Here is a 57,671-nt window from a genome sequence, read left to right on the forward strand (position 1 = left end):
CCGATAGTTGCCCCGACTACCGTAGCGAGAAAAAAACTCGCCCCGATGATAATCCTTTTCAGTGAACTTTGCATCGATTTCCGTGACCTGACCATCTAGCTATCAGCTTACAACTGTTTACTGATTACTGTTGAGACTTGACATTGGGGACAAAAATGAGCCGAGCGCCCACTTAATTTAATTCTGGCAATAGTTGCACCGCAAAGACGACAATTTTCGCCGGTACGACCATAAACCCAGGCCATCGAGCCATAATTGCCATTAACTCCCGTAACGTGGAGAAAATCGCTAAAACTGGTCCCGCCTTCAGCGATCGCGGTTTCCAATACAGAAATAATGTTTTTTGTCAATAAGTCTATTTGCTCAATTTTCAAGAGATTAGCGGCAGTTTGGGGATGGATACCACTTTTAAAAAGAACTTCATCCGCGTAGATATTGCCAATTCCTGCCACCACATTTTGATCGAGGAGAAAAGTTTTAATCGGACGACGACTTTTTTGACAGTGACTATAGAGGTAATCGGGGGTAAAATTGCGATCAAAGGGTTCCAATCCCAGTTTTTTGAGAGCAGTAATCACGCTTTCTGGGGTTTTATCGGCGGCAATCCACCAAATTTTCCCGAAAGTGCGGGTATCGACGAAGCGCAATTCTTGCTGATTAGCAAAAAAGAAGCGTAAGCGCGTATGAATCGGCAGGGGAGTGGTATCTTTTACCCAGAGCAATTGTCCAGTCATACGCAGATGAACCCCGATACTGCTACCATTATCTAAATTGGCGAGGAGATATTTGCCTCGGCGCTGCCAATTGGTAATCGTAGTCTGAGCAATTCCTTGCAGAAAAGTTACCTCGCAATTAGGATAGGCTAGGGTACGCTGCAATAATACTTCCCCACCGATAATTTTTTTGCCCTGGGTAACTTGATTTAACCCGCGACGCACCGTTTCTACTTCTGGCAATTCTGGCATATAAGTGATTGAACAAAATTAAGTTCTTGGTTAGGGTAGGCAAAAGGCAAAAGATAGATAAACAGAACTTTTTATCAGGAAACGACACCAGATTAACGTCAATTCTACTTTAACTTTAGCCTTTCAATGGTATCAATTATTTCCCGTTCAAAACCGACTTGAGCGCGATTAGTTTTCCCACCAATATAAAAGCGATCGCCCGATTGTAAAGCCCAAATTTGGGAATGGGAAAAGTAACTCATTACTACTCCCATCATCAATAAAGCAAAACCTAAATAGACAATAGGTACTCCCGGATCTGCCTTAATTTGTAAACCTGTACTGCCGACTAATTCGACTATTTTTAGATTAACTCCATTGATAGGAATCGTCATTCCTTCTCGCACAGCAGAGGTTAAATCTCCCTTAGCATCATAGACAATTAACGTACCTTGTAAATCTCTGACTAAAAGAGAAACTCCCTCACTAAGATCGGTTTTAGTCGGAATCCAAGTTCCCCAGATTTGTCCATTACCTTTGGTGTCTAAACTAGCCATCGGTAGCTGTAGGATCGGACTATTATTCACCTGTACTTTTACCCCAGCAATTCCCCAACTGGTTTGATAAAAAGTCACCCCTTTATGGTGCAAAGGTTGGTTAACTTGAATAGTTTTGCGATCAATCTCCTCTCCTTGATTATCGATCACCGACAAATCAGAATAAAATTGTTCTATATCACCTTTAGGACTATAATCAATCCAAAAACGATTAACTTTAATCCCCCAATCCTTAGGGAGAGAATTTTTAGATAAGGGTCCAGCTTCAATAATATTTTTAACCTGAAAACTATCGCCACTAGCTACCATTTCTTGAGCGAAAAAGCCAGTTAACGCTCCCCAGATTGCCCCTGCTAAAATAATTAACATGGCTGCATGAACGATAATCGGACCGATTTTACCGATCAGACCTTTACGAGCATAAAGACTGTTATTTTCTAGAAAAACTTTGTAGCCTTTTTTTTCTAATAGAGGTGTGAGAGATTCTAGGGAACCAGTTTCTAATTCAGCACTTAAAGCTAGTTTTTGAAATTGGCGAGATTGTTGATAAAATTGCCATTTTCTGGCCGCCTTTAAAGCGGGTAATTGTCGTCGGAAGGTACAAGCGGTTAAACTGGAACCAAAGAGAATTAATAATGATAGATACCACCAAGTGCTATAAACATGATTTAATCCCAATAGTAATAAAACTTTCCAAGTCAGAAAGCCAAATAAAGCGGGTTTTTCAGGATAATTAGCTTGGTAAAAAGATAGAGATTGTCCCTGTTCGATTACCGTCCCAGAAATGCTAAAAATAGCGATTAAAAGTAAGAGGATAATTGCCAATCGTAGATCGGCAATAGTCTGGATAAATTTACGTCCCCATTGGGGCCGTGTATTCTTTAAATTTGAGGAAGTTTCCGATATAGTCATAGTTAAAAGTTTTGCAATTCTAGCCAATTATCTATCATAACTCTCCACCATCACAGCAGACGGGATAATAAAGAAAAAACTCCAAAACCGATTAATAAAACCCCACTGACAGGATTAATCCACCCGGACCATTGACGCAGGGAAAGAAAGCTTTTCAGCGAGGCAGTAAAAGAACCGACGATAATTAAGGGTAAAACATAACCGCCAGTGTAGGATAACAATAATCCCCCTCCTAAGCTTAAATCTCCCGTATTGGCCACCCATGCCAATAGAGTTGCTAGAACTGGTGTACTACAAGGAGAGGCGATTAAACCAAATGTTAAACCGAGAAGATAGGACCGCAAAATCGGAGGAAAATCCCCGGTAATCCAATCGGTAGCGCCAAGGGAGGGGAAGCGCAGGGGTAATAATTCCAAGAGGTTTAACCCCATCAAAATAGCGATCGCACTGACGATAATTGGTAAACCGATCCCCACCTGTCCATAGACTTTGCCTAAAGTAGCGGCAATTAGTCCCAATCCCGCTAAGGTGGTGGCTAATCCTAGGGAAAACCATGTGGACTGCCAAAAAGCCGCTAAACGACCTTGATTTTCGTAACCCCCGATATAAGCGACGGTAATCGGCAACATCGACAGCATACAGGGGGTAAGACTGGTGAGTAAACCGGCTAGAAAAATCACGGCAATACTGACAAAACTAAGGTGAGTCAGTTGGGAAGTCACTAAGCGATCGGCGTATTGTTCAAGGTGATAGAGTTGAGTCTGTAATTGGTCTAACATATCGGGGAATTTTTCAGGCTAAATTTGGCTCATTTCTAGGATATTACCATCGGGATCGCTGACAAATAATGCCTTTCTACCCGAGGCACTCATTTGAATTGTATAACCTTGACTTTCTAGATAGTTACCCATGGCCGCCACGTCATCAATAGCGAAGGCAAGATGAGGATTGCGTCCCCATTTTTCGGGATTGGGACGGTAGTTTTGATAATTGGTATCGACAATTAAATGAATTTGATAATCTCCCACTTGATACCAAACCCCATCGTATTGAAAAGGGCGATCAATTCTAGTTAATCCTAGAACATTTTCGTAAAAGTTAACGGCTTTTTCTAGCTCTGTGACTAAAATCGCCGTGTGTAAGGATTTTGTGATGTTCATAGTTAATATCTGACTCGCGGATCGAGCCAACTATAGGTTAAATCGGCAATTAAGTTAAAGATAACAATTAAAATCCCATAGATAAAGGTAATCGCCATCACTACGGGGGTATCACTGCGGGAAATAGAATCAATTAATAAAGCACCGATACCCGGCACACGAAACACTTGTTCTGTAACTAAGGCCCCAGTAAAAATTGAGGGAATATCGAGAGCAATCAGGGTGACAACGGGGATTAAAGCATTGCGAACTATGTGCTTAGTTAGGACAGAAAAATTAGTTAATCCCTTGGCTAAGGCAGTTTTAACGTACTCTTGGTGAATTTCTTCAGTTACGGAAGAACGCACAAAACGCATCAACATCGCCCCTTGATATAAGCTTAATACAGTTATGGGCATAATTGACTGTTTAACCTGCTCGATCAAACTATTAAAATCACTGATTTTTAGGGTACTGTTATAAAAAGATGGTAGCCAGTTTAACTGCACACTAAAGATAATTATTAATAATAATCCCGTCACAAAGGTGGGTAAAGAAAAGCCAAGCAGGGAAAAAGTAGAGATGATTTTGTCTAACCAAGAATAGCGCTTGACTGCTGAAATTACGCCCAAAGGAAAAGCAATTAAAACCCCAAAAATATAGGCAATACCGACAATCCAGAGGGTTGTGGGTAAACGCTGCCAAATGAGGGTAAAAACCGGGCTGCGACTGGTGAAAGAATAGCCCATATCTCCTTGAAGAAATGCTAACAACCACTTGACATAACGCACGGGAAGGGGTTGATCTAATCCGAGACTTTTGCGAATATTTTCTCGCACCGCTTCGGTGATAGCGGGATTAGCGGCAAATTCTCCCATCGGATCCCCCGGCGCTAGGGCCAAAATGCCAAAAACCACCATACTAATAGCTAAAAGAGTGGGAATCGAAAATAATAATCTTCTCAGAAAATATTTGAGCATTTATTTACTACGCTTCCAGTCCTTGATGTTCCAAGTATTTCTATCCCAGGGAGTTAATTTAAACCCCGACAAACTATTGCTAATTGCCACCACATCGGCACGATGAACTAGGGGAATAATCACAAAATTATTGATTAACAGATCATTCATTTTAATTGCTATTTCTCTCCGTTTTTCTGGGTTTAATTCTTGACTAAAAGCTTGCCATAATTTATCGTATTCAGGATTACAATAACGAGCATAATTATCCCCGGCCCAACCATCAGCTTTTTGGGGAATTTCGCTACAGGTAAAGGTTTTAAAATAGGCTTTTGGATCGGGACTATTATTACCTGTAGTGTACATTTGTAGGTCAGCATAAAACTTTTCTACCGTGTCATCGTTAGCAGGATCGCTAGAAAAGAAAATACTGGCATCAACAGTTTTTAATTCTACTCCTACCCCGATCGCTTGTAAACTTTGTTTGATAATTTCTTGGGTTTTCTGACGCAGAGGATTGACAGTGGTTTGAAAAACTAATTTCATTTCTACCCCATTTTTATCCCTAGTACCATCACCATTACTATCTTTCCATCCCGCATCATCTAGTAATTTATTAGCCTTTTCTAGATTAAATTCATAGCTAGTATTGGGAGAATTATATTCTGATGGCATTACAATAAAATTAGGAGTTGTTTTCCCAGTAATACCATAAAGCTGCGTGGCAATAGTATCTCTATCAACGGCTAACGACAAAGCTTCTCTTACTTTTACATCACTCAAAAAAGGATGGGGAAACTTAATACTAGACCTCTCACCTTCGGGAGTAACTTGATTAGGATCGCTCAGATTAAATAAAACTCGTTCAATCAAAGAACCGAAACTAGATATTAACTGACCCCGACCCGCTTTTTCTAAATCACTTAAAACCTTAGCCTCCACTTGCAAATTATAGGCATAATCCGCCTCCTGTGTCTGTAAAACCGCTCGTGCCGCCGAAGTTGCATCACCTCCTCCTTTTAATTCTATTCTTTGAAAACCCAATTTATCCGCTTCTCGAAAGAAAGAATTTGGTTCATAAACCGCCGTATCTCCCGGTTTAAATTCTACCACTTTATAGGGACCAGTTCCCACCGGTAATAAATTAGCAGGGGCTTGACGTGCTGTTTCATCGCTATATTTTTCATAGAGATGAGCGGGTAAAATCATCCCTTCTGTTCCCACAAAAACTAATGACCAAGCGGGATTAACTTGCTTAAAAGTTATTTTAACTGTATGGGGATCGATCGCTTCCACAGTTTTAACTATTTCATAATTGCCAGCGCTAGTAGAACCAGTTTTCGGATTGGTAATAAAATTATAGGTAGCGATGACATCTTTGGCAGTAAAAGGAGTACCATCTGACCATTTAATATCTTTTTTTAGCTTCCATGTCACCGATTTGCCATCCTGGGCAACTCCCCCATTTTCAATAGTAGGAATTTCCGCCGCTAAAAAAGGAACTAATTCCCCTTTTTCATCGAAACTAGCCAAAGGTTCTAAGGTAATGCGACTCGCTTCTGAGTCTTTAAATCCCGTGGAGAGATGGGGATTTAAAATCGTCGGCGCTTGCCAATATAAAAGTTTTAAAGTTTCTGGATTATTATTGGTCGTTGCTGGGGGATTATTAGCTGTTTGTTGACGACAAGCACTAAAAACCAGCGTACAACTAAGGGATAAAATTAACAGGGGCAAGAAAAGCGATCGCTTAAACATTTTTAATGACAATCAATAATTCAACAGGGTGACTTAGGTGATTCCCTACCCCACCAATAACAAGTTATCAGACATTGAGTCTTGATCTCGATCGATTAATTGATTATTTGCCTTTATCCATTCCTAGTCAAGTTAAATCGATCGTGCCATAATAGCGGGCCTGTACTAGACAATAAAATCTTAGCCACGGCGACGAAATGGGTTCTTCGGTTTGTGTTATGCAATGTACGGGGGGTATAAGGGATGGAACCCTTATAGAGAAAGACGTTTGGCGATTTTTGTCAATTGTTTTTGATCTAGAGCGAACTAATCAATTAAATCTCTTGCCAGATAAGGATTTAGTTTATTTATGCCACCCTATCGAACCATAAAAAGTAACGAAGAGCCAGAAAATCCGTATTTGGGGTGTTGTATGGAAAAAATCCGTCTAGTATATAATTAGTGTGATAGCCATCGCCGTGGGGTGCGTTCCCTAATGTGGCTCCTACTGCTCCACTAGCAGTAGGCTAATCTGGCTAACACGCTTTTGGGCGTGATATAGGGAAAAGTTATGGCGATCGCGCCTAAATGGGGTGAGATGCCGAAAGTTGACCCATATCATTACTTTTAGGAGTGTTATACAGAAAATTTCCGTATAATTAATAGTTAGCTGCATGAAACCAAAACCTTACGGAGTCAAAGTTTGAAGAATCAAAAGCGACAAGCCATCAGCCTTTTTTCAGGGGCAGGCGGCATGGACGTAGGTGTACGGGATGCTGGCTTCAATATTCTTGCAGAGATTGAATTCGATCAACACTGCTGTGCAACTTTAGTGGCTAATGCAGAAACTCATGGATACAACACAAAAGTCATTCATGCGGACATACGAACGATTGCTCCAAAGCAATTGTTGAACGATTTATTTTTAAAGAAGGGTGAGCTAGATTTGCTTTTCGGTGGTCCGCCTTGTCAATCCTTCTCTTTAGCAGGTAAACAGCGTGGTTTGGAAGATGAACGAGGACTGCTCCTTTTTGAAATAATTAGATTTGCGAAAGAGTTACAGCCCAAAGTAATTTTTCTTGAGCAAGTCAAAGGGTTGCTTTCCTCAAAGGGCGAAAACAATAGGCGCGGCGAAGTATTTGAAAAATTCTTGGAAGAACTGGAGGCTATAGACTACACACCGAAATGGCGCGTAATTATGGCAGCCGATTATGGTGTTCCTCAATTAAGGGAACGGCTTTTTGTTATAGCCACCAGAGGGCGTAACGGATTTTATTTTCCAGAGAGAACACATGCGCCTATAGAGGAATGCAATGGGTTATTTTCGTACAAGCCATATATCGGAATAGGTGAAGTCCTAAATGGATTGTCAGAGCCAGATCAAAAAATTAAAGGCAAGACTGTTTACGATAGAGCGGATAGCCATGTTGATGTAACTCCACCACGAGATCGTGAGAGAATTGCTCAAGTCACTGAAGGCTCTTATCTGGCAGCCCAAACCCACCTTGGGGAAGAACTCCGCTGCGGATTATCACCAAAAGATACAACCAAATATTTGCGTCTTCATCGAAAACGCCCATCAAACACATTGCGGTGCGGGGAAATATTTTATCATCCTACTGAAAGTCGATACTTGACTCCTAGAGAATATATGAGGATACATGGTTATCCTGACAGCTACATATTGAAGGGGCCAATTCGATCAAGAACAGGATCGGTTCCAAACTTGGATCAGCACAGGCAAATTGCTAATTCTGTTCCCCCTCCCTTAGCTAAGGCAATGGCACTCCAAATCAAAGGATTTTTAGATGAGCAAAATATTTGAACTGTATGGATATCGTCTTGACTGCTGGAATGCAGAAGCCTCTGCCAATAGAGAAAAAGCATGGTGTCCTTTTATGGATGCCGAGTGTGACGGTGGCGGAAACCGTTACCTTTCGGCATTAGACATCAACAAGAATCCAACACTAGAAAAGTTTTTTCCAGGAAAGAAAATAGTCCAATCAGGTGTTTGCTCGTTACGTTTGCGAGATTCTGAGCAGCCATGGATTGTTTGTCCACGCCGTCTATTGTCCTTGAAAGGACAACAAGAAAACTATCAAGCCCATGTTCGGGAGCAATTGGTCAAATATTCAAATCTTGAACAAGGAAAGCTCTACCGGGCATGGTCTGAAGTTAAAATGAAAGTAAATACCACGAATGATGATGATGAGGCAAAATCCTTCGACTATACGTTTGATTATGTCATAGCAGGTGCGAGCCGAAAAAAACTATCTGAAGTAGCCGTACTGGTTGGGAAAGGAGTTCGCGCAACTCAAAAAATTGCTGAAGAAAATCAATATACTTTAGCATCCCGAAACGGAGAGCTTTGGATTGACGATTTTCCCTCTGATCCAATTGTCATTGTTGAAATCATGACATCAAGCACGTCAGGGGGCGACAAAAATAAACGAACCCAGATTGCTATGGCTTGTGAGGATGCTATCGTTTCTCCAGAAACTCATAACGGACCAGGAATTAACTATCGCCAAGTATGGGCGCGAATGGTTAGCCAATTGATTGTAAAATCCCAAGTTGGTCTTGCTTGGAATGGCAAAACCTTCTGGCTTCTTCAGGATCTTCTTGCTCAATACATCTCCTCTACCACAGCATTGGACTTGTCAAAATACATTGCTCAACATCCTGATGAGGTGAATATTCTTGCATTCGGATACGGCGAAATTGATGCAGAACCTACTTCACCGATCATAGAACTCAGTGACTCTACTTTTTATGCTGGGCCTATAACCGAGAATGCCGACAATTCAGTTTCTAAGGGCTTCGTCGAGATTGTAAAAATTGGTGCTCCGCCGGATAAAGAGCATCTATGGCGTTCTTTGTTCAAGAAGGCACCATGTGGAAACATCACATGGAAATGAAGAAAAAGCAGCTAGGGTTGTAACCAGTAACGTTATGGGTTACACTTAATGGATGATAGTCAGTTTCAAGCATCGAGGACTAGAGCAGTTCTTTGAGTCGGGAACCACCCGAGGCATTCAGGCAAATCATGCCCAACGAATTCGGCTGATTCTGGCTCGTCTCAGTGCTGCAACTTCACCGCAAGACATGAACTTACCCGGGTTGGTACTTCATGAACTGGCAGGGCAACGTAAAGGAACCTGGACGGTGAGAGTATCTGGAAACTGGCGGATCACTTTCACCTTTGACGGTGTTGATGCTTGTGATGTCGATCTTGAGGACTACCACTGATGAAAATGCATAATCCACCACATCCTGGTGAAGTTCTTAAAGAACTTTGTCTCGAACCTTTAAATCTGACTGTGACTGAGGCTGCTGAAGCATTGGGTGTAAGTCGAAAAACCCTATCTGCCATCTTAAATGGTAGGGCAGGTATTAGCCCCGAAATGGCAATTCGCTTAGGGAAAGCTTTCGATACATCTCCTGAAAGTTGGCTCAATCAGCAAATGCAATACGATCTATGGCAAGCAGAGCAGACAATTGGCAATATCAAAGTCAAACGGCTATCAGTGCGATCGGCGATCGCGTAGGGTGCGTTAATTAAATGTAACGCACCACCCACGAGATATATTAAAAATAGTTAGCCGTAGGGTGCGTTCCCTAATGCAACTGCTCCACCAATAGATTTTTGGGGAACGCACCATGCTAGAGGATTATAAAAATATTTGCCGTCGCACTCCAGCCCATCGTGGCTGAGTTCAACCGTTATCGAGAAAAATAGTTAAATCCCGTCAAATTCCCCTAAAACTTTCACCTCTGGTTCTAACCAGAGGGACCAGCGATCGAACACTTGTTCCTGCACATGGCGAATTAAACGCAGAATATCCGAGGCTTTTGCTGAACCAATATTCAGGATAAAATTAGCGTGTAATTCTGATACTTGCGCCCCACCAATTTGATAACCTTTTAATCCCATTTCCTCAATTAAAGCCCCGGCAAATTGCGGTTTAGGATTGCGGAAAACACTACCACAACTAGGACGATCATAGGGTTGGGTACTTTTGCGATGGCGTAAATTATGGGTAGTAATTGCCATTATTTCCTCGCGATTATCGGTAGCTTCTAACTGAAATGTGGCTTCGATAACTAAACGTTGATCCCCTTGCAGAGAAGAACTGCGATAACTATAATTTAAATCTTCTTTGCTTAAAGTTTCTAACTGACCATCGGGATTTAATACCAGCACCCGCACTAATCGATCCGCCACACAGGAGGTATGTGCGCCCGCATTCATGACCACAGCCCCCCCCACCGTACCCGGGATACCCACCGCCCATTCTAAGCCCTTCCAGCCCCTTTTTGCCGCTCTCCAAGCTATTTTTGGCAGGGGTTCCCCCGCCGCTGCTGTAATCGTAGCAGTTTCGGCATCAAAACAACTCGATCGCAGATGGCGAGTATTGAGAACAAGTCCGGGTAAACCTCGATCGCTGATTAGTAAATTTGAACCGGCCCCCAAAACAGTCAAGGGTAAATCTTGTGATTGCCACCAAGCGAACACTTCTCTTAATTCCTCTAGATTAACTGGTTCGGCATACCATTGCGCTCTTCCCCCCACCCGGTAGGAAGTGAAATCAGCTAGAGAAACAGAGGATTTAATCATAGGGTTTTAGGGGTTGGGGAGCATTTTCAGTGAACAGTAATCAGTAATCAGTAAACATAATAACTGATAACTAATAACTAATAACTGATAACTGATAACTGATAACTGATAACTGAATCCTATACTCTAACTGCTAATTGTTCGCGGTAAAGAGAGAGCATTTCGGGGATAACTTGATTGAGATTGCCGGCACCGAGGAACATGGCTAGATCCCCTGGTTGAAGAATTTCTAGCAGGAATTGACCTAAAGAACTCAATTCGGGGTGATAGTAGGCGTTTTTATGGTGTTTTCTCACCTGTTCGACCACTTGCTGCCCGGTGACGTGATTGATATTCACTTCCCCGGCACTATAAATATCCGTTAAGACTACCACATCGGCGGAACTGAAAGCGGCTCCGAATTCCTCTAAAAAGGCAGTGGTGCGACTGTAGCGATGGGGTTGGAAAATAGCGATCGAACGTTGGTACTGTTTGCCTTCTACCTTCAATTTTGCCGCCGCTAACGTGGCCAACAATTCGCTAGGATGGTGGGCATAATCATCGATAAAAGTAATGCCGTTTGCCTCTCCCTTGTGTTCAAAACGGCGTTTTGCCCCAGCAAAAGTAGCGATCGCATCGGCAATAACGGCAAATTCTAAACCGAGATAACGTCCGATGGCCACCACTGCCAAGGCATTACTAATATTATGTTGCCCGGGGATTTTCACTTCCATTTGTCCCAGATAACTGCCTTTTTCCCAGACGGAAGCTTTCATCATTCCCTGTTCATAGATAATCTCGCTGACGGTGTAATCGGCACCTTTTTCGGGATCGAGACTATAACTGATTGTCGGACGGAAATGCTCGGCGATCGTGTCACAATCTAAACAAGCGACTAAAATCTGGCACTGATTGGCGAATTCACGGAAAGTATCGATAACTTCGCTTAAATTCTGGTAATGATCGGGGTGATCTAGCTCAATATTAGTGATTACGCCGATTTTCGGGGCGTGCTTGGTTAGGGAACCATCGGACTCATCGGCCTCAGCCACCAAAAAACGACCTTGACCAAGACGAGCGTTACCTTCCCAAGCGTCCACCTCACCACCGACAATGATCGTGGGGTCTAATCCCGCTTCCAGGAGAACGTAACCGATTAGGCTGCTAGTGGTGGTTTTGCCGTGGGTGCCAGCGACGGCGATACTGTCGTAATCAGCGATTAAAGCCGCTAAAACGTCGCTACGGTGAAAAATTGGGTATCCTAAGTCTCTGGCCGCTTGATATTCCTTGTTATGGTCATTAATCGCCGTGGAGCAGATTACTTGCGGAACTGTTTGGCTACTGTTTTGAGGGCCCGGAGAATGAAATAAAGCTAAATTATTTGCCTCTTGACGGTGGAAAATGTGCGCTCCCGCTCCCTGTAGCCGTTGGGTAATATGGGTAGGACGTAAATCGGAGCCAGACACGGGTAAATTGCGTTTGGCTAAGATATAAGCGAGGGCTGACATCCCAATACCGCCAATACCGATAAAATGGAAAGGTTGGCCGTTAAAATTAACTTTTTTCACTGTTTTCACTCCTCAAACCCACGATTATATAAGTTTTAAACTCGATCGGTAGTAAAGTCAACCTCATGATAGGGGCATTTGGGCAGAATTCCAAAATGTTGCCCAGTCGCCTTGCAAAATCCTTGACGCAGAATTAAAATTTTTTCTCCCAATTCCTTTTTTTTTACTGAGCTTTCCCGAACGTCCGAACGTCCCGAAAATCGGTAAAACCCTACACCCTGCACCCCACGAAAAACTTTTTGCCGCAAACCCTAATTAGGGCAGCCATTCCAGTAAAATTCCCAGGGAGCTATCTTTACGAGCGCGGGAATTTTGGGCTTGAATATCGGCGGCTAAACGTAAATTAGAGGTAATCGCATAACCAAGGGAAAGAGTAGTTAATCCCACCTCGTTATCACCCCCCGGGGAGATAAAACTCTGACTGACGGTGATATCTGCTGCCCCCGTGCGAGAAAGGGCTAATTTGAGCTTTAATCCTAAGTTAAGCCCATCGGTGCTGTAATTTCCTGTTTGAATGTAACGATAGCCCACCATGGGAGCCAGATTGACATAATCACCCAAAGGGAGGAGATAGTATTGTAAATTTGCTCCTATTGCCGTCCTTTTGCCGTTAAAAGCCGTCTGATAATCGCCACTTAGGGTTAAACTGGTTTGACTGAAAAACACATCTTCTACCCCCAAAATCACGCCACTGGAATTATCCCTAGAAGGAAACTCTGTATATCCTAAACGGATACGAGTGCGAAAACTAGGATCGCGGCGAATATCTTCGGCGATATCGGGTATTTTTTCTAACCAACGCTCTAAAACCGGGCTTTCTTGCCGAATTTTCGGATCTAAGTCTAAATCCGTTTCTGCCCACACAGCACCACTCGCCCCCCATAATAAACCAAGAGCGATCGCATTTACAGAACAGCAAGAGAGCTTAAACATGATCTGCATTATACCCAAGAAGGCAGGAGGCAGTAGGCAAGAGGCAAGAGAAAGAATCTGGCAATAAAGCCTTTAGCTTAACAAATTACTGGTTACTGTTTACTGATCACTGAAAAGCCAGCACTCCCCCAAAGGTTACAATAAAAATAAAGATTCAGATTCCCCGTTATTCTTGAGAGGACGGGGGGCAGTAGGAGCAGCAATAGTGGTTAGAATATTAAAACTTTCGCAATTAAGTGATGCGGAACGGGCAAAACTTCAGAAAAGAGCCGAGTTAGATATTGATAACGCCCTCAAAGTCGCTCAAACGGTGATAGAAACCATCCGCGAGCGGGGGGATGCCGGCGTTGTGGACTATGTGCGGCGTTTTGACTACGAGGGTGCGACGGTAGAAAATATCAAAGTCAACGAGGCAGAATTTGAGCAGGCTTTTCAGTTAATTGAACCAGAAGTAAAAACTGCCATTGAACAGGCTTTCCGGAATATTCAAGAGGTACATCGTCGCCAAATGCCGGAAGAAACACAACTGGCAGAAATTGAACCAGGTGTCTTTGCTGGCGAAAAAATCTCTCCTATCCCCAATGTGGGTTTATACGTTCCCCGGGGCCGCGGTGCTTTTCCTTCGATGATGTTAATGTTAGCCATACCGGCAATGGTGGCAGGAGTGGAAAGAGTTGTCGTTTGCACTCCCCCCGATAAACAGGGCAACGTGGAGCCGGTTTCTCTGGTGGCGGCACGCATGGCTGGAGTCAGAGAAATTTATAAGTTAGGAGGCGTACAAGCGATCGCTGCTTTAGCTTTGGGAACAAAAAATATCAAAAGGGTTGACAAAATTACAGGTCCGTGCAGCGTCTATGGGGCGGCGGCCAAACGGTTACTGTTCGGCACTGTGGATGTGGGTTTACCAGCAGGTCCAAGTGAGTCGATAGTTTTGGCCGATGAGTCCACCGATGCCCGTTTAGCGGCCTTGGATTTATTAATTGAAGCGGAACACGGGGCGGATTCGGCGGCTTTATTAGTCACCCACAGTGAACAGGTGGCGATCGCTGCTAGTGAATACGCTCAGGAATACCTGCAAAAACTCCCAGATTGGCGACGGGAATTTTGTGAGGCGGGTTTAGCCGCCTATGGGGGCATAATTTTAACCGATAGTTTGCAGCAATCCCTCGATTTCGTCAATGAGTACGCCCCGGAACATCTGGAGGTTTTAGTTAGTAATCCTTTTGCCATTCTGGGCAAGATTAAAAATGCTGGCGAAATTCTCCTGGGAAATCATACTCCTTCCTCTATGGCTACCTACGCCATCGGGGTAAATGCTGTGCTGCCGACGGGAAGTTTTGCCCGTTCCTATTCCGCGGTTTCAGTTTATGATTTTCTCAAGCGCTCCACTTTGGCTTATGTCACCCCTGAAGGCTTTGAAAAGTTAAAAGAAACCACGAAAACTTTAGCCGAGTACGAAGGTTTTCCCGCCCATAAATTAGCAATTCAACACAGGGAAATTTTACTCTAAATAGGGGGAATAGGAAACAGGGAATAACTCAGATTTATTATCCTGTCTCCTATCTGCTACTATGATAAGAGCAGAGAATCAGGCAAGCATTTTATGAAAAAAGTAATTGTTATTTTAATTCTGTCTTTTCTGAGCGAACAAATATCAATAAAATCACCAATTTCTGGCAATCAAACCCTCAATAATTTAGCCGTAGCTAACAACAATAATCGTCCCACTCCCCAGAAAAAACCTAGTCCTTCTCCACAATTCCGCGCTCGATGGTAGAACTCACTGTTCCCAGATGACCTCCTGTGCAGAAGCGACTTTTTTCTTGAGAAATTGCCCCAATGTCAAAAATGGATGGAGATGGTGATGGAGTTCCCTGTGAAAGTCAATTCTGTGGAAAAAAATCCTCAGAAAAATGTTTAAAAAGTTTTCCAGATAACTAATTTTGTTTTCTCACCCCAATTCTCTCATTTAAAGAATTGGGGTAAAAACAATTAAGAAGCAGTAATCACGGGAGAATTAAGATATTGATAATTCCAGTCCGATTGTTGCCAAACGCGACCATCAAGGGCAATTTGTTCGATTAAACTAGCTAATCGTAAAGCTTTTAAAGCTTGTTCCCCACCGACAGAAGGTTGGTCCCCACCGCGCACACAATGAACAAAATGTTCTAATTCCGCGTGTAGGGGTTCAATATTGCTAGTATAAACCTTTTCAATTAAACCATCTTGACGGTAGAGAACTTGACCGTAATCGGTGCTATAGTTAGCGGTGGTTTGCCGGTGAATGAGAATTTCATTATTGAGAAAATCCGCTTCCGTGAGAGAATTTTTACAGTGGGCCGCTAAACGGCGAATCTTGCGATGAGTCACCTTACTAGCGGTTAAATTAGCCACCACTCCATTACTAAAACCAAGGGTTGCAGTGACATAATCGAGATAACCGGAATCAGTGGCAGCGCGACTACCACTAGCGGTTAATTTCACCACGGGAGCGGCGACTAATTCTAAAATTAAATCTATATCGTGGATCATTAAATCTAACACCACCGACACATCATTAGCGCGCTGGGAATAGGGACTCATGCGATGGGATTCAATCGCTAAAATCTCCTCGGTTTTCAAGACCTTCGATAACTCTTGGAAAGCGGGATTAAAACGCTCGATATGACCCACTTGCAGAATACAATCGTGATCGGCTGCCGCATTGACTAAAGATTCCGCTTCACTAATACTAGCGGCGATCGGTTTCTCGATCAAGGTATGTACTCCCGCTTGCAGACAGTCCATCCCGACTCGATGGTGTAACCGCGTGGGGACAGCGAGACAAACCGCATCTACCCTAGGTAAGAGATCTAAATAATTTTCAAAAAAACGGACTCGGTATTTACTGGCAGTTTCCAGACCCTTTTCGACGTTGACATCGGCCACCCCGACGAATTCCACGTCTTTTAATAAACTCAGGATGCGACTATGGTGTTGTCCCATGTTACCGACCCCGATAACCCCGACTTTAATCGGTTTGAGTTGATTTCTGTTACCCGGAAAGTTTGCTGGTTGATTGGACATGAATTTTAGACTCCTGTGTTCACACTCCCCACACCACTTGATTAAATTAATCAAGCTGATTTTGTCGATTAATTACCAAGATGGTATCATGGTTATCCAGATTCTGACACGATGTCGGTGTCAATGGGAGTTCTGAGAAGATTTTCTGATTTCATCTGGCGGTTTTCACTCCTAAATGCTTATCAAAAAATCATCCCTGAGTAGCGAGGACTACATTCAGCTAAATTTTAACTATGGACAATTCAACGGATTTTAACTCCTTACGGGGATTAAGTGTTTTTTTGCTAGGAATGATGGGATCTGGCAAATCCACCCTGGGAGAGTTGCTTTCCCGACGGTTACAATATCGTTTTTTTGATACAGATATATTAATAGAAAGGGTCGCGGGAAAGAAAATCAGGGAAATTTTTGCCGACGAGGGAGAAGCGACTTTTCGGGAGTTGGAAACCCAAGTTTTGGTCGAATTATCCTCTCTGACTAAAACTGTGATTGCCACTGGGGGAGGGATGGTTTTAAAACCGATGAATTGGAGTTATCTTCGTCACGGTTTAATGATTTGGTTAGATGTTCCCCTAGAAGTCTTGGTTAAACGTTTAAAACAAGATACCTCTCGTCCCTTGCTTCAGTCCACTGATTTAGAAAGTAAACTGGAATTATTATTAGAACAAAGACGAGGAATTTATGCAGAAGCAGATCTTCGGATTGTTGTTTCTGACCTAGATACACCTGCTCATATCGTTGAGAAAATTTTAACAGCAATACCGACGGTGATTAAAGATTTTCATCCAGAAAGAGATAATAACTAATGACAGCAGCTTCAATTTTTGATTTACCTGAACTAATTCCCGACCGAGAAATTCTGGAAATTTTAGCTCAAAGTCAAGCTATTCGTCTAGAAAGAATTATTTCCACCGGTCAAACCACTCCCCAGGGTCAATGGTACGATCAATCTGAGTTTGAATGGGTGATTTTATTACAGGGATTCGCTGAGATTAGTTATGAAGATGGCAGCCAAGTTAATCTGCAAGCGGGGGATTATCTCCTAATTCCTCCTCACCAAAAACATCGCGTCGAATTTACTAGCAATAATCCCCCCTGTATTTGGTTAGCTATCCATTATCGCTAGTAAGTAGGTAGGTGTTAAAAGTTGTCAGACACCCCCTTATCAAGGTAGGGTTGATTCATGAATCAACCCTACTATGAATCAACCCTAGGATTAAGGAGAGATCGAAGCTAAAATCCATTTTTAATTTAATTATAACCAGCTACTTAAACTATCGTTTCTAACTATTGCCAGCGATCGAATAAATCGGTTAAAACTAGATTAGAAAACAAAAAACCTTCGGGGTCACTTAATCTTACCCTGGTATCCCCCTCAATTATTACTAGATTACGCTGTTTATGCGGCTCTAAGACCTCTAAAATTGCTTTTTTGATTTCCGAACCAAAATTAGCTTCAATCGCAGGTAAACTCACACCTTCTGCTAACCTTAACCCTAGCATTAAGGTTTCGAGAAGATCATCGATAAAACTATTTTTCTCCACGTCAATTGGGCAGCCTTCTTTTACCCAAGCGAAATAGTCACGACTTTTGCGCGGACGGGTAAAACGTTGTTGATGAAGATAACTAGCAGCCCCCATACCAAAACCGTAATAGGGACGATTTTCCCAGTAAACTCGATTATGTCGGCATTGATAACCCGGTTTGGCATAGTTAGAAATCTCGTAATGTTGATAACCGGCTAAAGCTAGTTTTTCACCGGCTAAAACATACATTTTCGCCGTAGTTTCATCATCGGGTAAGGGTTTTTTTCCCGGTTGATACTGTTTGCCGAAAGGAGTAACCGCTTCTAAGACCAAATCGTAACAGGAAAGATGGGCCGGTTGCAGTTCGATCGCTTTTTCTAGGGAATTTTCCCAATCTGTCAGGGTTTGTTGTGGCAATCCTGAAATCAAATCCAAACTATAGTTAACTATTCCCAAACCCTGAATTAATTCCACTGCCTGATAGATATCCTTAACAGTATGCGATCGACCAGAAACCTGTAATAATGGTTCTTGAAAAGCCTGTACTCCTAAACTAACCCGATTGACTCCCGCGCTAAGATAACCCTGTAATTGTTCTAAACTAAAGGTAGCCGGATCGATCTCCATAGAAATCTCTATATCGGCCGCAAAATCAAACTTTTTGGCTAAAGTATCCAGAATTGATCCTAATAATTCCACCGGTAACAGGGAAGGAGTCCCCCCCCCAAAAAAAATTGTTTCTAGGGGTTTCCCCGTCCCCTGACTAAGACTAATTTCTTCTTGTAATATTTCCACATACTCCACCACAGGGGGAAAAGTCGCCGGATTGGTGCGATTACCAAGGACAAAAATCGGGAAATCACAGTAAAAACAGCGCCGACGACAAAAGGGAATATGAATATAAACCGAGGTTATGGGGTGAAAATAGGGCATTACAGCAGTTATCAGTGAACAGTAATCAGTAATCAGTGAACTCATACAGCCTTTCTCGTTAAGGTGAAGCACAGACTAACCCTTGCTAATCAAGTATTTTAGAGGCAAGAACGAACCTCATCTATCTGAGAAACCCTGTAACTCGTATCTGATAAGTGATAACTGATTCAAGGCTGACGGCTATAATTTCGTTTATCTTCGTTAAGATGTATTATGGCTGGGGAGAACATCTCCTAGAATGAAAGCAACTTTCCCGACACAAATTAGGAGAGGCCTACGGATATAATGTAAAAGTATCCATACTCATTATTTTCTACCGTCATTCCCCTCTATCCCCTCTGGTATTATCCCCATGCTTGATGCTGTCATAATTTTACTATTCGTCTTCGCTATTGCCAGTATTGGTTATAGTGGTGTGGACTTGCTGCCGGTTACTGTCCAATCGCAAATCAGCAATATTGAAGCTTTACGCTGGTTATCGGCGGGTTTTGCCTCAATTATTGGTTTAGCTCTTGGTTTAGTTGCCCAAACTACCTATCGTCGTCTAGAAACCCAAGTAAGACAAACTCCGATCGAAGTTATTTTAACCCGTTCGGTCGGTCTAGTTATCGGTTTGTTAATTGCGAATCTGATCCTAGCTCCGATTTTCTTCCTACCGATTCCCAGAGAATTCTCGTTTGTTAAGCCGATAATCGCCATTTTAGGCAGTATTATGTTTTCCTATCTGGGGGTTAGTTTAGCTGATACCCACGGTCGCACTTTTCTGCGTCTGATTAACCCCAATAGTATGGAATCAATTTTAGTGGCAGAAGGAACCCTGCAAGCGGCCGCCACCAAAGTTGTGGACACCAGTTGTATTATCGATGGTCGTATCGAACAATTGTTAGACACGGGATTTATCGAGGGACAGATACTCATTCCCCAATTTATCCTTCAGGAATTGCAACAGTTAGCGGATGGCAGTAACGACCAAAAACGAGTCAGAGGAAGACGCGGATTAGACATCTTAAACCGGATGCAGCAAGAATTCCCCGATCGCATTATCATTCATCCCGCCGATTATGAAGATATTAGCACCGTAGATGCTAAATTAGTCCATCTTGCCCAAGAAATTAACGCCACCTTGCTCACGAACGATTATAATCTCAGTAAAGTGGCCAATCTGCAAAAAGTCACCATCTTGAATGTCAACGATCTCGCCCAAGCAGTACGCCCGATCTACTTACCCGGGGATACTTTGGATCTGAAAATTCTCAAAGCAGGAAAAGAACCCACCCAAGGCATCGGTTATCTAGAAGATGGCACGATGGTAGTGGTAGAAGAAGGAAAAGATTATCTAGGGGGAGAATTGCGGGTAGTGGTGACATCTGCACTGCAAACCTCGGCCGGCCGGATGATTTTTGCTAAACCCCAAAATTCCCTAATTGCCTAAAGGGAATAAAACCGAAAAAATCCTCAAATACAAGGCCGGAGGGGATTGTATTTGAGGTATTTTATTTTCTAAGGGAAGTTAAGTCACTAACCGAACTATCTAGCCAATTGATATCTAATTAGGCCGGTTTATTGATTACAGCCATGGACTGACGAGCAAAACCGAAATAACCATCCCAGAATTGTTTCTGACTATCGAGGGCAACTTTGGTGGCGGTTTCTTGGGCGGTTAGGTAGGATTTCACCCATTCTTGTTGATATTCAAGGGATTTAACCAAAGTTTCCGGAAACTCAAACACTGGTGTAGTCGTGGGAAGACCATTACCCCAAGCGGACAGAAGCATTTTCTGCCATTCGGCTAGGTATTTTTGGTATTCTTCAAGATAATTGGTGTTCATAGAAGTCAAACCGCTAACTAGCCCATCTGGAAGGAGATGGTGAGAAAGTGGGGCGGTGTTGCCACCTTCTCGAAAGCAAAAACCGTGACGAGATAAAATATAATATTCCATCCCTTTCTTATATTATAACCTGAGTTTGTGATCGGCCCAAATCTTCATGCGATCGCCCTAGGCTGGCCCTATTTTTTGGTGACTCGGAACTAACGCTAAAATAATCCTACTCTAGCCATTTTCTCCCAACTATGATCGATCGCCCTATTCATGTAATTGGTGGAGGATTAGCGGGGACTGAGGCGGCGTGGCAGATAGCCCAAGCAGGTATTCCCGTGATCCTGCACGAAATGCGCCCAATTCGCTCTAGTCCCGCCCACCATAGCCAATTTTTAGCCGAATTAGTCTGTAGTAACTCCTTTGGTGCCATGGCAGTGGATCGCGCCACCGGGTTACTCCATGAAGAATTACGACGCTTAAATTCTCTAGTTATTGCTCAGGCCGATCAGCACAGTGTCCCCGCAGGAGGGGCTTTAGCGGTTGATCGGGGGGTCTTTAGTCGAAATTTGACGGAAATCTTGGCTAACCACCCTCTAGTCACCTTAAAACGTCAGGAGATCACGGAAATTCCCCGGGATGGTATCGTCGTTTTAACCACTGGACCCTTAACCAGTGCTGCCTTGGCCGCAGATCTGCAAAATTTTGCCGGTCTGGACTATCTGAGCTTTTTTGATGCCGCTAGTCCGATTATTCTAGGGGAATCTATTGATCGATCGATCGCTTTTCTGGCCTCCCGTTACGATAAAGGTGAGGCCGCCTATCTCAATTGTCCCATGGATCGGGAACAATACCTGCACTTCTGGCAAGAGTTAAAACAGGCAGAACAAGCAGAATTAAAGGATTTTGAGCGAGAAAATGCCAAATTTTTCGAGGCTTGTCTGCCAATCGAAGAATTAGCCAGTCGGGGAGAGGATACCATGCGTTTTGGTCCTCTGAAACCGGTGGGATTAGCGGATCCCAGATGTCCGGATCAACGTCCCTACGCAGTTATACAGTTGCGAATGGAAGATAAAGCGGGGCAATTGTGGAATATGGTGGGATTTCAAACTAATTTAAAATGGGGTGAACAAACACGGGTTTTCCGTCTGATTCCGGGGTTAGAAAAGGCCGAATTTGTCCGCATGGGGGTGATGCACAAAAACACCTTTATCAATTCTCCCCAGTTATTATCCTCCAGTCTCCAGTTTAAATCGCGACCGACGCTGTTAGCGGCAGGACAGTTAATCGGCACGGAAGGCTATACGGCTGCGGCTGCTGGGGGATGGTTAGCGGGAACTAATGCCGCTCGTTTAGCTTTAGGATTAGAAACGGTGACATTGCCAACCACAACGATGATGGGGTCATTATTTGAGTTTATCAGCAGTGCCGAACCGAAACATTTTCAACCGATGCCGCCAAATTTTGGCATTTTGCCGAATTTTACCAGAAAAATCCGCAATAAACGGGAACGTTACGGTCAATATGCCGAGCGCTCTTTGCAGGATTTAGAAGCATGGTTGAATCAGCTAAAAACTCCCTGTCTCGTCTAACTGTCAATCGCTAAATCGATCGCCCATAATAGAGAAGGAACCTATTTCTTTCTCTATCGCTATGCCAAACCCCGATTTTTTCCCTCCCCAATCCTACAGTCAAGAGGATGTGCAGGAAATTCTCTATTTGGCTATCTCCCGTCAAGGGGATAAGGGAGAAATTACCCGCCAACAGTTGTTAGAAATTGCTGACGATTTGGCTATTGAAGTTAAAGACTTAGAAGCGGCGGAAAAGGACTGGCAAGAGTCAAAAATGCTCAGTTATAAGCGGCAAGAATTCGATCGCTTTCGTCGCGAGGAGCTAAAAAATAAAACCGTTCGCTATCTGATTATCAATAGTTTTTTTATTATCATTAATTTAATTAGTGCTGGAACAATTTCTTGGGCAATTTATATCTTTTTGCTGATGGGTTTACCCCTTTCCCTTTCTGCTTGGAAAACTTTTCAAAATCAAGGAATTGCCTACGAAGAGGCATTTAAACGCTGGAAAATTAAGGAGGAAATGAAAGAGTCTTTTACCAATCTTTGGACACAAGTTAAAAAGTTTTTACAGTTTTAATAGTGTTGAAAAAGGAAGATTTTTAAGGGGAAAACTCTCTTCTAAAATCGGGCGTTACTTTCGATTTTTTCCCTCAATCCAAGCTTTTGGGGGGTTCTACCCCCCAAACCCCCCGTTGGGGGCGTGGCGCCGCCCCCAAACCCCCCGCGCATTAGTTTTTCGGTGGGATGCTTACACGCGATTGTTCATATATTTGTACCAGTTTAAGAGTCACTGATAATTGCTGATTATCGGTGTTTCTGCAAAATCGAGATGCAGCCTTTTCGTTAACCACAAAGGACACAAAGTTGAGCTTTGCACTACTACTTAACCTCAGTTCGGGTTAAGGCTATTTTCTTACTCATTCCACAAAAGAATAGGGTTTACAGCGAACGAGAAAATTAGGATTTTAGCTTATCCCGAACTCAGGTTACTTACTGTCATCAAAAATATCTAACTGCTGCAGAGAGGGGGAATTATCCGACTTAACTGGTTTAATTTTCTTAATTCCTTGACGCAAACCGATCGCAATTTTACTATGTTTTTCGATTTGACCCATCACCTGCATGGCACGATCGATCACAGAAGCTGGTAAACCGGCTAATCTCCCCGCTTCGATACCATAGGATTTATCCGCGCCTCCCGGTCGTACCTGGTGCAAAAATACTATCTCATGGGGTAATTCTTTGACTGTTACCTGATAATTGGCCACATTCTCTAAAATTGAGGCTAATTCATTCAGTTCGTGGTAGTGAGTGGCGAAAATCGTCCGCGATTGCAGTACCGTGGCTAAATACTCCGCTACAGACCAAGCTATGGATAAACCGTCAAAAGTGGCTGTCCCCCGGCCAATTTCGTCTAGTAATACTAATGATCTGTCCGTGGCGTGATTGAGAATATTGGCAGTTTCGTTCATTTCCACCATAAAGGTGGATTGGCCGGTAGCGAGGTCATCCACAGCCCCCACCCGGGTGAAAATGCGATCGCAGATGGAGATTTTGGCCGACTTTGCCGGGACAAAACTGCCGGTTTGGGCCAACAATTGAATTAATCCCACCTGTCGCAGATAACAACTTTTGCCACTAGCATTGGGACCGGTGAGAATAATCAAGTCGGGGTATTCTAAACCTTCCTGATTGCCCAAATTAATCGAATTCGGCACAAAAAAGCCGGCCCCCAGGGATTGTTCCACCACGGGATGACGACCATCTTTAATATCGATAAGACGACCATCGGCGATTTCTGGGCGACAATATCCCTGATAAACGGCAATTTCTGCCAATGCTGCCAACACATCCAAAGCGGCGACTTTTGTGGCCACTTCCCGAATTTCTGGGGAAAATTCGGCCACTTGACGGCGTAAATCGCTAAAAATCTCGTATTCTAACTTATTTAATTCATCTACTGCCGTCAGAATTATATTTTCTTTCTCCTTTAACTCGGTGGTGATATAACGTTCCTCATTGACTAAAGTTTGCTTACGCACATAATCTTTTGGGGCGAAATCAGCTTTACTGCGGGGTAAACTGATATAATAACCGAAAGTTTTGTTATAACTAACCTTAAGATTACTAATACCCGTTCTTTCTTTCTCTGTCGTCTCCAGATTCTTAAACCAATCGATTACTTCCTGATAGTCGCGCCGCAGGGCATCCAATTGGGCATCAATTCCCTCACGAATCACCCCCCCTTCCTTCAGATGCAGCGGAGGAGATTCCACCAGATGCGCTATCACCTGCTGGCCTAATTTTTCCAAATCGGCGGGAATTTGCTGTAAAGCTTTCAAATAGGGCGAATTTCCCGAAGCAACCAAAGCCGCTAAATCGGCTAATTTGACTAAAGATGCCGCTAGGGAAAGTAAATCGCGGGCGTTAGCGGTTCCTGCACCTACACGACCGCTTAAACGTTCTATATCGTAGATTTCCCCTAATTTTTGCCTAATATCTTGGCGCAGGGCGGGATTATCCTTTAACTCTTGGATAGTATCCTGACGGGCGCGAATACCGCGAGAATCTAAGAGAGGTTGCAGTAACCAACGACGTAAAGCGCGACTACCCATGGCTGTACAAGTGCGATCAATCGCCCATAATAGAGAACCATAGAAGCTACCATCGCGCACCGTTTGGGTAATTTCAAGGTTACGACGGGTTTGCCCATCTAAAATCAAAAATTCGGAGATAGAGTAGGTTTTTAAGGGTTGTAGGGGGACTTGATTGGCTTTTTGGGTATCTTCAATGTATTCTAATAGGCCTCCGGCTGCGCGAATAGCGAGGGGTAAATGTTCGCAGCCCATCCCCTCTAGGGAACGCATTTTATAGGTGATTAGGAGACGATTTTTCGCTTCTGTGAGAGTAAAGATATTTTGGGGACGGAGAGAATAACAAAAACTATCGGGTAAACAGGGGGGGAGATGGTCGGATTTTTCCCCAGGACGCAAAATACGGTTTAAATCGGGGGCATTGATGGGAAAAAGGATTTCCGAGGGCTGTAAACGGCTTAATTCTAGGCTTAAAGCCGTTAAATCACTGGCTTGGGTGGTGTAGAATTCTCCGGTGGAGATATCTGAATATGCTAATCCCCAATTTTCTCCGGTAATCACCACTGCGGCCAGAAAATTATTCTTTTTTGCGTTTAACATTCCCTCATCGGTGAGGGTTCCGGGGGTGAGCAGTTTGGTGATAGCGCGTTCTACGAGCCGTTTTTCGGCGGCTGCTTCCGTTGAATCCTCTACCTGGTCACAAATCGCCACCGCATAGCCTTTTTCCACCAATAAACGACTATAGCGCTCTAGGGCGTGGTGGGGAACCCCGGTCATGGCGACTCTCCCAATCCCTTTACCTCCCTCTTTGCTGGTGAGAACTAATTCCAATTCTCTGGAGATAATCACCGCATCCTGAAAGAAACACTCGAAAAAATCGCCCACACGATAGAGTAAAAGGGCATTGGGATAGGTTTCTTTTACCTCCACATAATGCTGGTACATGGGGGTGAGTTTATCGCGATCAAGTCCGCGATAATCACGATGGGGAGCTTTATTGGTAGCCAGTGGTTCTAGGGGAAAATCCGAGGGGAGAGTCATGGGTGAAAGAAAGCTGGACAATTCTTTATTCAATTTACCGCTCTTGAGAACCTACGATCAAAGAATCCCAATAGCCTAGGCTGCTGGTTCCCGTTATCCAACCCAGAATTAACATCTGAGCTATCTGGGTGGATTTGATATCATACTAAATCCAGTTATTAAAAACTGATTATGTATTCCCCCTTTTGCCTCTTGCCTCTTGCCTTTTGCCTGTCCTTATAAGTAGCCTATGCTCAACGGATTTATTATCATTCCCTGTCTGAGAATTATATTTTTGTTAATAACAGTTATTTTTAAGGGGCGGGCTGCATTCTTTTAGTATAGACTTCGGCAGGATTAATTGAGGTGGTTATATCTTCTAAATCAAATTTTCGCAGGGTTTTATCTTTGGTATTAACCTGATAAACCAAACGATTAGTGATATCTAATCCAGTTAACCAATTACTGTGGGAATGATAGGCTCCCGTGTCGATATCTAACCAACCGGCACCGGCGACTAATTGCCCCGGATTTACCCCCGGAAAAGTAAAAGTAATCGTGTGGCCAGTGATAATTAATTTATCACTAAAAAAAGGTTCCGGCATACTGTGGAATTCATCGCGGATCCAACAAAAATGAGCAGCATCTTGTTCTTCGAGGGGTAAATGGGGATGAACCCCGGCATGAACCAGCCAAATATCGCCTAAATCGAGGTAAAGAGGCAAGGTTTTCAGCCAATCGATGTGATCTTGCGGTATTTTGTGGTTATAGCTAAAAAGAGTAGTATTACCGCCATTATAAAGCCAACCTGGCAACATTTCCCCCATCATTCTTTGGCTGCCCAACACCTCTAGCAGCATCTGTTCATGATTGCCTAATAGACAACGATAGCGGTGTTGACGAACAAATTCAACCACTTGGGCACTATTGGGACCACGATCAATTAAATCGCCCAAGAAATAAACTGGTTCCTTTTCTTGAGGCGCGATTGCTTCCATTAGCTGCAAAAGAGCATCGTATTGACCGTGAACGTCACCGATGATGATTCGACGGGAGGACATGATAGTAGAAATTGGGTATCTGTGTTATTGTCCCTCGATCGGGACTAATTCTAATATGCCCAGTTGAGACTTAGAAATTAACATTGATTCAAGAAAGCCGTCAGACATCAGGAGTCAGGAGACAGCCTTGAATCAGTTATCAGTTAAGCTAAGACGCATTTAAAACGCTTATTATTAAGATTAGCCGAATCTCCCCCAATCCTTTTACTGTTGGCTTTTGCAAGAGTGCCTCTTGCCTCGTCTCAACAAGCAATTTAAATACTTAACAGCTGATCAAATGTGAGTTTTCAGTTCACTGATGAAAAACCTCCAATCCGTCCAAATGTTAAGTTAAGTATCGAAGATCGGCATCTTCATCACCCAGTAGTAATATAATCACTGAGTTATCAACTTTGATCCTTGAGTATGACTGCATTCACCACAACCCCCACCCTTGCCAATTTACCCGCCAGTGACAGCCGTAGCCGCGTCAGTGAATTTATGAAATCCCTACAGGATGAAATTTGTCAGGGATTAGAAGAAGTGGATGGACAAGCAAAATTTATCGAAGATAGTTGGCAACGGCCCGAAGGTGGCGGCGGACGTTCGCGAGTTTTGCGGGAAGGGGCAATTTTTGAACAAGCAGGGGTGAATTTTTCGGAAGTTTGGGGGAAAGAATTACCTCCTAGCATTGCCAAACAACGGCCCGAGGCTGCCGGTCATCAATTTTATGCCACGGGAACCTCGATGGTCTTGCATCCTCACAATCCTTATATTCCCACGGTTCACCTCAATTATCGCTATTTTGAAGCCGGTCCAGTTTGGTGGTTTGGCGGCGGTGCCGATTTAACTCCCTACTATGCTTTTGAAGAAGATGCTAGTCATTTTCATCGCACTTTTAAACAGGTTTGCGACCAACATCATCCTGAATATTATCCCGTTTTTAAACGCTGGTGTGATGAATATTTTTATCTCAATCATCGTCAGGAAGCCAGAGGCATCGGCGGGATTTTCTTTGATTACCAAGACGGTTTAGACCCTCTCTATCGGGGTCCTTTTGCCGAAAGTGATGCCGCTATCTATTCAGAAAAATTATCTCCCCAACAACCCCGCAACTGGGAAGAAATTTTTAGTTTTATTAATGACTGTGGCCGAGCTTTTCTACCCGCTTACGTTCCCATTGTCCAGAAACGCCACTCGACGGAATACGGTGACAGAGAACGTCAGTTTCAACTCTATCGTCGCGGTCGTTATGTAGAATTTAATTTAGTTTATGATCGTGGCACAATTTTTGGGCTGCAAACTAACGGTCGTACCGAGTCGATTTTGATGTCTTTACCTCCTTTAGTCCGTTGGGAATACTGTTATCAACCTGCACCCAATACCCCAGAAGCAAAACTCTATGATGTCTTCCTAAAACCCCAAGATTGGGTTAATTGGCAAGGTTAAATCAGTTATCAGTTATCAGTTATCAGTTATCAGTTATCAGTTATCAGTTTACTGTTCACTGAAAATACTTCCCACATCATTGTCAAGTAAATAAATCTAAAAATTTTGGCTAATTTTTGGACACCTCTCCATACTCGTCTGGAAACCACAGTCAAAAAGGGACAATTACTACCTAAAAATGCGTCTCTGTTAGTGGCATTGTCGGCAGGCCAGGATTCTCTCTGTTTAGGTCAATTATTGCTGGATTTGCGCTCTCGTTGGGGTTGGCAACTAGCGATCGCTCATTGTGATCACCGTTGGTCCCAGGACCGAGGATTAGTGGATCATGTGCGTAAAATCGCCGAAATTTGGCAATTACCCGTTTATATTGCCACCGCACCCCCCATGGCGGAAACGGAAGCCAAGGCCCGACAATGGCGTTATCAAGCTTTACAAACAATCGCCCAAGAACAGGGTTTTAATTATCTTCTCACGGCACACACGAGGAGCGATCGAGCGGAAACTTTTCTTTATAATCTCATGCGCGGGGCGGGTAGTGATGGACTTTCTGCCTTAACTTGGTTGACAAGTTTAACCCCAGATATTTTTTTAGTCCGTCCCCTCTTAAATGTCACTCGCGAGGAAACTTTCGCTTTTTGTCAAAGTCGAGAATTACCGATCTGGTACGATCTAGCTAATGAAAATTTACGCTATGCTCGCAATCGCATCCGTCGGGAATTATTACCCTACCTGCAAACTAATTTAAATCCCCAAATTGAAAAACATCTCGCCCAAACTGCCGAAATTTTGGAGGCAGAAAGCGATTATTTAGATAGTATTGCCCGGGATATTTTTCGTCAGGTTATCGATCTAGATCAACAAAGACTCGATCGCTCCCCTTTACAAATTCTACCTCTAGCGATACAAAGACGAGTGATTCGTTTATTTTTAGCTCAATATTTACCCTCATCCCCTAATTTCGCCGAAGTTGAGTCAGTGGTTAATCTCATTACTGGTGTTAATCGCGATGCCACTTCTTCCTTAACCGGCAAAATTCAGGTAGAAGTACAACAAAATTGGCTATATATCAGTTATCAGTGATCAGTTATCAGTGATCAGATTACAGTTTTAAGTGGACAGTGTTAGGGGAAAACTTCGCTACTTTCTTTTCACTGATTACTGTTCACTGAAAAAAACCCATCTCCCCATTCTAGTTATCTGTAGCTAACTTTTACAGCAATTAGTTTAAAGATAAACTAAAATAGTAATACAATTAAACTAAAAATAAAATTGGCGGAGCATAATGAGCGAAACTAAAGTAATTAATCGAGAAAATTTACTGGTAAATCTCCGGCAACAACTGCGAGCCGGACAACAGGAATTAGCCGATTGGCAAGGGGGAAAAATGGCCATTTCTGCGGTGCCGGGAGCGGGAAAATCCCACAGTTTGGCCGTAGCTGCCGCCATGGTTATTGCTCGTGAGCAACTTCATGCTAAAAAACAGTTAATTATTGTCACCTACACGCGCTCGGCTGCCGCTAGTATTAAAGCTAAAATTAAACAACGCTTGCAAGATTTACAACTTTCGGCCCAAGGTTTCAGCGTCCAAACTCTGCACGGACTGGCTCTACAATTGGCCCGTCGTTACCCGGAATTATCGGGATTAGACCTCGAATCTTCTACCTTAGTTATTCCGACTCCTAGCCACAGAATTATTAGAAACTCGGTGGAAAAATGGCTAATTGCCGACCCAATTCGTTATCAAAAGTTATTAGAAGGAGTGGAATTTGATGGGGAAGAAACAGAAAGATTACGCCGTCAATCGGTGCTGAGAACCGAAATTTTACCTAGTCTTGCCTATACGGCCATTCATGAGCTAAAAAGTTCGGGATTATCACCGCAGCAAGTCTGGGAATTAAGCCACTATACCGAAGATAATTATCAAATTCTCGCTATTGCTAGTGGTTTGTACCAACAGTATGAAATCCTGATGCGTCAGAAAAACTATATAGATTATGATGACATGATTTTAGGAGCCTTGCGAGTATTAGAGGAAGAAAAAATTCGCCGACAATGGCAAAAATCTGTCTTTGGAGTCTTTGAAGATGAGGCACAGGATTCTAGTCCTCTCCAAGAAAAACTAATTACTATTTTAGCAAAAAATAATGACGGGGAAATACCTAATTTAATTCGCGTCGGCGATCCCAATCAAGCCATTAATTCTACCTTTACCCCCGCCGATCCTGTTTACTTTAATTGGTTTTGTGAAAGTTGTCAAAACGAAGGCAATTTATCCACTATGAACCAAGCAGGTCGCAGCAATACTAAAATTATCGAAGCTGCTAATTTAGTGTTACAATGGGTCGATCGAGATTGGAAACAGGGAAAAGATAATCATAAAGTTACCGAGGCTCCTTTTCGAGTTCAAGCGATTCTTCCCGTCAGCGCCGAAGATCCCCAACCTAATCCAGTCAAGGAGGGAAAAGGATTAGAAATTTATCAACCCGATGACATTTATCAAACAGTAGAATTAATTGAAAAACGTCTAGTTAAATTACTCCAAGAAAATCCTCAACATAATGCCGCTATCCTCGTTAGAGAAAATCGACAAGGACACTTTTTTGCTCAAAAATTCGCCCATTTTTATAAAAGTTATCAAATCAGAATTTTTGAAGCTAATGAGATCGATCGCTTTTCCCAAATTCCCGCCGAAATGCTGAAACTATTGGCTTTTGTCGAACGTCCCCACTCTCCCGATTATCTGAAAGCGGCCTTAGAAGTGCTACAATTGAGGGGTTTAATTACTGCCCAAGACTTAAATCCTTTAGTTACCTATCCCGAACAATTTCTTTATCCCACTCCCCTCGATCCTGAACTGAAATCTAACGAAAAAATCGCCCGTCGTTATTGCTGCAGTTTACTAAAAGCTAGATTAGAATTACCCCATTATCAACTCCTGTCTTTTTTCGCTATGACTCTCCAATATTCGGGGTCAGAATTAGCCACATTGCAAAAATTAACCGCCCGTATTTATCAGGAAACTGCTGGTAATAGTTCTCTCAAAAATACAATTAATACTCTTAATGAAATTATCGCCTCTGAGCGCTTTGAAGGAGTGGAAGAAGATAACGACGATTGTTATACTCGTCCCGGACAACTGACGATTATTACTATGCACAAAGCCAAGGGTTTAGACTGGAATTATGTTTTTATTCCCTTTCTTCACGAAGATATTATCCCTGGCAAACCTTGGGTCCCCAATGGGGCGAAATTTTTGGGAGATTTTACCCTCGCAGAAGTGGCCCGGGCGCAAATTCGAGCAGCGGTTCATCAACGCTATTTAAACCCCGACAGCATACCAATTATTCCCCCACCTTTAAGCGCTTGGTTAGAAGCTGGACAACTTAAAAAAGCTGAAGAATACCGACTTTTGTATGTAGCGATGACACGAGCAAAAAGACTTTTATGGATGTCGAGTGAAAAAAAAGCTCCCTTCCGTTGGAACACTTTTCGCGGAGATGAAAGTAGTCAATTACAGGATAAAAATCCCTGTCCTGTCTTTCCTGTTTTAATCAATGCTTTCCCCGATTCTTTCTGTGTTTAACTGTTGCTGCATCGTCCTCGGATAAAGAATTAGAAAGACAAACCACCAGAGGAGTATAGGAATAGATAGGAGTAGGGTTAACCAGAGACGCTGAGTTAAAAACCAACACCCAGCAATTAGGGTAATTCCTGTCAATAAAATCGACCAAGGTTGACACCAACGGGGTTTGTGGTCCCAAACGCTACTAGATTTCGAGTTAGACATTGGTTAAGGGGCGGTAATTTACTAACTTGATTTTATCGTACCTGACTATTCAGATAACTGCTACAATTTTGGGTAATTCTAAGTAGGTGGGTGGAATTAAATATAAAATGAACGTAGGTTGGGCTTCGGCCGTGAGCTCAGCCGAACGGTTGAAGCATGAAACCCAACGCCTGCTCATGTTACGCTACCGCTAACCCATCCTACAAATAATTGTGCCTACCTACTTATCAATAGATTTTCTTATCTCTAGACAAACTAAGCTAAATTTTCCTATGATTGATGTCTTTTATCCGATTCCCAAGCTGTTAGATACTATTCTGACGGAGATTTATGCCGAAAATCGCCGTAAACATGAAGAAAGAATGGCAGAATTACAAGTAATCTCTAATTCGTCCCTTCGCGATGCCTACGCCCAACAGCTATTATTAGATCGATTTCTTGCTCCCGTGGAAAATGCTCAACATAGCATTCAAAATGCCGCTAAACACGCTCAGTACATGGCAGAAGTAGTTAATTATTATCATCATGACCATGGCTGTAGTCAAGAGCAAGCTCAAGAAATATCCCGTCAATTTCGGGCTTTAGCGGTTAAAATTTCTCAAATTGACTCTCTTTACGATTTAAAAATCATTTATCAAGTGGTTACTGTTTTCACCCAGCAATTATCAAGATTTAAACACCGAGAAAGAAATTATTCTTGGGAAAGGGAAATCAGAAAGGGTATTTTAGATCCCTTAAATACCTGCATTGCTGTGGAGAAAAATTTTCAAAGACGGGTAGCTTTGATGACTGGTGAAACCGCATCAGCTAAGGTAATGGGATTATTAGAGTCAGAATAGACAATAGATACTGACTCTAGGGACATTTTTGGGGGAGTTTTAATACAAACTTCCCCCAATCATAGCCGCTAATAAAATAAAACCGACCCAAACATTTTGACCGAACATTTGACCATAAACTGGTTTAGGTAAATCCGATTGACGTAACAGCCGGTATTGACGCAACCAAGCGATCGCCGCTAGACCCAACCCTAGCCAAAAAAAGGCTGATAACTGCATTTTTTGCCCCTCCCAAGCCAATAAACCCACTGTTAGGGCAAAAAAGACCCCCACGGCTTCCGGGGCGTATTTGCCGAAAAATATGGCACTAGAGTTAATACCAACCTTGAGATCATCCTCTCGATCGGACAGAGCATAAATTGTATCAAATGCCAATGTCCAAAAAATCACCGCTCCCCATAATATAAATGTATTACTATTTAACGCCCCAGTGACGGCACTCCAACAGATTAAAACCGCAAAACCCCAAGCGAGAGAAAGAACCAATTGGGGTACAGGAAAAAAACGCTTGGCGAGAGGATAGCAGATAATCAAGGGAACGGCGGCTACACATAGGCAAAAACTCAGGAAATTGAGATATAAAGCTAAAATTGCGGCGCAAAAGAAAGCAATTAGAGCGATAATCAAACCAACCTTGATCGATAAAGCTCTGGCCGCTAAAGGACGGTTACGAGTGCGATCAACCTGTGGATCAATATCCCGATCCCAAAGATCGTTAACCACACAGCCGGCGGCGCTAGTAGCCAAAGTTCCCAAAATGATCACCCCGATCAAGGGTAGCGGTGGCACACCGTCTGCCGCCAAAAATACCGCCCATAAAGCGGGAATCATCAAAATTAACCTACCGGCGGGTTTATCCCAGCGCAAGAGGCGAATAATCGTCATCCAAGTGGGTTCTAGATCGGGTTGGGATATAGTCATAATTTCTCGTAAAAAGTAGAAACTAGGAGTTAAGGGGATGTGGGGTGTGGGGTGTGGGGTGTGGGGTGTGGGGTGTGGGGTGTGGGGTTTTGGGGAGAAAATTAATTAATTTTGGCCAGTAGCTGCCTTTTGCCTTTTGCCTTTCCTAACCAAGAAGTTAATTTTGCACGACTACTTACTTAACGTGATTACCAGCCCCAACTATTGGGAACGCCTTTAAACGGACCAACCACATCGGAGGTTATCCATCCCCCGTAAAAGTTGCCCGGTTGCGGTTGTACTAATTCCCCATCGGCATAACAAGCGGTCATTTTGGCAGGATAAAAAGCCAGATAATTCTTAATTGCCTGAAACTCTGGTGTCGGGTCCGGATAATACCAAGCGGCGTTAATTGCCTGTTGGTCGCCAACTGTGATATTGTAATATCCGGCTAGACCTTTCCACTCACAAAAAGACTTTTCTGCTGTGGCTTGCAGGTATTCCATTTTAATATCTTGGGGCGGTAGATAATAAACTGGAGGATGACTGGTTTCTAGAACTCGATAACTGCTTTTAGTATCGGCAATTATCACCCCATTAAAGATAATTTTTAGGTGTTTAGGCGATAATTCTAGGCGCGGGGGACGAGGATAATCCCAGACGGATTCCTGTCCTGCTTTTGCTGGTATCGGTTGGGGACGAAACATAATTTTTCTTATATTATTCTCCGAGTCAGTTCACTGTTTACTGATTACTGATCACTGATCACTGAAAAGAGTTTTCTCAGGGTTTCCACTCGTTCTCGATTGACATTTAAATCCGATTCTCCTAACCGGGAGGCCGAGCGAACATCGATCGCATTTTTGCTAGGATTAAGAGAAAATTCTAGATCATCGACAAATCCCATCCATTGACTGCTAAATTCGGCGTAGAGATAGTTACTATCTTGGTTAATAATTTTAGTTCTCGGTTGGGAGGCGATAATTTTAGCTAATTGCTCGATCGCTTTTTCACCGCTACCCTGATAACTAAGGGGTTCGATCGCATGAGCCTGATCCTGACTCTGACTACTAACACAATTAGGAGTGACCGGACAAGGGGCCAGTTTACCTTCCCTGACTCCCAAATAATCGGGACGAGTACCGGCGAATAAACTGACGCTATCGGGAGCAATTAACCTAATTCCTAGCCAGATGAGCAGTATTCCCAGGAAAATAAACGGGGTTAGCCGGAAAGATTTTTTTACCGTGTCGGAAGTTTCAGTCATGCTAGTCTTACAGAATCACTTCAATTAACTTAACATTGATAGGTGTGGCAATATCAGGAGATAGAATAAGATGTTTCTCGATGAATTACAACCCGTTGTTAAAGAACTGATTCAACAACCGATCGCTTTTTTCGGTGGTTTTGCCTCTGGATTACTGCGCTTGAAACTTTCGGACGATCCCCTCAAAAAATGGTTAGAAGAGCAGGGATTAGTCAGTTTTAACGACAATAATCAGGATAACGGCAACAGTCCCCAGTCGATCTCGATCGATTAGGGATCGGGAGTTAGCTGTTGGGGGTGAGGGTATTCTCCCATCCCCAAAACCCCCCGCTTACCACCCCATAAGCTTAACTTGTTGCTGAAAGTAGATAAATTTCCTCAGCTACTCTTTTTAAGCGTCTTAATTGCGCTTCCATATCCTTTTTAGTCCATTTGGCGGCGAATTGCTGGAATCCCCACCCCACAACCGGATTAGGAATCGCAAACTCAAAACGATTGATTAGACAAGTGCCGCCATCATTGGGTTGACATTCCCAGCGATCGCAGCCGCGAAAAAAGCCTTCAAATTGCCAGACAATTAACCCCGGTTCCCTCTCAATCACCGTACTTTTTAGCGTTGGCTGAATTAGGGGGATTTGAATCAAAAAACGACTTCTCCCACCGATATCGGTCTTCCAATCGCCGATAGGTTCACAAACTAACACCGGATTCAACCAACGACGCATTAACTCTAAATCCGTGATACAACGCTCCACCGTCGTGGCACTAGCTTTAATCTGAATTGATTGTTCAAATACTTGACAAGATGACATTGATCTGCTTATAAATTACTGGCTGAGAATTATCGGTAGTCGGACAAAAATAAAGTTAACTGTGCAGACAAGGCAACAGTAAGGGTTTCGGCCTTGGTTACATTTCTTAACATAGTCTTGTTTATAGCCTTTCTCATCAAGATGAAGTGTAACCTAATTTGCTATGGACGACCGGCGATCGACTCCCCAAAACGAAAACTTCCTACCTCACCATTAAGATAACTGCTCTCAAGCTCACTTTTTCACCAACTTGACAAATTCTCGAAAACGTTGGCGTAATCTCTCAATATTAGCCGATTTCCCGCCATAACGCCAATCAACGTAGGCGCGAGCAATCTCCTCGATAATATTCGCCACTGGCGGCGGTTGGACGCTGCGGGCGGCGGTGGCGTATTCTAAAGGAGTTTGAGCGGGATGTTTACCATAACCGGCTTCTGTTAAGATTCCTAACATTTGCTGGTATAAACGCTCGATTGGTGGTAGTTTTGCCAACTTACGACCCCGACGCCAACGATGGAACTGTCGCCATCCTAACCAACCAGCGTAAGCGAGGACGACCCCCACTAAACCACCGAGAATTCCCCCGAAAAGACTGCCAGAAATAAAGCGCCATAACCATGCCAATAACTGACCGATGGTAACGATAACATTTTCCCAAATCAGACCGAGAAAACCCGTTACTGGGGAAGGCAACCATCCGGCTACCCATTGCCAAAATTGCTTGAGGACGCTAAAAGGTTCCGCTTGCTCAAAGGATGGGGGAATTAATTCGTGGCCCGGGATAGGATCGAAAGTGTACCAACCGTAACCAGGGAAAAACACCTCTGTGATGGCGTAAGCGTCCGTATTTTGGACAACATAAAAGCCAGTGAAAGGATTAAACTGGCCAGGGGCAAAACCGGTGGCTAATCGGGCAGGAATACCGATCGAGCGTAACATAATCGTTAACACGCTGGAAAAATGATCGGCGTAACCCCCCTGAAAACGAAACAAAAAGGCCGAGACTAAATCCTCATTTTTGGCTAAAAAGGGCAAATCGGTTTTTAATTCATAGTTTTGCTTCAATGCTTGGGCCAAATATAGGGCCTTCTCGTAGGGAGAGGTTAAAGGTGTGGGAGATTTGGCCAGCAATTCCTCGGTTTTTCGGCGGACTTTCGGGGCAATTTCGGCAGGAATTTGTAAATAATAGTTGAGAATAGACTTAGGGTAAGTTTCTGGGGCCGATCGCAGTTGGCTGCGATTGCGTTCTGGCACTTGTGAGATTACAGTATAAGTTAGCCCTTCTGCTAATCCCCCCGGCGACCTTAAGCTATTTTCTCGGTCCAAAGATACCTGTCGGGTAGGAAAAAAGAGAAACTGAGGCGAAGTAAGAGCAGGGATAATATTCGGTAAACTAGAGACAATGCTGTAGGTTTGGACTACCTGATGGGTTTTTGCTTGGGTTGCGGGTAGTGGCACAAAAAAGCGGTAGGACCAACTACTGCGATTTAAATCCTCTAATTCTTGATCTCGCGAGATTTGCCACCCTTGACCAGTATAGCGATCAAAGGCCATGGCCCGCCAGAATCCGGGGGCTTGGGAACGTACCCGCATGACTGTCTGGGGAGTCATACTTCCCCGCAAATTTTGGTTAATTTGAGGGTTAAAACCGTAATAAAAGGTAGAATCTAACTGTCCTGACCCTGTAGTGGGACTATTACCGCCATTTACGCCACCCTTCCCCGTTTCACCCTCGCGCACATAGCCGGGGTTAACGATTTGTCTGTCTCCCTGTTCAAAATCCTGATTTTCCATACCTTCGGGACTATTGACGGGAAAAGATTGAATTTGATAACCCGGAAAACGCGGCATCAGAGCAAAAATTGTCAATCCCAAGAGGAGAATTGTCAGAAAGAAAATCCCAAAACGTTTGGGAGAAAGGGAAGAATTTTGCGGGGAAACTAATTTTTTTGTGGCTAGACGCGGGGATTTCTTTGAGAAGAAAGGGAGACTCTGATTGAGATTATCTAAACCTAAACGAGAACGGTAGTCTAAAACTAGGGTAGGTAGGGATAAAAACAGAAAGAGGATTAACCAAGGCGCAAAAGCGAGGGTTTCGGAGATTGTCCCGGCGACTCCCAAGAGAATTAAACCGATTACCATAGAATACCCTAAATCTTTGCGTCGGGGCAGGTCAAAACTATGGAGAATTTGTAATTGAATTAATAATTGTGTTAGGGCAATGCGACTATCCTGCATCGCAACGATATTACCCAAGAATAGCGCCAACACTACCAACATTCCGATCGCTATACAAAATTTTGCCCCGATATTGCGCTTTTTCCTGCGTCGCCAACTCCAGATTCCGCCGATAATACTGAGAGGAACGGCCCAAATACTGGTATAACTATCGGTAGCCACATCGGTGGCGATAATACCGACGATTACTAAAGCTTGCACCAGAATTCTTAAAATAATCGATTCCTCGGTTTCTGGTAGGGGAAAAGATTCTATCTTTTGCCAGAGGGTTTTTAAGGAAGGTTTTGGACGAGCGGCACTGCTAACCATAGGCTAAATTGGGAGAAGGATCAAAAAGTTAATTTTATGTTTCCCAGTTCTAATCTCGATCGCTCCATGAGGTAAAGTGGATTTTAGATGTCAGGAGTCAGGAGACGGGAGATAGGGAGCAAAAAGCTGATAACTGATTACTGATTACTGATAACTGATAACTGATTACTGACCCATGATAGCCGTTACCAACCCTGAAATTTTACCGTTACTTCATCCCCTGATTGGACAATTAGCCACAGCAATTTTGTCCCAGTGGGAAAATTATCTTGATTTGTCGCCCTTTGAGTTGCCGGAAGGTTTAGGCTATGTGGAGGGACGTTTAGAAGGGGAAAAATTAATTATCGAGAATCGCTGCTATCAAACCCCCCAGTTCCGCAAAATGCACCTAGAACTGGCTAAACTGGGCAATGGTTTGGATATCCTTCACTGTGTCATGTTCCCCCGTCCAGAATATCCGCTGCCGATGTTTGGATGTGATATAGTCTCCGGCAAAGCGGGAATCAGTGCCGCTATTGTGGATCTTTCTCCCACCAGTGGCGATAAAACTCTCTCTAGTGCCTATAATGAGGCTTTAGCGGCTTTACCTGGGGCCGATTTCGCCCAAGCTCGTGATTTGCCTCCTTGGGGTCATATTTTCTCCGAATATTGTCTGTTTATTCGTCCCGAAACCGCCGCCGAGGAACGACAATTTTTACAAAGAGTTACAGATTTCTTGACAATTCACTGCAAATGTGCTAAGGAAAGTCAGCCTCTTTCCGGGGAAGAAGCGCGCATTTATTTACAGGGACAACGGGATTATTGTAGTCAACAGCAGAAAAACGATAAAACTCGGCGTGTACTAGAAAAAGCCTTCGGTTGGGAATGGGCAGAGCGTTATATGACGGGCGTTCTCTTTGATTTGCCCGATTAAACTGAACTACCCCTTTCCCCTTTGCTACTAGGGTTGATTCATCGTAGGGTTGATTCATCGTAGGGTTGATTCATCGTAGGGTTGATTCATCGTAGGGTTGATTCATCGTAGGGTTGATTCATCGTAGGGTTGATTCATCGTAGGGTTGATTCATCGTAGGGTTGATTCATCGTAGGGTTGATTCATGAATCAACCCTACCATTAGTATGGGGGGGAGCCGACAATTTTTAACACCTACCTGCTTATTTAGAGATTTTCTGCAACTTCATCGCTATTTTTCCCATTTTTGAACTCTCAAAAATTAATTAGGGCAGAAGTCTCTTGAAACTTAACAATATTAACAGACAAGGACGGGAAAATAATTGCTAGATTGGGTTAGGTACAGTCAAATGTAACCGCGAGAACAAGCGAAAAAAGCCGGTTTTACCCAGGAAAACCGCTTAAAAGCCCTAGCTTAATTTCTCGATTCTGACGATTAAATAAATATTAAAACAGCCGATGAATCTAACGAACTTTCCTTGGTTAACTGCCATCATCCTTTTTCCCATCGTCGCCGCTTTATTGGTTCCCATAATTCCCGATAAAGACGGTAAAACCGTGAGATGGTTTGCTCTGACGGTGGGATTAATCGACTTTGCCCTAATTATCTACGCTTTCTACACCAGTTACGATTTCGCTAATCCCAATCTGCAATTAGTGGAAAGTTACCAATGGTTGCCCGAAATTGACCTAAGATGGTCCTTAGGAGCCGATGGCCTCTCCATGCCTCTGATTATCTTAACGGGATTTATCACCACTCTGGCTATCTTAGCGGCTTGGCCGGTCACTTTTAAACCGAAACTATTCTACTTCCTGATGCTGTTGATGTACGGGGGACAGATTGCGGTGTTTGCCGTACAGGATCTGTTACTGTTCTTCCTCGTCTGGGAATTAGAATTGGTCCCCGTCTATCTGATCCTCTCTATTTGGGGCGGTAAACGCCGTCTCTACGCAGCCACCAAATTTATCCTTTACACCGCCGGAGGCTCCCTATTCATCCTTGTAGCGGCGCTGACGATGGCTTTTTATGGCGATACCGTCTCCTTTGACATGGTGACTATTGCTGGTAAAGACTTCCCCCTGAAACTGCAATTATTTCTCTACGCCGGTTTTCTGATTGCCTACGGGGTAAAACTGCCCATCTTCCCCCTCCATACTTGGCTACCGGATGCCCACGGCGAAGCCACTGCCCCCGCCCATATGTTACTAGCGGGAATTTTGCTTAAAATGGGTGGTTATGCGCTCTTACGGATGAATATGGGGATGTTACCCGATGCTCACGCCGTTTTCGCCCCCGTTTTGGTGATTTTAGGGGTAGTTAATATTATCTACGCTGCCTTAACTTCCTTTGCCCAACGCAATCTTAAGCGCAAAATTGCCTATTCTTCCATCTCTCACATGGGATTTGTCCTGATTGGTATGGCTTCCTTTACCGATATTGGTACAAGTGGGGCGATGTTACAGATGATTTCCCACGGACTGATTGGGGCGAGTTTATTCTTTATGGTCGGTTGTACCTATGATCGCACCCATACCCTGATGTTAGACGAGATGGGCGGTGTCGGCAAGAAAATGAAGAAAGTTTTTGCCATGTGGACCACCTGTTCCCTCGCTTCCCTCGCTTTGCCCGGGATGAGCGGTTTTGTGGCGGAATTAATGGTATTTATCGGTTTTGCCACCAGTGATGCCTATAGTCCCACTTTCCGCGTCATCATCGTCTTTTTAGCGGCTATCGGTGTCATTCTCACCCCGATTTATCTGTTGTCCATGTTGCGAGAAATTCTCTACGGGCCGGAAAATAAGGAATTAGAAGAACACCATGTCCTAGTGGATGCGGAACCCCGGGAAGTCTTTATCATCGCTTCTCTATTAGTGCCAATTATCGGCATTGGACTCTATCCCAAAGTGGCCACGACGATTTACGATGCTACTACCAATAAATTAACCGCCCTAGCGCGTAATTCTGTCCCCAGTTTGGTACAACAGGCAAAGGCAAAAACCCCTAGTTTCTCCCTTTATTCCCTAAAAGCTCCCGAAATCTAAGGAGTTACCAGTTATCAGTTATCAGTTATCAGTTATCAGATTTGAGTTTTAAGTGAGCAGTATTAAATCCCACTTTCCGCACTTCTTAACATTCAATTGATAATTTTTACTAATATTAAATCCGGTTATTAAAGAATGATTATTTATTCTCCCTTTTGCCTTTTGCCTCTCCTCATAACTAGCCTGTACTCAACGAATTTAGTATAATATATTGCTGACAACCCTTTGACAGTAAGGATGATAGTTACAATCATGGATTTTTATCAAGGTGAAGAATTGTAAATTTCTTTCTCAGAAAAAATCAATTATTGAAAATATTCTCAATAGTAGTTTCTACAATGAAGGTTTTTTGTCAAAACATCTTGGGGAATGTAAAAACATATAAAAGTATATGAAGATGTGCGGAATGTCGGTTAAATAGTAGTTTCCCACTGTCTTTTCACTGTTTACTGATTACTTTTCACTGATAACTGAAAAATCCCCACCCTACCCAATCACCTCGTGTAAATCCGTCGGTGCGAGATGGGGATAAACCGCTTCACCATCTTTAAACCAGATAATGCGCTGGCAGTGACGCGCCACATCGGCCTCGTGAGTTACCATGACGATAGTAATGCCACTGTTATTCAATTCCGAGAAAATAGCCATCACCTCTTGGGTAGTTTTTGAGTCCAGCGCCCCTGTCGGTTCATCGGCAAGTAATAATATGGGTTGATTGACAATTGCCCTAGCAATAGCGACGCGCTGCTGTTGTCCCCCCGATAATTGATTCGGTTTATTGTGCAGTCGATTATCTAATTTTACCCTCGTTAAAGCAGCGATCGCTCTTTCCTTTCTTTCCTGGGGAGAAACCCCACCATAAATCATCGGTAACATGACATTTTCTAGCGCACTCATCTGGGGTAAAAGATGGAATTGCTGGAAAACAAAGCCGATTTTACGATTGCGAATCTGAGCTAAATCCCCATCTGGCAGCGTGGAAACGTCGAGATTTTCTAGATAATAAGCTCCCGAGGTGGGACGATCAAGACAGCCGATAATATTCATGGCTGTGGATTTTCCCGAACCCGAAGCCCCCATAATAGCGCAATATTCCCCTTTTTTCAGGCTTAAATTGATGTTATTAAGGGCTTTAACCATGGTTTCGCCACTGCCGTAGATTTTAGACACATTTTCGAGGCGAATAATTACTGGCTGATAGACTTCGGCTTTATCGTTGCGTTGGCTGAGAGAGGAAGTATCAAAACTCATGAAATAAATAAAGATAAAACCAATAAATGCAGCTATTCTAACCTGAGCAATTTTCCATTCAAGCAACGTCCTTGAGAAAACCGACCAGAGGCAAGAAAACCGGCGCTAAATTCGATCGAGCTACGGCTAAACAGGGATAGGAGCGATCACTATAATTTTCCCCCGGCTGCAAGGGAAAAATCTTTTCTCCTAAAGAGATAAATACCCCGCCGGCGGCCTGTAGAATTGCCCAAACCGCGGCAATATCCCAGACTTTTGGGGTTGCTTCCACTCCTCCCAAAACCGTGCCATCGGCAACCAAAAGCAGATTATAACTAGCCACTCCTATCATCCGCACTTTGCAGGGAAAGGGATTTTTCAATATATCTGTACTACGAGCGCAGAGATTAAACAGATGATTTTTGCTAGGAAAATCTTCGCTGGTGTGAATCGGTTGACCGTCGCGGTAGGCCCCTAGCGGACCGGTTAAACCCGTCTCACCGTACCAATAACCATAATAGGCCTGTTTTAGGCAGGGGAGATAAACAAATCCGAACACAGGAGTGCCCCGGTAGAGAAGTCCTAGGGAAATGCCCCAGATGGGAATACCGCGAGTAAAATTAGTCGTGCCGTCGATCGGATCCACTACCCAACACCATTCTTGATCCGGGAAAATATGGGTAGTTTCCTCGGTTAAGACTCCATGATCCCGGAAAGTGCCAGCAATTAGCGATCGCAATTCCCCATCAGACCAACGGTCGGCAGCCGTCACTAAAGTCCCATCTGCTTTATTGGTGGCCTGTAATTTGCCAAAATCAGCCAGTAAGCGATCGCCAACCTGGCCAGTAGCCTGATAACAAAAGTCTAAAACCTGACTCCAAAAAGTTTCCATAATTTTCTCGTTCGTCTTCTAGTAGAATATCAAATCATTGTCTAAACTTAGGTAGTCGAGATTGAGCGCGGAACCCCACAAGGAGATCAGACTAGCTACCCGTCTAGAAGCGATACTTTACCTAAAAGGGCAGCCTGTCCCCTTAACCGAGATGGTGACATTAACCAATAGCGATCGCTTGACGGTGGAAGATGCCATGATCGAGTTAATGTCCGATTATGCACACCGGGATAGTGCCTTGGAAGTGGTGGAAACCCCCCTCGGTTATAGTTTACAATTGCGGTCAGCTTATCAGAATTTGATCGAAGACCTGATCCCGGCCGAATTAGGCACGGGAACCCTCCGCACTTTAGCAGCGATCGCGCTCAAAGGACCGATTTTGCAAGCGGATTTAATTAATTTACGCGGCAGTACGGCCTATCAACAGGTTCAGGACTTGGTAGAACGAGGATTTGTGAGAAAACGCAAGCAAAATGAGGGTAGATCGTACTGGTTAGAAGTAACCGATAAATTTCATCAATATTTCGAGGTTGACAATCTTAGAGAACAGGGTATTCTTGAATCTACCGATCAGGAATAGGGAGATAGAGGGTATATTATGGGTAAATATTTCTGATCACTGAGCTAAACTTGAAGAAGATGGGGGGACTTCGGGCAATCAAGAAGAGCGATTTGTTAACCTAAATCTAATAACCACTACAGCGTGGGAGTTCTGATGACTTTTAATCCTGATTTTTTTCCCTGGGAAACCGAAGAACAAAATGATAACTGTCTGATGCAGTATCTCCAGCAGCAGCATCCTGAAACCCTTGAGAGAATAGCCCAATCGGTCAGTAGCGAAATTAAAGATATTATCTCGCAAAACGTCAAGGGATTGGTAGGAATGTTGCCCTCGGAGAATTTTGCGGTACAAATTACCACCGACCGCGAGAATTTGGCGAATCTTCTCGCTTCAGCGATGATGACAGGTTATTTCCTCGGTCAAGTGGAGAAGCGCCATCATTTAGAATCAATTTTGTTAGCTACAGAATCAATTAAATTGGGCAAAAAACCCAAAATAGATTAATCTTCACCCAAGATAGAGACACTTTCATCGGTGTCTCTATCGGTTTTTAACCCCCTTTGGCAAAACTCACCATCACCAAAATCGAGAGCAGGATACCGGGGACAAGTAAACCCGCTAATAATCCAAATTCAGTCAGCGTCATAGGAGAATATGCCCACAATTCCATCACTTTTTACTCTAACCCCCTCTTCTGGCTACCTCAACAAAGCTTAAGGAAAATTTAAAGCCTTTTATCGGTTTTTCTCCTATCAGTTGTCCAACTACACAAACCAAAGAGAGTCTTTTTGATGTGGGTAAGCGGTTTATAATTCTTTGTTCAGCGCCTCGTATAAAGCTGAATAATCCTCCTCTGCTAATCCCATTGCTAAAGCTTTTTCCAGAAGACGCTCTACTCCTGTTAGGGGAAAAGTGGTTAAATCTAACTTCTCCGATTCCTCTAAAAAGAGATTAACATCTTTGAGTAAATGTTTAGTGGGAAAGTTAGGGTTAGCATAATTTTTCTCTAACATTCTGGTTAATTTTTTGTCAAAAGTAGGCGCATATAAGGCACTTTGACGCAGGATAGTCATGAACTTTTCTAAATCTACTCCTTGCTGGGATAAAAAAGCTAAACTCAAGGCAAAAGCACTGGTTAGAGTGGCAATTAATTGATTTAAAGCTAATTTTAACGCCGCAGCGGTTCCCACTTCCCCGATTAACATCGGTTCTTGACCAAAATATGCTAATAAATTTGACCATTGATGGAACTGTTTCTCCGTTGCTCCCACCATAACTAAGAGAGTCCCCTTTTTAGCTTCGGGAATACTTCCTAACACGGGTGCTTCTAGATATTCTCCCCCTTTAGCCACAATTTGATCTCGCAGTTGTTTACTTTCAGAAGGAGCAATAGTTCCCATCTGGATAATAGTCCGATTATTGAAGTTAGATTGCTCGGAATTTAATCCTAAAACCTCTTGGATAGCGGCTGCATTAGTTAACATTAAAATCAGACAATCTGCCTCTTGAATTACTTGTTCAGGAGAGCTAACTGTTTTGGCTCCCAACTGCTGTAAAGGTGTCAATTTTTCTAAGGTGCGATTATAGGCAATAACAGGAATTTTCTGATTTAATAATCTTTCTACCATTGGCGTTCCCATTAATCCCGTTCCCAAAATTCCAACTTTCATAACTTAATTTTCCCTGATTTAGTGATTAATTTTTACTTGTTTTTATGGCTGTCCAATGACGTTCAGAAGACTGATAAATTTTAACATTTTTTAAGCCTGATTGCTGGATTAAATCGGCGATTTCTGCTAGGGTAAAAGCCGCTCGCAGGGAGTCTTGAAATAGTTGCGATTGTCGGGGAGAAAAATTAGGATCGATTTCCCTCACCATCCCCTGGATTATTTCCTCGGAATCGGGACGGAATAAATCTCTTAAAAAAATGCCACCATGGGGTTTTAAAACTCGCTTAATTTCGCGTAAAAAAGGCAGAGGATTTTCGAGATGATGGATTAAACTATTAGAAATAACTAAATCAAATTGCTCGGATTGGTAGGGAAGATTTTTTCCATCAACTTTCTCCAATTTGATCTGTTCTTGACAGTTAGCATTAAGGATATTTTTTTGACCAATTTCTAACATAGAATCGGCCAGATCAATAGCGATAATTTGCCATTGGGGACGTAGTTGACTGATCATAATCGGAATGCGTGCAGTACCAGTTCCTACATCTAATACCCTAGCATTAATACCAGCCAATTGTATGGCTTCTTTAGCGAAATTAGTATTAACTTCAGTGAAGTCCATGGCATCATATTCGAGCGCTTCTTCCCGATCATCCATTACTTCTGGTTCTAAAATTCTTTCCATAGAAAAGCTATCTTTAGGGATTACAATATTCACAATACATTGGATCGGCGGTTTTTTGACCGTTGGGAAAGAGTTTTTCCTCTCGATAATCACACCTTTGACAACCGTATAGTTCCAGTTTAATTAAAGAGGTGGGAAAGTGACATAAACCACAGGGTAAACCCGCTTTTCTTTCGATAATATCAAACCCCGGACAACCACAATTAGGACATAATTGATTAAGTTTTTGAACAAGATTTGCTGTCGCGGCAACAATTGCTTTCATCCGCGTGGGATTGTGCATAGCGCGCATATCGGTTTCTAGGTGTACTTTGCCGTTTTTGTCAAGAATATCTTCAACAATTTTAACTAAATTTTTCTGGTCAGTAATTCCCTTAAAAATCTCCTCGGAGTCGAGAGAATTTTTATCAAACATCACCACTAAACCATGACTAGGAAACCCGATTTTTTCGGCAAATTCTAAAGCAGCTGCTAGATTAGTTACAGTTTGGTGAGCGTGATTAGTTTCCGTGACTATTGCTTGACCAATTATTTCTAGATTATGGACTCGATCGAGCAATAAAATCAATTCACGATTACAGGAAACTAGCGGCAAGTTGGGATAGGGATAAAAACTACCCTCACTAGCAATTCCGATATCGTATCCCGAAAGCGCGATCGCTTCTTGTGCCTTCCTGCGAGCGGTTTCAATTTGTGTCCCGATGCGCTTAATATCCCGGGTAAAAGTGCCAAAGCGATCGGTATCAAAATTATCGGGTACAATCACCTTAAGGCCTATTTCTTGCGCTAAAATCGGTGCAATTACCCGCTCTTTTCCGTGCATAGTCCCTAAAATTGCTATCCGATCTTGAAACATCTTTTCTTGAAACATCTTGATCAAGGAAAAAGTAAAAAACAGCAATCAGCGAAAAGAAAACGGCAATTTCCTACTTAAGACTGTCCACTTAAAACTCACATCTGATAACTGATAACTGATAACTGATAACTGATGGTGGGTTACGGCGAATACTAAATAGGTGGTAAAATATCTAAATTATTGTCGCCTAACCCACCCTACACTAAGTTGCTGGGGTTTTTTCCTGAGCTTGTTGTAATCTTTCTGCTGCTGTTTCCATGACTTCTGCAAAGTTTTCGATAATTTCACCGGGGTGCGCTTCCAGGATTTTTGTAGATAGGGAAATGCGATTTTTATATTCGTCAATTTCCGCGACTACCACTTGAATTGCCTGACCAACTTTAAAGAAAGTCATGGGAGAATTAAAAGATGCTCCCGTCACCTGTTTAGCATGGAGTAATCCCGTCACTCCACCGCAATCGACAAAGACACCGTAGGGTTGTAATTTAACCACAGTGCCACTTAATAATTTACCCACAGCTAATTGACTGATAGCGTTAGCGCGAGCAATTTCTCGCTGAGACAAAACTAACTTATTATTTTCTTGATCGATTTGAATAAAAGTTGCGGTTAAAAGTTGTCCGATCAGGGAATCTAAATCATTTTTTTCGATTAAATGGGAGCGAGGGATAAATCCTTTTAATCCCTCCACTTCCCCCGTCACTCCTCCCTTATTCACCCCCGTGACGCGCAGCTGCACCGACTTGCCACTTTCAGAGATTTCCCTGACATTTTCCCAAGCTTTTTGCAGTAATAATTGACGCAGAGATAGGGTAACTTGTCCTTCCGCATCCTGTCCACGGGTAATCAGAAAATCGAATTCTGCACCTATGGGTAAAGCTTCAGCAATGGAAGTGACATTTTCCAGGGAAATTTCCCTTAAAGAAATAAAAGCGGAGGATTTGCCGCCAATATCGATGTATGCTCCATCGGAGGTGTGTTGATCTACTCTCCCGCGCACGATCTGCCCTTTTTCAAATTGATAATCGTATTGATCAAGAGCTTTGGCAAAATCGTCCATGGAAAAGGCAGGGTTCGGTGTCATGATAAATAGAATGGTTACAAATGTGATTTCGAACTGCTTCCAGTGTAAGCTGAAGCTTGAGGGGTCAGACCATTAAGATTTAAGAAGACTAAATAACTCTAGCACATGATCCCAGGCAGATTTGGCCGCCTTAGCATTATAACTAGCTCTTTGGTCGCAGAAAAAGCCATGGTCGGCGTTTTCATAGCGGAAAACTCGATGAGGAATTTGATTACGCGTTAATGCGTGTTCTATCTCATCCACTTGCTTTTGAGGAATACTCGCATCTAACATCCCGAAAAATGCGTAGATTGTCCCCTTGATTTGGGGAGTCACTTTCACTGTCGCTTGGCCACCGCCTGGGGTTCCCGTGGTGATTCCCGCACCGTAAAAAGAGGCAGTAACTTTGATATCCTCTAGAGTGGAGACAAGATAAACCACATGACCACCAAAACAAAAACCGATCGTGCCGACACCGGTTTTTTGCACCTGTGGCAAACTATAAAGATAATCGATGGTGGCCTGGATATCGCTGATTAATTCGGCTGCTTTGGTTTGTTCTTTGTACTGACGACCGATTTCGATATCTGCCATACTGTACCCCGTTTCAAAACCAGGAGCGAATCGCTGATAAATGGCAGGAGCGATCGCTATATAGCCTTCTTGGGCAATTCTACGGGTGATATGGCGAATATGGTCGTTTACGCCGAATATTTCCTGAATCACGATAATTGCTGGATAAATTCCCACTCGATCGGGAATGGCTAAATAGGCATCTATGTCAATATCTTTGTTAGGAATCGTAACAGTTTGCGTATTAATGGTCATAATTTTCTCGGTAAAAAAGCTGTTGGTTTTTTGGTTTCGGGGTTTTAGGGTGTTGGGGTTTTAGTTGAAATTTCCCATTCCCCCATTTCCCCACTTCCCCATTCCCCCATTCCTCAAATCAAAACAAACTTTGCCAAGGCTGCAGCCACCCCATTTAAGTCTACACTGGGGGCAACCCAATCGGCTTGATCCTTAACAGCTTGGGGAGCATTACCCATGGCGACACCGACACCCGCATAGGTGAGCATAGAAACATCATTAAAATTATCACCGATCGCCATGACGTTTTTGGGTTGTAATCCTAGGATATCTTCGGCCAAAAATTGGGTGGCGCTTCCCTTGGTAGCCTCAACGTGGGTAACTTCAAAAAAAGTCGGACTCGATTGGGTAAAGTATAAATCTTGATTTTGATAACGTTGCTGTAAATGCTGCCAAATCTCGGCGATAAATTGCTTATCTTCCCCCATGGCCAGGATTTTAGTGGTTTTGTGGGCAACTTTGCGTAAATCTCCCACTGCTTCGGCAATAATACCCGATCGCTGCCGATAGAATTCCGTTTCCGCGTTTAATTGCCGCACATAAAGCACATCGTCCATATAAAAATTAAGGGAGATTTTCTCTTTCCATTGGGGTTGTTCGAGATAATCTAAAAGATCGATCGCCAAGTCGGGGGAAATGGGAGTATGTCGATGGTGAACTTGGGAAACAGGATCTTGAATCCAAGCGCCATTGTAAGCAATTATAGGTAAAGTGGATTTAAGGCGTTTATGAAAGCGTAAAGCCGAACGGTACATCCTGCCAGTGCCAATAGCGACGCGAATTCCCTTTTTTTGGACGGCCGAGACCGCTTGCACCACAGCCGGATTAACCTGATTGTTATCACCGGCGATCGTTCCATCCACATCGACAACGATTAAGCGAATATCCACAGTCTTTTCCCATTCAACGGTCAACAGTTAATAGTTTGCCACTTCCCCCCTCAAAAAGGGCAAGAATTAAGTAGTCTGTTAACTATCGGGTAAATCTTGGTATTCAGCCAAAGCATTGATAAAAAAGAAGTCTCCCCAAATTAAACCCGTATCATAGATTTGGGTGGGTTGAATCGCCTCGGGATGATGATAACAACCATGACGCAATAAACTCATCTCTGGGGCGGTTTCATCGGGAAAATAGGCAAAAGAAGTCAGATTCAAGAGAATATTATCGATCGCCTCTCGATAGGTTCCATAACTAGGATCACTGCTGGGTAAAGCTTTTAATAAGCGAATCATCCCCGCCACAGCGATCGCTGCTGCCGAAGAATCCCTTTCGGTAGCGGCATTTTTTTGCAAGGCATAATCAAAATCCCAAGGGGGAATAAAATCTCCGGCGCGTCTTTGTCCACCGGGCCAACGATCGGGCAAATTTTCTAGATAATAATTAATGGCATCCTTGGCAATGGTTAACATTTCCGGATCGCCAGTGTAAATATAGGCCGTCGTGGCACTATAAATAAACCAAGCTTGACCCCGAGACCAAGTGCTATCATCGCGCCAGCCCTGTTTTCCCTCATTAAATAAGAAATTTCTATAGGTGGGAGAGTTGACATTTTGATCAAAATACCCTCTTTGCCAAGTTCCCGTTTTACCCGGGCGACGATTAGCCCCAAAGGTGCGGCTAATGGTGCGGATGTGGGAAAGGGCCTTTTCTTGCCAATCTTTTGCTTCCTTGGGGTCAGAATTGTGGAGACTTGCCCAGAGCAGTTGTTCTATATTGATCGTATGGTCGATAAAAACCTGCCAATGTTCTTGTCGATCAGTGCGATCAGCCTTGCGTAGCCAGCCAAAAGTCCCGATATCGCTGTGATAACTCCCCTTCCCATCCTGAAAAGGTTGCGCTAGTTGTCTGGCCCCTCGTAAAGTTATCTCTAAAGCTTCCTGTTTTTCCTTGCCCTGTCCCGACTCAAACCAAGGAGCAAACACCAGTAAATTATTAAGAGCGATGTCTTTGTTCTTCAAACTGGCTTCTTTTAAGGGATCACTCCATTTTTTCGCAGCAGCTGACCAAAAGCCCGCATACATAGGGTCTGATTCTAAATCAGCCATTTTCCATAATAAAGCAGGAAAAGCTCCTGCCGCCCAAAAATCGGCGTTTTCTACCTTCCAAGTGCCGGGGATGGGACTATTGAGCATCCGTTGCCAATTGAAGAAATTAAAACCCGATGGCTCTGGATTGGTAAGATAGGGATAAACAATGCCAAGATAGGCATAACTATCGAGATAGTCGATCGTAGTGATTAGCTTCATCCTAGCCAGCTCGAGACAGAGCTTAATTCTTTGGGCCAGGGGCATTTTGTCGCGTAATTCCGCCGCCGATTCGGGACGATGGATAATCAGGGAGGCCACCGCACCGATCGCCGCCCCCGTACCCATAATTATTAGCGTGCGTCGCTTCAAATTCCTGACTCCTAAGCTGGATAGATGCGAATACGGCGATTCGGTTCCTCTCCGAAGCTATCGGATTGGAGACGGTAATGTTCCACTAATTCGTGCTGCATTTTCCGCACTTTCGCCGATCGCGGCAGTAACTCCACCGGTTGACCGGTAGGAATAACGATTTGTTCCACCGCTAACCTGGCCTCCTCTAAAGCTTCGATCTCGTCATCGCTGCCGCTGCGGGCAAATAAACGCAGGTCGGCACCTTCCTGATTCATCGGGTCATCAATGCCCAAAATCCGCTTTAAACCCCGAGAAATTTGGGGCAGGGTATTGGATTTGATGCCGTGGATGGGAATTTGTCTTACTTTAGCAATTTGACGCAATTTTGACTGATTTTTAACGTGGGAACGCAGGGCCAGCACTGCGTCGGCCTCCTGTAAATTTTTGGTCAAAACGATCGGCAAATCTAGGGCCTGTACTACCTGTTCGATCGGAGCGCGACTAACCCCGTAGGGATAGACATAAACCGGCCAATCTTCGCCATTAGGACCGGGGACGCGGACTTTTTCCGTTTCCGGTTCTTCCTGCAGCCAAGATTGTTCGAGGAGGCGATCGAAATCGTTTTCCCGGTTGAGAGGGCCCACAGGGAAACGGGCCACGGGAGTCATCCGACCATCGGCCCGCCATCCCTTGGGTTTATCCATTTCCGGGAGATAATTGCCGCGCAAAGGGGTCAACTTTTCCGGTTTTGGTTCTTCCTGAGCGACCTGTACTTTTCCCTCCTCGTCCACCCAACGGATTTGGGCAATTGCTTCCCGTCCCCGCAGCAGTTGGTCGATAGTAGTAGATACGTCCTCGTGGATGACCCAGCGCTGACGTTCCAACATTTCGATGGCAATCTCAAAGGTGGGGGGTGCTTTGCGTTCTAAAACGGTCTTCTGGGAACCCCGGCGGCGTGCTTCTTCGTCTCCGAGAGTTACTGCCTGAATTCCACCGACTAAATCCGATAAAGTCGGGTTTTTAATTAAATTTTCCAGTTGATTGCCGTGGGCGGTTCCCACTAACTGCACCCCGCGTTCGGCGATCGTGCGAGCGGCCAGAGCTTCTAATTCCGTACCGATCTCATCAATCACGATCACCTCCGGCATATGGTTTTCCACTGCTTCGATCATGACTTGATGCTGCAATTCCGGACGGGCCACCTGCATCCGACGAGCGCGACCGATGGCCGGATGGGGAATATCTCCATCCCCGGCGATTTCGTTGGAGGTGTCGATAATCACTACCCGTTTATTGAGATCGTCGGCTAAAACTCGGGCTATTTCCCGGAGAGCGGTGGTTTTCCCCACCCCCGGACGACCGAGCAGCAGCAGGGATTTTCCTGTTTCCACTAGGTCGTTAATTAGGGTGATCGTACCGAAAACAGCCCGACCGATACGACAGGTTAAACCGATAATTTCCCCGTCTCGATTGCGAATGGCACTGATCCGGTGCAGGGTGCGTTCAATCCCAGCGCGATTATCGCCGCTAAAACTGCCCACCCGGGCGATCGAATACTGGATTTCTTCTTTTGAGATCGGTTCGTCTCCCAGATCGATCGCCCCATCGGGAAAACGCGCTTCTGGTATGCGTCCCAAATCCATAACTACTTCGATTAGTTGATGCTGCCGCGGGTGTTCCTCGATTTTGCCGCGAATCCGAGCGGGTAGAATTGCCAAGAGTTTGTTTAAGTCGTCGGTCACTGGCATCCGAGAGGAGGGTAGGGTTTCTGGCATTAAATTAATAGTAAAAGGTTTTGGCGATAATTGACTGTTTTTATTTCCAGGATTTTCTTGGGGTCTAACACATTTAGGGGTTAGTTGTCAATTAAAAAAATATTATAGTTTTTTGAGCAAGGCTAGGCTTTTAATTGAGCAACCACCATAGAAGCCCCTTTAAGGGCTTCTTGGTAAGATTGGGGGTCATTTTCAAGGTTAGGCTGGTCTAAATGCTCTAAAATTGGCAAAATCAATGAACGGGCGTAACTTCCAGATGCAATACCAGCGATTTTTTCTCTCAGTCCCAGTTGCTGTAATTTGGTCACGGTGTGGTCATTGGTTCCCCCGGCTAACTGCACAAATCCGGCTAGATTGCTGGAAAGGACTTTTTTGGCCATATTAATGGCCGGGTGGGTGGTCCCTTTGCCGATATCGCCGCTCATCGGTCGGCCGTCCGTCTGCCAAATCAGAGGACAGCTTAGGGGTGAAATGGTTTCTCGCAGATAGTGGAGGTAATCAATGATATATTCATCATCTTGGCAACTTATGGCCAGGATTTTTAGGTTTTTAGTTAAAGGTGCGATCGCTTGCCAGAGTCGAGCAAATTCCTCTCCATGACCGACTTGGGTATGAATTTCGATCGCATCGACTCCCATTTCGATAATTAAGGGGATAATTTCTTCAGGTTGACAGACACGGGATCTTGTCTCGATTATCTGCTCGGGACAAACGGGTAAGCAACGACCGCAACCATAACAGCGCTGTTCAATCACTCCCCCCCCATCAATAGCATAAGCGGGACAGATTTTTTCGCAGGGACGGGGACAATCGACCGGACAGAGTTGCGGGTTAAAGACAGCTTTGCGAAAGTGGGGATCTTCACCGTCATTGAGACTGACCATTAACCAAGGCCGTTGATTGGCAGGGAATCCGGCGATTTTGGCGGCGGTTTCCATGCCTTCGCGGGCCGCAAGGATCACGGCTCGATCAGCAGCCACATCAATACAATCGGCCCCGGCGATAGTATAGGCCAAGGCGAGGTTGCGAATCGTGGGCAAATCTTGGTAACTAGCTCCACAGATGAGCTTGAACCAGTGACCCGCCACTAGGGACTGTAAGGGAGGGGGGTTTTTATCTAGCACTTTTTCATCCTATCGCGCCCAGCCCCTAAATGTCAGCCCTGTGCTGCTCTGATTCTGACTAAAGACTGATTATTGATTCTTTTTGGACGAATGCCATCGGCCTCTACATTGAACTATAAACCCAAACGCTGCTTTTGACGGGCTTTATAGGAAGCTAACAGCCAAATAGAGCCAGAAATCAAAGAAGGAGCAAGGACAAAAAAAGTGGCCATGGTCACGGGATGTTCCCGGGCCCAGACCCAATAAATCATCACGGCAAAAATCAAGCCACAGTAAGCTAGTCCTAGAAAGGGGATGCCAATGACCAAAATGGCGAATCGAGTATCTTTATCCATAAAATATCGGGATGGCAGCGAAAATTTAGCTGATGGGTTTCGCTTACCCCTTTCTTTACTTATAATCTTCTTTCTGGGATTGCTTGGGGAAAAATAAGGTATTTTTTAGAATTAGGCGCTGATTATTGGGAGGCCTTCCTTGCCGAAACAAAGATTAGATTTATTATTAGTAGCCAAAAATCTCTGTGATTCCCGTCAACAGGCACAGCGATTAATTCGCGCTGGAGAGGTGAAAGTCAATCACCAAATCATCGATAAACCGGCCACAGAAATCGATCCAGAAGCGGCGATCGAGGTTAAGCAGAAACTGCCCTATTTGTCAAGGGGGGGCGAAAAATTAGCCAAGGCCTTAGAATTGTTTGCCATTGATGTCAGCGATCGCATTTGTTTAGATGGGGGCATTTCCACGGGGGGATTTACCGATTGTCTCTTGCAAAAAGGGGCAAAACGGGTTTATGGGGTCGATGTGGGTTATGGACAAGTAGCGTGGAGTTTACGGCAGCATGAACGGGTTATTTTACTAGAAAGAACTAATTTTCGCTATTTAACCCCAGAAAAGTTATACGGATCAGAAAAACCCGCCGATTTAGCGGTCATGGATCTGTCTTTTATTTCTCTGACCAAAGTGCTACCGACCCTGTGGACGCTATTAAATCCACCCCGAGAGGCGATTTTATTGGTCAAACCCCAATTCGAGGTGGGACGGGAAAAAGTCGGCAAAAAAGGGGTAGTTCGCGACTACCAAGACCAAGCAGGGGCAATTTTTCAGGTTTTACAGGCCGCCGAAGTCTTAGGATGGTTCTATCGGGGTTTAACTTGGTCTCCCATTACCGGACCTGCGGGTAATGTCGAGTATCTTCTCTGGTTGTCCACCGAGACTGGCCCAGTTAGTCCCAGTTTAGCCGCGATCGCAGAAATCAGTCAAAAAGCGATCGAACAGTTTTAACCCCAGTGTTTTGTCAAGGCAGTGGGGAGATTTTCAGAAAAACCCTTGACAAATGGCGAGACTTGCTTTATACTTTATGTATAATGGGAATCCGTGCGCCCATATATATAGGGTTTTTCGGCGAAGATAAGAGAGAAAAAAATAGACTGAAAAATCGGGTTGGATGAAGAGGGAAATTTTCTCTCCCCGACAAGCATTAAACAAAGCATTTCTGAGAGTCAAACCGAATCTTTGTCAGGTAGAGAAGTTTCAAGTATTCTTAGATACAAAAACGATGATCGGGGAGTTCAATATATCGGAAAATGGGAGAGATAACCCAAAAAAATTATCGTTAAATCATGTTAAGTCCCGTAGAAACGATTAAAATTCTCGAAAATCATCCCGATCGCACTTTTCCAGCTGGTGAAGTTATTTTTGCCGATGGCACGGAGGGCGAGTTAATGTACGGTATTCTTAGTGGAGAAGTGGAGATGTATGTCAAGGGACAATTGATAGAAACTCTAGAAAAAGGGGATGTATTCGGAGCAGGAGCGCTCCTGCACCCAGATAAACTGCGAGAATCCACAGCTATCGCCAAAACTGATTGTAAATTAGCCTATATCAATCAACCGCAGTTTTTATTTGCCGTGCAGGAAACCCCCATGTTTGCGCTGGAAGTGTTAAGAAGTTATTCCGATCGCTTTCGCAAGTTAAAAAAAATCTTCACCAGTGAAGCATAGAGGAGCAAAAGAAAGCCATACCCCGAAAACTATTGACCGAAAATCTCACCGATAGTTAAACGGGAACCATTGACCAAATCCCCACCAGAACGCGGTGATTTTCCCGATAATTGCACTTCTTTCAATAATAATAAACCCGCTCCTGTCTGCACTACTGGCCCGAAATTTTTCCAGAGCGCCACGATCGATCCCACTTCTCCGCTTAGATCAGAAAGGTCTTTTGTCTGTAATTCTGGAGGAAGTTGACCGAGATCGTCTAGGGGAATAGTGGCCATCACTTTTAGGGGTTGTCCCCGGAAAGTGGTTAGCGCATTCGGATAAAAACCCCGGACTCGATCGTGAATTGTCCGGCCCGAATCTTGCCAGTGGATTAGATAGTCAGATTTTTGAATTAAAGGGGCATAGGTGGCATCGTCGTTATTTTGAGGAATTGGGGTAATTTCTGCTCGATCGAGCTTAGAGAGGGTTTCTAGGAGCAAATCCGCCCCCATTTGGCCTAGGGTTGCTCCCACCTGTTCGGCATTGTCAAAAAGAGCGATCGGGCTGTAGGCTTTCAGTAACATCGATCCGGTGTCTAGGCCCGCATCCATTAACATGGTGGTAATGCCGGTTTCTTTTTCTCCCCTAGCGATGCACCACTGCACGGGGGCTGCTCCCCGATATTTGGGTAAAATTGAGCCATGAACGTTAATACAGCCTAATCGCGGCATCTCTAGAATTTCTGGGGAGAGAATTTGTCCGTAGGCAACGACTACAAAGGCATCCGCTCGCGATTGTCTGAGAAAATTTAAGGTTTTAGCGTTTTTTTTCACACTTTTGGGCTGCAAAACCGGTATTTGCTGTTCTATGGCTATTTGTTTCACCGGTGAGGGGGTTAATTGATTACCCCTTCCCCGGCGCTTGTCCGGTTGGGTAACGACGGCAATTATTTCTATATCGGGATTGGCTAATAATTTTTTTAGGGTGGGAACAGCAAAAGTCGGGGTTCCGAAAAAAACAATACGCATGGGAGAAGGGGGTATTTTTCAGTTATCAGTGTGCAGTAATCATTAACGACTA

The 57,671-nt window shown here is 43.8% G+C and carries 56 protein-coding genes and 1 pseudogene (2 of these 57 only partly in view); 22 read left to right on the forward strand and 35 right to left on the reverse strand.

Annotated features, from left to right (window positions below; all coding sequences use genetic code 11):
* The 7 genes from myaer_RS11340 to myaer_RS11370 form a co-directional block, all read right to left on the reverse strand.
* Nucleotides 1-74, reverse strand: partial view of a potassium channel family protein gene (locus myaer_RS11340; RefSeq protein ID WP_046662165.1) — the 5' portion only. Its footprint begins 982 nt before the window's first position; 74 of the gene's 1,056 nt are visible here — the first part of the coding sequence; its start codon is at nucleotides 72-74; its stop codon lies beyond the left edge, outside the window.
* Nucleotides 75-107: 33 nt separating this feature from the next.
* Complete coding sequence (locus myaer_RS11345; protein WP_046662166.1) at nucleotides 108-965, reverse strand: DNA-formamidopyrimidine glycosylase; 858 nt, start codon at nucleotides 963-965, stop codon at nucleotides 108-110.
* 104 nt (nucleotides 966-1,069) lie between these two features.
* A complete protein-coding gene (locus tag myaer_RS11350) occupies nucleotides 1,070-2,413 on the reverse strand; it encodes a cytochrome c biogenesis protein (protein WP_046662167.1) in 1,344 nt (447 codons plus the stop codon).
* A 50-nt stretch (nucleotides 2,414-2,463) separates the two neighbouring features.
* Nucleotides 2,464-3,192, reverse strand: a complete 729-nt coding sequence (locus myaer_RS11355; RefSeq protein WP_002799052.1) for a cytochrome c biogenesis protein CcdA — start codon at nucleotides 3,190-3,192, stop codon at nucleotides 2,464-2,466.
* An 18-nt stretch (nucleotides 3,193-3,210) separates the two neighbouring features.
* On the reverse strand, nucleotides 3,211-3,573 hold the full coding sequence (locus myaer_RS11360; protein WP_046662168.1) for a VOC family protein: 363 nt from the start codon (nucleotides 3,571-3,573) through the stop codon (nucleotides 3,211-3,213).
* Nucleotides 3,574-3,575: 2 nt separating this feature from the next.
* Complete coding sequence (locus myaer_RS11365; protein WP_046662169.1) at nucleotides 3,576-4,532, reverse strand: ABC transporter permease; 957 nt, start codon at nucleotides 4,530-4,532, stop codon at nucleotides 3,576-3,578.
* Entirely contained in the window at nucleotides 4,533-6,266 is a 1,734-nt protein-coding gene (locus myaer_RS11370) for a peptide ABC transporter substrate-binding protein (RefSeq protein WP_046662170.1), read from the reverse strand.
* Nucleotides 6,267-6,948: 682 nt separating this feature from the next.
* On the opposite strand from myaer_RS11370, the gene myaer_RS11375 reads away from it, so the two are divergent.
* Genes myaer_RS11375 through myaer_RS11390 form a run of 4 tightly spaced genes read left to right on the forward strand, consistent with a single transcriptional unit; the run spans nucleotide 6,949 to nucleotide 9,793 of the window.
* Nucleotides 6,949-8,070 carry a DNA cytosine methyltransferase gene (locus myaer_RS11375; protein WP_149039030.1) on the forward strand — a complete coding sequence of 374 codons (1,122 nt, stop codon included), beginning with the start codon at nucleotides 6,949-6,951 and terminating at the stop codon, nucleotides 8,068-8,070.
* The gene (locus myaer_RS11380; RefSeq protein WP_045359490.1) at nucleotides 8,054-9,163 is read left to right on the forward strand and encodes a hypothetical protein; all 1,110 of its coding nucleotides are present in this window, start codon (nucleotides 8,054-8,056) and stop codon (nucleotides 9,161-9,163) included. Before myaer_RS11375 ends, myaer_RS11380 begins: the two co-directional genes overlap by 17 nt.
* A 52-nt stretch (nucleotides 9,164-9,215) precedes the next feature.
* Nucleotides 9,216-9,494 carry a type II toxin-antitoxin system RelE/ParE family toxin gene (locus tag myaer_RS11385; protein ID WP_024968549.1) on the forward strand — a complete coding sequence of 93 codons (279 nt, stop codon included), beginning with the start codon at nucleotides 9,216-9,218 and terminating at the stop codon, nucleotides 9,492-9,494.
* Nucleotides 9,494-9,793 (forward strand): HigA family addiction module antitoxin, encoded by a 300-nt coding sequence (locus myaer_RS11390; RefSeq protein WP_046662171.1) that lies wholly within the window; start codon nucleotides 9,494-9,496, stop codon nucleotides 9,791-9,793. Before myaer_RS11385 ends, myaer_RS11390 begins: the two co-directional genes overlap by 1 nt.
* 191 nt (nucleotides 9,794-9,984) lie before the next feature.
* Here the strand turns inward: myaer_RS11390 and murB are convergent, their stop codons facing one another.
* From murB to myaer_RS11410, 3 genes are all read right to left on the reverse strand, one after another.
* The gene (murB, locus tag myaer_RS11395) at nucleotides 9,985-10,863 is read right to left on the reverse strand and encodes a UDP-N-acetylmuramate dehydrogenase (protein ID WP_046662172.1); all 879 of its coding nucleotides are present in this window, start codon (nucleotides 10,861-10,863) and stop codon (nucleotides 9,985-9,987) included.
* A gap of 119 nt (nucleotides 10,864-10,982) precedes the next feature.
* Entirely contained in the window at nucleotides 10,983-12,410 is a 1,428-nt protein-coding gene (gene murC / locus myaer_RS11400; RefSeq protein WP_046662173.1) for a UDP-N-acetylmuramate--L-alanine ligase, read from the reverse strand.
* Between the two features lie 255 nt (nucleotides 12,411-12,665).
* Nucleotides 12,666-13,352, reverse strand: a complete 687-nt coding sequence (locus tag myaer_RS11410; protein WP_046662175.1) for a hypothetical protein — start codon at nucleotides 13,350-13,352, stop codon at nucleotides 12,666-12,668.
* Nucleotides 13,353-13,548: 196 nt separating this feature from the next.
* Here myaer_RS11410 and hisD point away from each other — a divergent pair, with 196 nt between their 5' ends.
* Complete coding sequence (gene hisD / locus myaer_RS11415; RefSeq protein ID WP_046663720.1) at nucleotides 13,549-14,853, forward strand: histidinol dehydrogenase; 1,305 nt, start codon at nucleotides 13,549-13,551, stop codon at nucleotides 14,851-14,853.
* A 93-nt stretch (nucleotides 14,854-14,946) separates the two neighbouring features.
* A pseudogene (locus myaer_RS22480) lies at nucleotides 14,947-15,284 on the forward strand (excalibur calcium-binding domain-containing protein).
* 51 nt (nucleotides 15,285-15,335) lie between these two features.
* Here the strand turns inward: myaer_RS22480 and myaer_RS11425 are convergent.
* The gene (locus myaer_RS11425) at nucleotides 15,336-16,409 is read right to left on the reverse strand and encodes a Gfo/Idh/MocA family protein (RefSeq protein WP_002737757.1); all 1,074 of its coding nucleotides are present in this window, start codon (nucleotides 16,407-16,409) and stop codon (nucleotides 15,336-15,338) included.
* A gap of 233 nt (nucleotides 16,410-16,642) precedes the next feature.
* Here myaer_RS11425 and myaer_RS11430 point away from each other — a divergent pair, with 233 nt between their 5' ends.
* On the forward strand, nucleotides 16,643-17,215 hold the full coding sequence (locus tag myaer_RS11430; RefSeq protein WP_046662176.1) for a shikimate kinase: 573 nt from the start codon (nucleotides 16,643-16,645) through the stop codon (nucleotides 17,213-17,215).
* Nucleotides 17,215-17,535: a cupin domain-containing protein gene (locus myaer_RS11435; RefSeq protein WP_046662177.1), complete on the forward strand. Its 321-nt coding sequence runs from the start codon at nucleotides 17,215-17,217 to the stop codon at nucleotides 17,533-17,535. The genes myaer_RS11430 and myaer_RS11435 overlap by 1 nt, the downstream gene beginning before the upstream one ends.
* 161 nt (nucleotides 17,536-17,696) lie before the next feature.
* Here myaer_RS11435 and hemW read toward each other — a convergent pair whose 3' ends face one another.
* Entirely contained in the window at nucleotides 17,697-18,869 is a 1,173-nt protein-coding gene (gene hemW / locus myaer_RS11440; protein ID WP_046662178.1) for a radical SAM family heme chaperone HemW, read from the reverse strand.
* A gap of 352 nt (nucleotides 18,870-19,221) precedes the next feature.
* On the opposite strand from hemW, the gene myaer_RS11445 reads away from it, so the two are divergent.
* A complete protein-coding gene (locus myaer_RS11445; RefSeq protein WP_046662179.1) occupies nucleotides 19,222-20,301 on the forward strand; it encodes a PIN/TRAM domain-containing protein in 1,080 nt (359 codons plus the stop codon).
* A 118-nt stretch (nucleotides 20,302-20,419) separates the two neighbouring features.
* Here myaer_RS11445 and myaer_RS11450 read toward each other — a convergent pair whose 3' ends face one another.
* Entirely contained in the window at nucleotides 20,420-20,809 is a 390-nt protein-coding gene (locus myaer_RS11450) for a thylakoid-associated protein (protein WP_235614736.1), read from the reverse strand.
* 131 nt (nucleotides 20,810-20,940) lie between these two features.
* On the opposite strand from myaer_RS11450, the gene trmFO reads away from it, so the two are divergent.
* Nucleotides 20,941-22,278, forward strand: coding sequence for an FADH(2)-oxidizing methylenetetrahydrofolate--tRNA-(uracil(54)-C(5))-methyltransferase TrmFO (gene trmFO / locus myaer_RS11455; RefSeq protein ID WP_046662180.1), 1,338 nt, complete (start codon nucleotides 20,941-20,943; stop codon nucleotides 22,276-22,278).
* 61 nt (nucleotides 22,279-22,339) lie between these two features.
* Nucleotides 22,340-22,837 carry a 2TM domain-containing protein gene (locus tag myaer_RS11460; RefSeq protein ID WP_002736400.1) on the forward strand — a complete coding sequence of 166 codons (498 nt, stop codon included), beginning with the start codon at nucleotides 22,340-22,342 and terminating at the stop codon, nucleotides 22,835-22,837.
* Between the two features lie 409 nt (nucleotides 22,838-23,246).
* Here the strand turns inward: myaer_RS11460 and mutS are convergent, their stop codons facing one another.
* Nucleotides 23,247-25,895, reverse strand: a complete 2,649-nt coding sequence (mutS, locus tag myaer_RS11465) for a DNA mismatch repair protein MutS (RefSeq protein ID WP_046662181.1) — start codon at nucleotides 25,893-25,895, stop codon at nucleotides 23,247-23,249.
* A 293-nt stretch (nucleotides 25,896-26,188) separates the two neighbouring features.
* Nucleotides 26,189-26,935, reverse strand: a complete 747-nt coding sequence (locus myaer_RS11470) for a metallophosphoesterase family protein (protein WP_046662182.1) — start codon at nucleotides 26,933-26,935, stop codon at nucleotides 26,189-26,191.
* 405 nt (nucleotides 26,936-27,340) lie between these two features.
* On the opposite strand from myaer_RS11470, the gene hemF reads away from it, so the two are divergent.
* The 3 genes from hemF (at nucleotide 27,341) to myaer_RS11485 (ending at nucleotide 31,946) form a co-directional block, all read left to right on the forward strand.
* Nucleotides 27,341-28,363 carry an oxygen-dependent coproporphyrinogen oxidase gene (gene hemF / locus myaer_RS11475; RefSeq protein WP_046662183.1) on the forward strand — a complete coding sequence of 341 codons (1,023 nt, stop codon included), beginning with the start codon at nucleotides 27,341-27,343 and terminating at the stop codon, nucleotides 28,361-28,363.
* Nucleotides 28,364-28,468: 105 nt separating this feature from the next.
* Nucleotides 28,469-29,443: a tRNA lysidine(34) synthetase TilS gene (gene tilS, locus myaer_RS11480; protein ID WP_046662184.1), complete on the forward strand. Its 975-nt coding sequence runs from the start codon at nucleotides 28,469-28,471 to the stop codon at nucleotides 29,441-29,443.
* Between the two features lie 202 nt (nucleotides 29,444-29,645).
* Entirely contained in the window at nucleotides 29,646-31,946 is a 2,301-nt protein-coding gene (locus myaer_RS11485; protein WP_046662185.1) for an ATP-dependent helicase, read from the forward strand.
* Here myaer_RS11485 and myaer_RS11490 read toward each other — a convergent pair.
* Nucleotides 31,911-32,150 carry a DUF6737 family protein gene (locus myaer_RS11490; protein WP_046662186.1) on the reverse strand — a complete coding sequence of 80 codons (240 nt, stop codon included), beginning with the start codon at nucleotides 32,148-32,150 and terminating at the stop codon, nucleotides 31,911-31,913. The genes myaer_RS11485 and myaer_RS11490 overlap by 36 nt on opposite strands.
* A 272-nt stretch (nucleotides 32,151-32,422) precedes the next feature.
* Here myaer_RS11490 and myaer_RS11495 point away from each other — a divergent pair, with 272 nt between their 5' ends.
* Nucleotides 32,423-32,989 (forward strand): hypothetical protein, encoded by a 567-nt coding sequence (locus tag myaer_RS11495; RefSeq protein WP_046662187.1) that lies wholly within the window; start codon nucleotides 32,423-32,425, stop codon nucleotides 32,987-32,989.
* Nucleotides 32,990-33,028: 39 nt separating this feature from the next.
* On the opposite strand, the gene myaer_RS11500 is transcribed toward myaer_RS11495, so the two are convergent.
* The 3 genes from myaer_RS11500 to myaer_RS11510 form a co-directional block, all read right to left on the reverse strand.
* Entirely contained in the window at nucleotides 33,029-33,910 is an 882-nt protein-coding gene (locus myaer_RS11500) for a 4-hydroxybenzoate solanesyltransferase (protein ID WP_046662188.1), read from the reverse strand.
* 188 nt (nucleotides 33,911-34,098) lie between these two features.
* Nucleotides 34,099-34,596 carry a DUF427 domain-containing protein gene (locus tag myaer_RS11505; RefSeq protein ID WP_004163102.1) on the reverse strand — a complete coding sequence of 166 codons (498 nt, stop codon included), beginning with the start codon at nucleotides 34,594-34,596 and terminating at the stop codon, nucleotides 34,099-34,101.
* A gap of 44 nt (nucleotides 34,597-34,640) precedes the next feature.
* Nucleotides 34,641-35,156: a DUF1499 domain-containing protein gene (locus myaer_RS11510; protein WP_046662189.1), complete on the reverse strand. Its 516-nt coding sequence runs from the start codon at nucleotides 35,154-35,156 to the stop codon at nucleotides 34,641-34,643.
* Between the two features lie 70 nt (nucleotides 35,157-35,226).
* On the opposite strand from myaer_RS11510, the gene myaer_RS11515 reads away from it, so the two are divergent.
* Entirely contained in the window at nucleotides 35,227-35,430 is a 204-nt protein-coding gene (locus tag myaer_RS11515) for a hypothetical protein (RefSeq protein ID WP_002778572.1), read from the forward strand.
* Between the two features lie 73 nt (nucleotides 35,431-35,503).
* Here the strand turns inward: myaer_RS11515 and myaer_RS11520 are convergent, their stop codons facing one another.
* Nucleotides 35,504-35,968 (reverse strand): SRPBCC family protein, encoded by a 465-nt coding sequence (locus myaer_RS11520; protein ID WP_002778570.1) that lies wholly within the window; start codon nucleotides 35,966-35,968, stop codon nucleotides 35,504-35,506.
* 234 nt (nucleotides 35,969-36,202) lie between these two features.
* Nucleotides 36,203-38,515 carry a transglutaminase TgpA family protein gene (locus myaer_RS11525; RefSeq protein ID WP_046662190.1) on the reverse strand — a complete coding sequence of 771 codons (2,313 nt, stop codon included), beginning with the start codon at nucleotides 38,513-38,515 and terminating at the stop codon, nucleotides 36,203-36,205.
* A gap of 175 nt (nucleotides 38,516-38,690) precedes the next feature.
* On the opposite strand from myaer_RS11525, the gene myaer_RS11530 reads away from it, so the two are divergent.
* The gene (locus tag myaer_RS11530; protein WP_046662191.1) at nucleotides 38,691-39,428 is read left to right on the forward strand and encodes a phycocyanobilin:ferredoxin oxidoreductase; all 738 of its coding nucleotides are present in this window, start codon (nucleotides 38,691-38,693) and stop codon (nucleotides 39,426-39,428) included.
* A gap of 498 nt (nucleotides 39,429-39,926) precedes the next feature.
* On the forward strand, nucleotides 39,927-41,510 hold the full coding sequence (gene ndhD1 / locus myaer_RS11535; protein WP_046662192.1) for a photosynthetic/respiratory NAD(P)H-quinone oxidoreductase subunit D1: 1,584 nt from the start codon (nucleotides 39,927-39,929) through the stop codon (nucleotides 41,508-41,510).
* Nucleotides 41,511-41,996: 486 nt separating this feature from the next.
* Here ndhD1 and myaer_RS11545 read toward each other — a convergent pair whose 3' ends face one another.
* Nucleotides 41,997-42,761, reverse strand: a complete 765-nt coding sequence (locus myaer_RS11545; protein ID WP_046662193.1) for an ABC transporter ATP-binding protein — start codon at nucleotides 42,759-42,761, stop codon at nucleotides 41,997-41,999.
* Between the two features lie 58 nt (nucleotides 42,762-42,819).
* Nucleotides 42,820-43,632: an inositol monophosphatase family protein gene (locus myaer_RS11550; protein WP_046662194.1), complete on the reverse strand. Its 813-nt coding sequence runs from the start codon at nucleotides 43,630-43,632 to the stop codon at nucleotides 42,820-42,822.
* A 61-nt stretch (nucleotides 43,633-43,693) separates the two neighbouring features.
* On the opposite strand from myaer_RS11550, the gene scpB reads away from it, so the two are divergent.
* Nucleotides 43,694-44,212: an SMC-Scp complex subunit ScpB gene (scpB, locus tag myaer_RS11555; RefSeq protein WP_080949752.1), complete on the forward strand. Its 519-nt coding sequence runs from the start codon at nucleotides 43,694-43,696 to the stop codon at nucleotides 44,210-44,212.
* A 135-nt stretch (nucleotides 44,213-44,347) separates the two neighbouring features.
* The gene (locus myaer_RS11560) at nucleotides 44,348-44,698 is read left to right on the forward strand and encodes a DUF760 domain-containing protein (RefSeq protein ID WP_046662195.1); all 351 of its coding nucleotides are present in this window, start codon (nucleotides 44,348-44,350) and stop codon (nucleotides 44,696-44,698) included.
* Between the two features lie 302 nt (nucleotides 44,699-45,000).
* Here myaer_RS11560 and myaer_RS11565 read toward each other — a convergent pair whose 3' ends face one another.
* The 10 genes from myaer_RS11565 to myaer_RS11610 form a co-directional block, all read right to left on the reverse strand.
* Nucleotides 45,001-45,864 carry an NAD(P)-dependent oxidoreductase gene (locus myaer_RS11565; protein WP_046662196.1) on the reverse strand — a complete coding sequence of 288 codons (864 nt, stop codon included), beginning with the start codon at nucleotides 45,862-45,864 and terminating at the stop codon, nucleotides 45,001-45,003.
* A 25-nt stretch (nucleotides 45,865-45,889) separates the two neighbouring features.
* Nucleotides 45,890-46,549: a class I SAM-dependent methyltransferase gene (locus myaer_RS11570; RefSeq protein WP_046662197.1), complete on the reverse strand. Its 660-nt coding sequence runs from the start codon at nucleotides 46,547-46,549 to the stop codon at nucleotides 45,890-45,892.
* A gap of 13 nt (nucleotides 46,550-46,562) precedes the next feature.
* Complete coding sequence (locus myaer_RS11575) at nucleotides 46,563-47,420, reverse strand: DUF6671 family protein (protein ID WP_046662198.1); 858 nt, start codon at nucleotides 47,418-47,420, stop codon at nucleotides 46,563-46,565.
* Between the two features lie 187 nt (nucleotides 47,421-47,607).
* Nucleotides 47,608-48,465: a S1 RNA-binding domain-containing protein gene (locus myaer_RS11580; RefSeq protein ID WP_046662199.1), complete on the reverse strand. Its 858-nt coding sequence runs from the start codon at nucleotides 48,463-48,465 to the stop codon at nucleotides 47,608-47,610.
* A 96-nt stretch (nucleotides 48,466-48,561) separates the two neighbouring features.
* A complete protein-coding gene (locus tag myaer_RS11585) occupies nucleotides 48,562-49,296 on the reverse strand; it encodes a dienelactone hydrolase family protein (protein WP_046662200.1) in 735 nt (244 codons plus the stop codon).
* A 113-nt stretch (nucleotides 49,297-49,409) separates the two neighbouring features.
* Complete coding sequence (locus myaer_RS11590; RefSeq protein ID WP_046662201.1) at nucleotides 49,410-50,225, reverse strand: Cof-type HAD-IIB family hydrolase; 816 nt, start codon at nucleotides 50,223-50,225, stop codon at nucleotides 49,410-49,412.
* 78 nt (nucleotides 50,226-50,303) lie between these two features.
* Nucleotides 50,304-51,731, reverse strand: a complete 1,428-nt coding sequence (locus myaer_RS11595) for a hypothetical protein (protein WP_174236415.1) — start codon at nucleotides 51,729-51,731, stop codon at nucleotides 50,304-50,306.
* A gap of 11 nt (nucleotides 51,732-51,742) precedes the next feature.
* Nucleotides 51,743-53,488 carry a R3H domain-containing nucleic acid-binding protein gene (locus myaer_RS11600; RefSeq protein ID WP_201261994.1) on the reverse strand — a complete coding sequence of 582 codons (1,746 nt, stop codon included), beginning with the start codon at nucleotides 53,486-53,488 and terminating at the stop codon, nucleotides 51,743-51,745.
* Nucleotides 53,489-53,610: 122 nt separating this feature from the next.
* Nucleotides 53,611-54,612 (reverse strand): circadian clock protein LdpA, encoded by a 1,002-nt coding sequence (gene ldpA, locus myaer_RS11605; RefSeq protein ID WP_046662203.1) that lies wholly within the window; start codon nucleotides 54,610-54,612, stop codon nucleotides 53,611-53,613.
* A gap of 113 nt (nucleotides 54,613-54,725) precedes the next feature.
* The gene (locus tag myaer_RS11610; RefSeq protein WP_002736250.1) at nucleotides 54,726-54,947 is read right to left on the reverse strand and encodes a hypothetical protein; all 222 of its coding nucleotides are present in this window, start codon (nucleotides 54,945-54,947) and stop codon (nucleotides 54,726-54,728) included.
* 139 nt (nucleotides 54,948-55,086) lie between these two features.
* On the opposite strand from myaer_RS11610, the gene myaer_RS11615 reads away from it, so the two are divergent.
* Both myaer_RS11615 and myaer_RS11625 read left to right on the forward strand, forming a co-directional pair.
* Nucleotides 55,087-55,893 (forward strand): TlyA family RNA methyltransferase, encoded by an 807-nt coding sequence (locus tag myaer_RS11615; RefSeq protein WP_046662204.1) that lies wholly within the window; start codon nucleotides 55,087-55,089, stop codon nucleotides 55,891-55,893.
* Between the two features lie 338 nt (nucleotides 55,894-56,231).
* On the forward strand, nucleotides 56,232-56,612 hold the full coding sequence (locus myaer_RS11625) for a cyclic nucleotide-binding domain-containing protein (RefSeq protein WP_046662206.1): 381 nt from the start codon (nucleotides 56,232-56,234) through the stop codon (nucleotides 56,610-56,612).
* A 29-nt stretch (nucleotides 56,613-56,641) separates the two neighbouring features.
* On the opposite strand, the gene fmt is transcribed toward myaer_RS11625, so the two are convergent.
* Nucleotides 56,642-57,619: a methionyl-tRNA formyltransferase gene (gene fmt / locus myaer_RS11630; RefSeq protein ID WP_046662207.1), complete on the reverse strand. Its 978-nt coding sequence runs from the start codon at nucleotides 57,617-57,619 to the stop codon at nucleotides 56,642-56,644.
* 42 nt (nucleotides 57,620-57,661) lie between these two features.
* Nucleotides 57,662-57,671 carry the end of a peptidoglycan editing factor PgeF gene (gene pgeF, locus myaer_RS11635; RefSeq protein ID WP_046662208.1) on the reverse strand. 785 nt of this gene lie beyond the right edge of the window, so only the last 10 of its 795 coding nucleotides appear in the window; the start codon falls outside the window, past its right edge — the gene reads right to left on this strand; it ends in the stop codon at nucleotides 57,662-57,664.

It is taken from the genome of Microcystis aeruginosa NIES-2549, from assembly GCF_000981785.2.
Lineage (GTDB): Bacteria > Cyanobacteriota > Cyanobacteriia > Cyanobacteriales > Microcystaceae > Microcystis > Microcystis aeruginosa_C.

What these genes read in the sequence shown, in the direction of transcription:
- myaer_RS11345 (WP_046662166.1), bottom strand. Translation starts at nt 965, where the DNA reads ATGCCAGAATTGCCAGAAGTAGAAACGGTGCGTCGCGGGTTAAATCAA.
- myaer_RS11350 (WP_046662167.1), bottom strand. Translation starts at nt 2,413, where the DNA reads ATGACTATATCGGAAACTTCCTCAAATTTAAAGAATACACGGCCCCAA.
- myaer_RS11355 (WP_002799052.1), bottom strand. Translation starts at nt 3,192, where the DNA reads ATGTTAGACCAATTACAGACTCAACTCTATCACCTTGAACAATACGCC.
- myaer_RS11360 (WP_046662168.1), bottom strand. Translation starts at nt 3,573, where the DNA reads ATGAACATCACAAAATCCTTACACACGGCGATTTTAGTCACAGAGCTA.
- myaer_RS11365 (WP_046662169.1), bottom strand. Translation starts at nt 4,532, where the DNA reads ATGCTCAAATATTTTCTGAGAAGATTATTATTTTCGATTCCCACTCTT.
- myaer_RS11370 (WP_046662170.1), bottom strand. Translation starts at nt 6,266, where the DNA reads ATGTTTAAGCGATCGCTTTTCTTGCCCCTGTTAATTTTATCCCTTAGT.
- myaer_RS11380 (WP_045359490.1), top strand. Translation starts at nt 8,054, where the DNA reads ATGAGCAAAATATTTGAACTGTATGGATATCGTCTTGACTGCTGGAAT.
- myaer_RS11385 (WP_024968549.1), top strand. Translation starts at nt 9,216, where the DNA reads ATGATAGTCAGTTTCAAGCATCGAGGACTAGAGCAGTTCTTTGAGTCG.
- myaer_RS11390 (WP_046662171.1), top strand. Translation starts at nt 9,494, where the DNA reads ATGAAAATGCATAATCCACCACATCCTGGTGAAGTTCTTAAAGAACTT.
- murB (WP_046662172.1), bottom strand. Translation starts at nt 10,863, where the DNA reads ATGATTAAATCCTCTGTTTCTCTAGCTGATTTCACTTCCTACCGGGTG.
- myaer_RS11410 (WP_046662175.1), bottom strand. Translation starts at nt 13,352, where the DNA reads ATGCAGATCATGTTTAAGCTCTCTTGCTGTTCTGTAAATGCGATCGCT.
- myaer_RS11425 (WP_002737757.1), bottom strand. Translation starts at nt 16,409, where the DNA reads ATGTCCAATCAACCAGCAAACTTTCCGGGTAACAGAAATCAACTCAAA.
- myaer_RS11430 (WP_046662176.1), top strand. Translation starts at nt 16,643, where the DNA reads ATGGACAATTCAACGGATTTTAACTCCTTACGGGGATTAAGTGTTTTT.
- myaer_RS11435 (WP_046662177.1), top strand. Translation starts at nt 17,215, where the DNA reads ATGACAGCAGCTTCAATTTTTGATTTACCTGAACTAATTCCCGACCGA.
- hemW (WP_046662178.1), bottom strand. Translation starts at nt 18,869, where the DNA reads ATGCCCTATTTTCACCCCATAACCTCGGTTTATATTCATATTCCCTTT.
- myaer_RS11445 (WP_046662179.1), top strand. Translation starts at nt 19,222, where the DNA reads ATGCTTGATGCTGTCATAATTTTACTATTCGTCTTCGCTATTGCCAGT.
- myaer_RS11450 (WP_235614736.1), bottom strand. Translation starts at nt 20,809, where the DNA reads ATGGAATATTATATTTTATCTCGTCACGGTTTTTGCTTTCGAGAAGGT.
- trmFO (WP_046662180.1), top strand. Translation starts at nt 20,941, where the DNA reads ATGATCGATCGCCCTATTCATGTAATTGGTGGAGGATTAGCGGGGACT.
- myaer_RS11460 (WP_002736400.1), top strand. Translation starts at nt 22,340, where the DNA reads ATGCCAAACCCCGATTTTTTCCCTCCCCAATCCTACAGTCAAGAGGAT.
- mutS (WP_046662181.1), bottom strand. Translation starts at nt 25,895, where the DNA reads ATGACTCTCCCCTCGGATTTTCCCCTAGAACCACTGGCTACCAATAAA.
- myaer_RS11470 (WP_046662182.1), bottom strand. Translation starts at nt 26,935, where the DNA reads ATGTCCTCCCGTCGAATCATCATCGGTGACGTTCACGGTCAATACGAT.
- hemF (WP_046662183.1), top strand. Translation starts at nt 27,341, where the DNA reads ATGACTGCATTCACCACAACCCCCACCCTTGCCAATTTACCCGCCAGT.
- myaer_RS11485 (WP_046662185.1), top strand. Translation starts at nt 29,646, where the DNA reads ATGAGCGAAACTAAAGTAATTAATCGAGAAAATTTACTGGTAAATCTC.
- myaer_RS11490 (WP_046662186.1), bottom strand. Translation starts at nt 32,150, where the DNA reads ATGTCTAACTCGAAATCTAGTAGCGTTTGGGACCACAAACCCCGTTGG.
- myaer_RS11495 (WP_046662187.1), top strand. Translation starts at nt 32,423, where the DNA reads ATGATTGATGTCTTTTATCCGATTCCCAAGCTGTTAGATACTATTCTG.
- myaer_RS11500 (WP_046662188.1), bottom strand. Translation starts at nt 33,910, where the DNA reads ATGACTATATCCCAACCCGATCTAGAACCCACTTGGATGACGATTATT.
- myaer_RS11505 (WP_004163102.1), bottom strand. Translation starts at nt 34,596, where the DNA reads ATGTTTCGTCCCCAACCGATACCAGCAAAAGCAGGACAGGAATCCGTC.
- myaer_RS11510 (WP_046662189.1), bottom strand. Translation starts at nt 35,156, where the DNA reads ATGACTGAAACTTCCGACACGGTAAAAAAATCTTTCCGGCTAACCCCG.
- myaer_RS11515 (WP_002778572.1), top strand. Translation starts at nt 35,227, where the DNA reads ATGTTTCTCGATGAATTACAACCCGTTGTTAAAGAACTGATTCAACAA.
- myaer_RS11520 (WP_002778570.1), bottom strand. Translation starts at nt 35,968, where the DNA reads ATGTCATCTTGTCAAGTATTTGAACAATCAATTCAGATTAAAGCTAGT.
- myaer_RS11525 (WP_046662190.1), bottom strand. Translation starts at nt 38,515, where the DNA reads ATGGTTAGCAGTGCCGCTCGTCCAAAACCTTCCTTAAAAACCCTCTGG.
- myaer_RS11530 (WP_046662191.1), top strand. Translation starts at nt 38,691, where the DNA reads ATGATAGCCGTTACCAACCCTGAAATTTTACCGTTACTTCATCCCCTG.
- ndhD1 (WP_046662192.1), top strand. Translation starts at nt 39,927, where the DNA reads ATGAATCTAACGAACTTTCCTTGGTTAACTGCCATCATCCTTTTTCCC.
- myaer_RS11545 (WP_046662193.1), bottom strand. Translation starts at nt 42,761, where the DNA reads ATGAGTTTTGATACTTCCTCTCTCAGCCAACGCAACGATAAAGCCGAA.
- myaer_RS11550 (WP_046662194.1), bottom strand. Translation starts at nt 43,632, where the DNA reads ATGGAAACTTTTTGGAGTCAGGTTTTAGACTTTTGTTATCAGGCTACT.
- myaer_RS11560 (WP_046662195.1), top strand. Translation starts at nt 44,348, where the DNA reads ATGACTTTTAATCCTGATTTTTTTCCCTGGGAAACCGAAGAACAAAAT.
- myaer_RS11565 (WP_046662196.1), bottom strand. Translation starts at nt 45,864, where the DNA reads ATGAAAGTTGGAATTTTGGGAACGGGATTAATGGGAACGCCAATGGTA.
- myaer_RS11570 (WP_046662197.1), bottom strand. Translation starts at nt 46,549, where the DNA reads ATGGAAAGAATTTTAGAACCAGAAGTAATGGATGATCGGGAAGAAGCG.
- myaer_RS11575 (WP_046662198.1), bottom strand. Translation starts at nt 47,420, where the DNA reads ATGTTTCAAGAAAAGATGTTTCAAGATCGGATAGCAATTTTAGGGACT.
- myaer_RS11580 (WP_046662199.1), bottom strand. Translation starts at nt 48,465, where the DNA reads ATGGACGATTTTGCCAAAGCTCTTGATCAATACGATTATCAATTTGAA.
- myaer_RS11585 (WP_046662200.1), bottom strand. Translation starts at nt 49,296, where the DNA reads ATGACCATTAATACGCAAACTGTTACGATTCCTAACAAAGATATTGAC.
- myaer_RS11600 (WP_201261994.1), bottom strand. Translation starts at nt 53,488, where the DNA reads ATGCCAGAAACCCTACCCTCCTCTCGGATGCCAGTGACCGACGACTTA.
- myaer_RS11610 (WP_002736250.1), bottom strand. Translation starts at nt 54,947, where the DNA reads ATGGATAAAGATACTCGATTCGCCATTTTGGTCATTGGCATCCCCTTT.
- myaer_RS11625 (WP_046662206.1), top strand. Translation starts at nt 56,232, where the DNA reads ATGTTAAGTCCCGTAGAAACGATTAAAATTCTCGAAAATCATCCCGAT.
- fmt (WP_046662207.1), bottom strand. Translation starts at nt 57,619, where the DNA reads ATGCGTATTGTTTTTTTCGGAACCCCGACTTTTGCTGTTCCCACCCTA.